Origin of the sequence: Chitinilyticum litopenaei DSM 21440, from assembly GCF_000428145.1 — a bacterium.
Taxonomy (GTDB): Bacteria; Pseudomonadota; Gammaproteobacteria; order Burkholderiales; family Chitinibacteraceae; genus Chitinilyticum; species Chitinilyticum litopenaei.
Genome location: NZ_ATZJ01000007.1, coordinates 1 through 56,550 on the forward strand (window position 1 = coordinate 1; position 56,550 = coordinate 56,550).

At 61.2% G+C, this 56,550-nt stretch carries 55 protein-coding genes and 1 pseudogene (1 of these 56 only partly in view); 34 read left to right on the forward strand and 22 right to left on the reverse strand.

The window, feature by feature from the left end:
• The coding region (locus C515_RS0104450) for a transposase (RefSeq protein WP_043648103.1) at window positions 1-281 on the forward strand (281 nt) is incomplete at its 5' end.
• On the opposite strand, the gene C515_RS0104455 is transcribed toward C515_RS0104450, so the two are convergent.
• Both C515_RS0104455 and C515_RS0104460 read right to left on the reverse strand, forming a co-directional pair.
• Entirely contained in the window at window positions 278-508 is a 231-nt protein-coding gene (locus C515_RS0104455; protein ID WP_028454560.1) for a hypothetical protein, read from the reverse strand. The genes C515_RS0104450 and C515_RS0104455 overlap by 4 nt on opposite strands.
• A 113-nt stretch (window positions 509-621) precedes the next feature.
• Complete coding sequence (locus C515_RS0104460; protein WP_051304625.1) at window positions 622-1,959, reverse strand: DUF3422 family protein; 1,338 nt, start codon at window positions 1,957-1,959, stop codon at window positions 622-624.
• Window positions 1,960-2,331: 372 nt separating this feature from the next.
• Here C515_RS0104460 and C515_RS0104470 point away from each other — a divergent pair, with 372 nt between their 5' ends.
• From C515_RS0104470 to C515_RS0104535, 14 genes are all read left to right on the forward strand, one after another.
• On the forward strand, window positions 2,332-2,967 hold the full coding sequence (locus C515_RS0104470; RefSeq protein ID WP_028454562.1) for a YceH family protein: 636 nt from the start codon (window positions 2,332-2,334) through the stop codon (window positions 2,965-2,967).
• A gap of 175 nt (window positions 2,968-3,142) precedes the next feature.
• The gene (moaA, locus tag C515_RS0104475) at window positions 3,143-4,144 is read left to right on the forward strand and encodes a GTP 3',8-cyclase MoaA (RefSeq protein ID WP_028454563.1); all 1,002 of its coding nucleotides are present in this window, start codon (window positions 3,143-3,145) and stop codon (window positions 4,142-4,144) included.
• A gap of 96 nt (window positions 4,145-4,240) precedes the next feature.
• Window positions 4,241-4,801: a molybdopterin-guanine dinucleotide biosynthesis protein B gene (gene mobB, locus C515_RS0104480; protein ID WP_028454564.1), complete on the forward strand. Its 561-nt coding sequence runs from the start codon at window positions 4,241-4,243 to the stop codon at window positions 4,799-4,801.
• Between the two features lie 2 nt (window positions 4,802-4,803).
• Window positions 4,804-5,994 carry a molybdopterin molybdotransferase MoeA gene (locus tag C515_RS0104485; RefSeq protein WP_028454565.1) on the forward strand — a complete coding sequence of 397 codons (1,191 nt, stop codon included), beginning with the start codon at window positions 4,804-4,806 and terminating at the stop codon, window positions 5,992-5,994.
• A gap of 158 nt (window positions 5,995-6,152) precedes the next feature.
• On the forward strand, window positions 6,153-6,416 hold the full coding sequence (locus tag C515_RS0104490; RefSeq protein ID WP_245574984.1) for a MoaD/ThiS family protein: 264 nt from the start codon (window positions 6,153-6,155) through the stop codon (window positions 6,414-6,416).
• Window positions 6,417-6,426: 10 nt separating this feature from the next.
• Window positions 6,427-6,882 (forward strand): molybdopterin synthase catalytic subunit MoaE, encoded by a 456-nt coding sequence (moaE, locus tag C515_RS0104495; RefSeq protein ID WP_028454567.1) that lies wholly within the window; start codon window positions 6,427-6,429, stop codon window positions 6,880-6,882.
• A 176-nt stretch (window positions 6,883-7,058) separates the two neighbouring features.
• Window positions 7,059-8,189: a molybdenum cofactor guanylyltransferase MobA gene (gene mobA, locus C515_RS24980; protein ID WP_081686743.1), complete on the forward strand. Its 1,131-nt coding sequence runs from the start codon at window positions 7,059-7,061 to the stop codon at window positions 8,187-8,189.
• A complete protein-coding gene (locus tag C515_RS19475; protein WP_043648106.1) occupies window positions 8,186-10,150 on the forward strand; it encodes a type IV pili methyl-accepting chemotaxis transducer N-terminal domain-containing protein in 1,965 nt (654 codons plus the stop codon). The genes mobA and C515_RS19475 overlap by 4 nt, the downstream gene beginning before the upstream one ends.
• Window positions 10,143-10,808, forward strand: coding sequence for a response regulator (locus tag C515_RS0104510; protein ID WP_028454569.1), 666 nt, complete (start codon window positions 10,143-10,145; stop codon window positions 10,806-10,808). Before C515_RS19475 ends, C515_RS0104510 begins: the two co-directional genes overlap by 8 nt.
• A 43-nt stretch (window positions 10,809-10,851) precedes the next feature.
• A complete protein-coding gene (locus tag C515_RS22960; protein WP_028454570.1) occupies window positions 10,852-11,061 on the forward strand; it encodes a DUF3079 domain-containing protein in 210 nt (69 codons plus the stop codon).
• A 237-nt stretch (window positions 11,062-11,298) separates the two neighbouring features.
• Window positions 11,299-11,757 (forward strand): DUF7832 domain-containing protein, encoded by a 459-nt coding sequence (locus tag C515_RS0104520; RefSeq protein ID WP_043648118.1) that lies wholly within the window; start codon window positions 11,299-11,301, stop codon window positions 11,755-11,757.
• 71 nt (window positions 11,758-11,828) lie between these two features.
• Window positions 11,829-12,164, forward strand: a complete 336-nt coding sequence (locus C515_RS0104525; RefSeq protein ID WP_211233975.1) for a hypothetical protein — start codon at window positions 11,829-11,831, stop codon at window positions 12,162-12,164.
• Between the two features lie 197 nt (window positions 12,165-12,361).
• Window positions 12,362-12,943, forward strand: a complete 582-nt coding sequence (gene mog, locus C515_RS0104530) for a molybdopterin adenylyltransferase (RefSeq protein ID WP_028454573.1) — start codon at window positions 12,362-12,364, stop codon at window positions 12,941-12,943.
• Between the two features lie 109 nt (window positions 12,944-13,052).
• On the forward strand, window positions 13,053-14,537 hold the full coding sequence (locus C515_RS0104535; protein WP_028454574.1) for a cobyric acid synthase: 1,485 nt from the start codon (window positions 13,053-13,055) through the stop codon (window positions 14,535-14,537).
• 346 nt (window positions 14,538-14,883) lie between these two features.
• Here the strand turns inward: C515_RS0104535 and C515_RS0104540 are convergent, their stop codons facing one another.
• The 6 genes and pseudogenes from C515_RS0104540 to C515_RS22285 form a co-directional block, all read right to left on the reverse strand.
• Entirely contained in the window at window positions 14,884-15,609 is a 726-nt protein-coding gene (locus tag C515_RS0104540; RefSeq protein ID WP_028454575.1) for an ABC transporter ATP-binding protein, read from the reverse strand.
• A 12-nt stretch (window positions 15,610-15,621) separates the two neighbouring features.
• Window positions 15,622-15,843, reverse strand: a complete 222-nt coding sequence (locus tag C515_RS24985; RefSeq protein WP_444541987.1) for an ABC transporter ATP-binding protein C-terminal domain-containing protein — start codon at window positions 15,841-15,843, stop codon at window positions 15,622-15,624.
• A gap of 18 nt (window positions 15,844-15,861) precedes the next feature.
• Window positions 15,862-16,392 (reverse strand): annotated as a pseudogene (locus C515_RS0104545) (ABC transporter ATP-binding protein); the annotation flags it as partial.
• Entirely contained in the window at window positions 16,385-17,557 is a 1,173-nt protein-coding gene (locus tag C515_RS19485) for an ABC transporter permease subunit (RefSeq protein ID WP_144290352.1), read from the reverse strand. The gene C515_RS19485 and the pseudogene C515_RS0104545, both read right to left, overlap by 8 nt.
• A gap of 195 nt (window positions 17,558-17,752) precedes the next feature.
• On the reverse strand, window positions 17,753-18,682 hold the full coding sequence (locus C515_RS0104555; protein WP_028454577.1) for a branched-chain amino acid ABC transporter permease: 930 nt from the start codon (window positions 18,680-18,682) through the stop codon (window positions 17,753-17,755).
• Window positions 18,683-19,228: 546 nt separating this feature from the next.
• Window positions 19,229-19,789 (reverse strand): DUF2799 domain-containing protein, encoded by a 561-nt coding sequence (locus C515_RS22285; protein WP_051304626.1) that lies wholly within the window; start codon window positions 19,787-19,789, stop codon window positions 19,229-19,231.
• Between the two features lie 206 nt (window positions 19,790-19,995).
• On the opposite strand from C515_RS22285, the gene rquA reads away from it, so the two are divergent.
• Window positions 19,996-20,706, forward strand: coding sequence for a rhodoquinone biosynthesis methyltransferase RquA (gene rquA, locus C515_RS0104565; protein ID WP_245574985.1), 711 nt, complete (start codon window positions 19,996-19,998; stop codon window positions 20,704-20,706).
• Between the two features lie 131 nt (window positions 20,707-20,837).
• Here rquA and C515_RS0104570 read toward each other — a convergent pair whose 3' ends face one another.
• The 3 genes from C515_RS0104570 to C515_RS0104580 all read right to left on the reverse strand — a co-directional run bounded on the left by C515_RS0104570 (window position 20,838) and on the right by C515_RS0104580 (window position 24,927).
• Complete coding sequence (locus C515_RS0104570) at window positions 20,838-22,739, reverse strand: DEAD/DEAH box helicase (RefSeq protein ID WP_051304627.1); 1,902 nt, start codon at window positions 22,737-22,739, stop codon at window positions 20,838-20,840.
• 224 nt (window positions 22,740-22,963) lie between these two features.
• Window positions 22,964-23,833, reverse strand: a complete 870-nt coding sequence (locus tag C515_RS19495; protein WP_051304628.1) for a mechanosensitive ion channel family protein — start codon at window positions 23,831-23,833, stop codon at window positions 22,964-22,966.
• 488 nt (window positions 23,834-24,321) lie between these two features.
• The gene (locus C515_RS0104580) at window positions 24,322-24,927 is read right to left on the reverse strand and encodes a LysE/ArgO family amino acid transporter (RefSeq protein ID WP_028454580.1); all 606 of its coding nucleotides are present in this window, start codon (window positions 24,925-24,927) and stop codon (window positions 24,322-24,324) included.
• A gap of 324 nt (window positions 24,928-25,251) precedes the next feature.
• Here C515_RS0104580 and argP point away from each other — a divergent pair, with 324 nt between their 5' ends.
• From argP to C515_RS0104595, 3 genes are all read left to right on the forward strand, one after another.
• Window positions 25,252-26,166 carry an HTH-type transcriptional regulator ArgP gene (gene argP, locus C515_RS0104585; protein WP_028454581.1) on the forward strand — a complete coding sequence of 305 codons (915 nt, stop codon included), beginning with the start codon at window positions 25,252-25,254 and terminating at the stop codon, window positions 26,164-26,166.
• A gap of 92 nt (window positions 26,167-26,258) precedes the next feature.
• Complete coding sequence (gene pgsA, locus C515_RS0104590) at window positions 26,259-26,831, forward strand: CDP-diacylglycerol--glycerol-3-phosphate 3-phosphatidyltransferase (protein WP_028454582.1); 573 nt, start codon at window positions 26,259-26,261, stop codon at window positions 26,829-26,831.
• A gap of 156 nt (window positions 26,832-26,987) precedes the next feature.
• Complete coding sequence (locus tag C515_RS0104595) at window positions 26,988-28,154, forward strand: MFS transporter (protein WP_051304629.1); 1,167 nt, start codon at window positions 26,988-26,990, stop codon at window positions 28,152-28,154.
• Window positions 28,155-28,203: 49 nt separating this feature from the next.
• Here the strand turns inward: C515_RS0104595 and C515_RS19500 are convergent, their stop codons facing one another.
• Entirely contained in the window at window positions 28,204-29,073 is an 870-nt protein-coding gene (locus C515_RS19500; RefSeq protein ID WP_051304630.1) for an HD-GYP domain-containing protein, read from the reverse strand.
• Window positions 29,074-29,247: 174 nt separating this feature from the next.
• Window positions 29,248-32,661 (reverse strand): transcription-repair coupling factor, encoded by a 3,414-nt coding sequence (mfd, locus tag C515_RS0104605; protein ID WP_028454584.1) that lies wholly within the window; start codon window positions 32,659-32,661, stop codon window positions 29,248-29,250.
• A 259-nt stretch (window positions 32,662-32,920) separates the two neighbouring features.
• On the opposite strand from mfd, the gene C515_RS19505 reads away from it, so the two are divergent.
• The 3 genes from C515_RS19505 to C515_RS19510 all read left to right on the forward strand — a co-directional run bounded on the left by C515_RS19505 (window position 32,921) and on the right by C515_RS19510 (window position 38,794).
• Window positions 32,921-35,665, forward strand: coding sequence for a putative bifunctional diguanylate cyclase/phosphodiesterase (locus C515_RS19505; protein ID WP_158380772.1), 2,745 nt, complete (start codon window positions 32,921-32,923; stop codon window positions 35,663-35,665).
• Between the two features lie 31 nt (window positions 35,666-35,696).
• Window positions 35,697-36,446 carry a 23S rRNA (guanosine(2251)-2'-O)-methyltransferase RlmB gene (rlmB, locus tag C515_RS0104615; RefSeq protein WP_144290339.1) on the forward strand — a complete coding sequence of 250 codons (750 nt, stop codon included), beginning with the start codon at window positions 35,697-35,699 and terminating at the stop codon, window positions 36,444-36,446.
• A 158-nt stretch (window positions 36,447-36,604) separates the two neighbouring features.
• Complete coding sequence (locus C515_RS19510; protein WP_158380773.1) at window positions 36,605-38,794, forward strand: patatin-like phospholipase family protein; 2,190 nt, start codon at window positions 36,605-36,607, stop codon at window positions 38,792-38,794.
• 145 nt (window positions 38,795-38,939) lie between these two features.
• Here C515_RS19510 and C515_RS22290 read toward each other — a convergent pair whose 3' ends face one another.
• Entirely contained in the window at window positions 38,940-39,311 is a 372-nt protein-coding gene (locus tag C515_RS22290) for a hypothetical protein (RefSeq protein WP_051304633.1), read from the reverse strand.
• A 93-nt stretch (window positions 39,312-39,404) separates the two neighbouring features.
• Here C515_RS22290 and C515_RS19520 point away from each other — a divergent pair, with 93 nt between their 5' ends.
• The 8 genes from C515_RS19520 to C515_RS22300 all read left to right on the forward strand — a co-directional run bounded on the left by C515_RS19520 (window position 39,405) and on the right by C515_RS22300 (window position 44,757).
• Window positions 39,405-39,722 carry a hypothetical protein gene (locus C515_RS19520; protein ID WP_051304634.1) on the forward strand — a complete coding sequence of 106 codons (318 nt, stop codon included), beginning with the start codon at window positions 39,405-39,407 and terminating at the stop codon, window positions 39,720-39,722.
• A gap of 102 nt (window positions 39,723-39,824) precedes the next feature.
• Window positions 39,825-41,144, forward strand: coding sequence for a phage/plasmid replication domain-containing protein (locus C515_RS0104635; protein ID WP_028454586.1), 1,320 nt, complete (start codon window positions 39,825-39,827; stop codon window positions 41,142-41,144).
• A 163-nt stretch (window positions 41,145-41,307) separates the two neighbouring features.
• Window positions 41,308-41,466, forward strand: coding sequence for a hypothetical protein (locus tag C515_RS23975; protein WP_158380774.1), 159 nt, complete (start codon window positions 41,308-41,310; stop codon window positions 41,464-41,466).
• A 32-nt stretch (window positions 41,467-41,498) separates the two neighbouring features.
• On the forward strand, window positions 41,499-41,717 hold the full coding sequence (locus tag C515_RS22295; RefSeq protein WP_051304635.1) for a hypothetical protein: 219 nt from the start codon (window positions 41,499-41,501) through the stop codon (window positions 41,715-41,717).
• Between the two features lie 98 nt (window positions 41,718-41,815).
• Window positions 41,816-43,129 (forward strand): hypothetical protein, encoded by a 1,314-nt coding sequence (locus C515_RS23460; protein WP_144290340.1) that lies wholly within the window; start codon window positions 41,816-41,818, stop codon window positions 43,127-43,129.
• Window positions 43,130-43,133: 4 nt separating this feature from the next.
• Window positions 43,134-43,484: a DUF2523 domain-containing protein gene (locus C515_RS0104655; protein WP_051304636.1), complete on the forward strand. Its 351-nt coding sequence runs from the start codon at window positions 43,134-43,136 to the stop codon at window positions 43,482-43,484.
• Complete coding sequence (locus tag C515_RS23980) at window positions 43,485-43,634, forward strand: hypothetical protein (RefSeq protein WP_158380775.1); 150 nt, start codon at window positions 43,485-43,487, stop codon at window positions 43,632-43,634.
• On the forward strand, window positions 43,627-44,757 hold the full coding sequence (locus tag C515_RS22300) for a zonular occludens toxin domain-containing protein (RefSeq protein ID WP_051304637.1): 1,131 nt from the start codon (window positions 43,627-43,629) through the stop codon (window positions 44,755-44,757). The genes C515_RS23980 and C515_RS22300 overlap by 8 nt, the downstream gene beginning before the upstream one ends.
• Before the next feature lie 66 nt (window positions 44,758-44,823).
• On the opposite strand, the gene C515_RS0104670 is transcribed toward C515_RS22300, so the two are convergent.
• Window positions 44,824-45,780, reverse strand: coding sequence for a DNA-binding protein (locus C515_RS0104670; protein WP_158380776.1), 957 nt, complete (start codon window positions 45,778-45,780; stop codon window positions 44,824-44,826).
• 417 nt (window positions 45,781-46,197) lie between these two features.
• Here C515_RS0104670 and C515_RS0104675 point away from each other — a divergent pair, with 417 nt between their 5' ends.
• Window positions 46,198-46,710 (forward strand): hypothetical protein, encoded by a 513-nt coding sequence (locus C515_RS0104675; RefSeq protein WP_144290342.1) that lies wholly within the window; start codon window positions 46,198-46,200, stop codon window positions 46,708-46,710.
• Between the two features lie 16 nt (window positions 46,711-46,726).
• Here the strand turns inward: C515_RS0104675 and C515_RS0104680 are convergent, their stop codons facing one another.
• Window positions 46,727-47,167, reverse strand: coding sequence for a hypothetical protein (locus C515_RS0104680; RefSeq protein WP_028454592.1), 441 nt, complete (start codon window positions 47,165-47,167; stop codon window positions 46,727-46,729).
• A 279-nt stretch (window positions 47,168-47,446) separates the two neighbouring features.
• On the opposite strand from C515_RS0104680, the gene adhE reads away from it, so the two are divergent.
• On the forward strand, window positions 47,447-50,074 hold the full coding sequence (adhE, locus tag C515_RS0104685) for a bifunctional acetaldehyde-CoA/alcohol dehydrogenase (RefSeq protein ID WP_028454593.1): 2,628 nt from the start codon (window positions 47,447-47,449) through the stop codon (window positions 50,072-50,074).
• An 81-nt stretch (window positions 50,075-50,155) separates the two neighbouring features.
• Here the strand turns inward: adhE and C515_RS24745 are convergent, their stop codons facing one another.
• On the reverse strand, window positions 50,156-50,287 hold the full coding sequence (locus C515_RS24745; protein WP_281170845.1) for a hypothetical protein: 132 nt from the start codon (window positions 50,285-50,287) through the stop codon (window positions 50,156-50,158).
• On the opposite strand from C515_RS24745, the gene pyk reads away from it, so the two are divergent.
• A complete protein-coding gene (gene pyk / locus C515_RS0104690; RefSeq protein ID WP_043648121.1) occupies window positions 50,286-51,719 on the forward strand; it encodes a pyruvate kinase in 1,434 nt (477 codons plus the stop codon). The two genes, C515_RS24745 and pyk, sit on opposite strands and share 2 nt — an antisense overlap.
• Window positions 51,720-51,850: 131 nt before the next feature.
• On the opposite strand, the gene leuB is transcribed toward pyk, so the two are convergent.
• The 5 genes from leuB to leuC form a co-directional block, all read right to left on the reverse strand.
• Window positions 51,851-52,915 carry a 3-isopropylmalate dehydrogenase gene (gene leuB / locus C515_RS0104695; protein ID WP_028454595.1) on the reverse strand — a complete coding sequence of 355 codons (1,065 nt, stop codon included), beginning with the start codon at window positions 52,913-52,915 and terminating at the stop codon, window positions 51,851-51,853.
• 155 nt (window positions 52,916-53,070) lie between these two features.
• Window positions 53,071-53,802, reverse strand: a complete 732-nt coding sequence (nagB, locus tag C515_RS0104700) for a glucosamine-6-phosphate deaminase (protein ID WP_028454596.1) — start codon at window positions 53,800-53,802, stop codon at window positions 53,071-53,073.
• A 111-nt stretch (window positions 53,803-53,913) separates the two neighbouring features.
• Window positions 53,914-54,552 (reverse strand): 3-isopropylmalate dehydratase small subunit, encoded by a 639-nt coding sequence (gene leuD, locus C515_RS0104705; RefSeq protein ID WP_028454597.1) that lies wholly within the window; start codon window positions 54,550-54,552, stop codon window positions 53,914-53,916.
• Entirely contained in the window at window positions 54,553-54,672 is a 120-nt protein-coding gene (locus C515_RS23465; protein WP_144290343.1) for an entericidin A/B family lipoprotein, read from the reverse strand.
• A 17-nt stretch (window positions 54,673-54,689) separates the two neighbouring features.
• A complete protein-coding gene (gene leuC / locus C515_RS0104715) occupies window positions 54,690-56,099 on the reverse strand; it encodes a 3-isopropylmalate dehydratase large subunit (protein WP_028454598.1) in 1,410 nt (469 codons plus the stop codon).
• A 277-nt stretch (window positions 56,100-56,376) separates the two neighbouring features.
• On the opposite strand from leuC, the gene C515_RS0104720 reads away from it, so the two are divergent.
• Window positions 56,377-56,550 carry the start of a helix-turn-helix transcriptional regulator gene (locus C515_RS0104720; RefSeq protein ID WP_028454599.1) on the forward strand. 600 nt of this gene lie beyond the right edge of the window, so the window shows 174 of its 774 coding nt (coding positions 1-174); the start codon lies at window positions 56,377-56,379; its stop codon lies off the right edge, out of view.

The window sequence follows — 56,550 nt, forward strand, 5'->3', positions numbered from 1 at the left end:
CGCAGGTGCGGGAGTGGCTGGCCAAAAATCCGCGCATCCATCTGCACTTCACTCCGACCAGTGCGTCCTGGCTGAATCTGGTCGAGCGTTTTTTTCGCGACCTGACCGATGACCAGCTGCGCCGGGGTGTGTTTCGCAGCGTCGGGGAGCTGGAGGAAACCATTGCGCGCTACCTTGAGCAGCGCAACGCCACCCCCAAGCCTTACCGCTGGACCGCGACGTCATCTGCGATATTGGAAAAGGTTGCGAAAGCTAAAGATTCGTTGCGCTCAGAGCACTAGTGCATCAGGATCGTGGCGGAAATCCACGCCTGCAGACCGCGCTGCCCGATGGCGCCGGGTGCCGACGGCGAATGCCAACCCCAGATCAACCAATAGGGTATTGCCATGCAGCCATTGCCAATAAATGGCTGCATGGCAATACCCATGCATGTTTTCTGGCGGGCAAGATTGTTCAGCCCAACCCGCAACAGCAGCACTAAGCCACCAAAATCTGCGATGCGGCCCACCGGGCCTGCTTCTGCTGATTTGTCTTTCCTCTGTGTCTCGGTGCCTCTGTCCTTGCAGGTTTCAAGCTGCGGCCTTGCTGCTGCCGGGCGTCGAGCACGGTCGGCGTGTTCATTCAGCCATGCTCGCGCAGCAGGTGCCGGCGCGTGCGGTGCAGCCCCCAGGCGACGCCGCCGGCGACCAGCGGAATCAGCAGGGCGCTGGTCAGCTCGACGTTCAGGTGCAGGCCACCGGCCTTCAGGCCCTTGAGCGCGTAGCCGAGCAGGCCCAGCAGGTAGTAGCTGATCGCGGCGACCGACAGGCCCTCCACCGTTTCCTGCAGGCGCAATTGCAGGGCGGTGCGGCGTTCCATCGAACCCAGCAGCTGCTGGTTCTGCTGCTCCAGGCCGATGTCCACCCGCGTGCGCAGCAGCGCCGTGGCGCGGCTGACGCGCTCGGCCAGCTCGCGCTGGCGCTGCGCGATTACGCCGCAGTATTCCAGCGCCGGCGTGAGGCGGCGGGCGACAAACTGGCCGAAGGGTTGCAGGCCCTGGATCCGCGACTCGCGCAGCTCGGCCAGCCGGCGCTCGACAATGTCCTGGTAGCTGCGCGCGGCGGTGAAACGCGTGTCGGTGCGCGACAGCGCGCTTTCGATGCGCGCGGCCAGTTGCGTGAGGCGATCGAGCAGCGGCGCTTCGTCTTCCTGGCGGGCCTTCGGCATCGCGCCGGTCAGCTCGGCGAGTTCGCGCTCGGCCGCGTCAAGCTCGGGGGCGATGTTCTTTGCCAGCGGCGGCGCCAGCATGGCGAGCTGGCGATAGCCGTCGATGTCGAACAGGCGCTGCAGCATGCGCCCGGCCTGGCGGCGGCCCATCATGCGGTCGGCCAGCACATAGCGCGAGAAGCCGTCGGCATGGATCACCGCATCGCTGTAGGCCACGCCGGCGCCGTCGCCGATGTCGGCGCCGAGCAGCTCGTTGCCGGCAAAAAAGCGCTCGGCCAGCCGCGGAACGCTGACCGGCACCGTCGCATACGGCAGCACCAGCGCGTGCGCGGCGACCAGCACATTGCCCGGCAGTTGCGCCAGCCATTCGGGCGGCAGCAGCGCCAGCGCGGGCTCGGCAAAATCGCCGCGCGCATCCAGTTGCGCGGCGGGCAGGGCGGCGCTGACGGTGATCGACGAAAACTCGGCGTGGCGCGTCCACAGCAGCTGGCCAAAGGGCAGCTCCAGCAGCACATGGCTGACCGGCGTGCGCGGAGCGGCCAGGCGGTGGTGCAGCGCCAGTTCGGCGATCAGCCATTGCTCCTGCACGGCGCTGACATTGCGGTTGAGCCAGGCAATGTGGCTCACGCGCCCCGGTGTGGGCACCATGGTGTAGGGGTGGGCCAGCGCGTCGCTGGCGATGGTGCGGCGCTGCGGGTGATCGTGCAGCGTCAGCGCGAAGGCCGGGGTCGGGCGGGTGATGGTGCTGTCCATGGCGTCGTCTCCTTGTGGGATGGAGCAGGGTGGCAGCGGGTGGCTGCCCGGCTTTCCCAGCATGCGCCGTGCCTGTGACAATTCCATGCTGCCCCAAGCGCGGACCATGGTGGCCAGCGGGATGGGAGTTCATGATGAATGGCATGGGTATGTTGCTGCAGCCAATTAGCATAAATGGCTGCATGGCAATACCTGGCACTGTAATTCAGTCTGGGCAGGGCGGTTCCTTGCTGTAGCAAAGCGTATCGCCGTGTACGCTGTTGTGCGGCGCACAATAATGGCGCAAGAGGGCTCCCTGCGCAGCAGCCCTTGCCCGCAAGCAGGGCAGACGCATGCATAATGCGCACTCGATTTCACTGCGAGCCGCCCGCCATGACCGACCCCGTTTTCCCCGCCCTCAGCCTCAATGAATCGCGCGTACTGGGCGTGCTGATCGAGAAACAGCACACGGTGCCCGACACCTATCCGCTGACGCTCAACAGCCTTGTGGCCGGCTGCAACCAGAAAAGCAGCCGCGACCCGGTGCTGGAACTCGGCGACGCCGACGTGCTGGCCGCGCTGGAAACGCTGCGCGAGCGGCAGATGGTGAACGAAGTGTTCGGCAATCGCGCCAAGCGCTACGAACACACGCTGGGCCGCGCGCTGCAGCTGCCCAGCCAGTCGGTGGCACTGCTGGCCGTGCTGATGCTGCGCGGCCCGCAAACCGCCGGCGAATTGCGGCTCAATTGCGAGCGCCTGCACCGCTTTTCCGACATTTCCGCCGCCGAGGGCTTTCTGGAAGAGCTGGCCGAGCGCGAGCAGGGCGCGCTGACGGTGAAGCTGCCGCGCCAGCCGGGCGCGCGCGAGGTGCGCTGGGCGCATCTGCTGTGCGGCGAGGTCGACGTGTCCGCGCCCGCTGCGGCTGGCACGCGGGGCGATAGCGCTGAAATCAGCGAGCTGCGCGCCGAAGTGGAAGCGCTGCGCGCCGAGGTCGCCGAGCTGCGCGAGCTGGTGCTGGCGCGTTCCTGAAGCTGGCGCGGCCTGATTTTCCGTCTGGGTAGCGCTTGGCAAAGATCAGCCGGCTGGCCTGACCTGGCGCCTGTTGAGCAAAAAATCTAGTCACTTTGTACTAATTCCTTAACTCGTCCGACTAACTGTCATGCTTGCCGGAAACACTTAGACTGGCGCAGTGAGGAAAAACCCCATGACAACAACCGCCAGCCCTGCTCCAACCCTGACCGACCGCTTCGGCCGCAGCGTGCGCTACCTGCGCGTGTCGGTCACCGACCGCTGCGACCTGCGCTGCAGCTACTGCCTGCCCCGCGGCTTTGACGGCTACGCGGAGCCCGCGGACTGGCTCACTTTTGCCGAAGTCGAGCGCGTGGTCGCCGCCTTTGCCCGCCTTGGCGTATCGCGCGTGCGCCTGACCGGCGGCGAGCCGCTGCTGCGGCGCAATCTGGTTGATCTGGTCGGCAAACTGTCAGCCATTGATGGTGTCCGCGACCTTTCCCTGTCCACCAACGCCACGCAGCTGGGCAAGCACGCGCAGGCGCTGAAAGCGGCTGGCCTGGCGCGCATCAATGTCAGCCTCGATTCGCTGGACAAGGCCTGCCTGAATTCGGTCACCGGGCGCGACAGCTTCGACGCCATCATGGCCGGCATCATGGCCGGCAAGGATGCCGGTTTCAGCCCGATCAAGCTCAATATGGTCGCCATGCGCGGCGTGAACGATCACGAGATCGAGCGCATGGCGCAGTTCTGCCTCAATGAAGGCTTCATCCTGCGGCTGATCGAAACCATGCCGGTCGGCGACACCGGCCGCAATGCGCATTACCTGCCGATTGACGAAGTCCGTCCGCAGCTCATCGAGCGCTTCGGTCTGGAACCCTGTGCGCAGGAACTGGGCGGTGGCCCGGCGCGCTATTGGCAAACCGCAGACGGGCGCGGGCAGATCGGCTTCATCACGCCCATCTCGCAGCACTTCTGCGCGACCTGCAACCGCGTGCGCTTGTCGGTCGACGGCACGCTCTACCTGTGTCTGGGGCAGGAGGAAAAATACGAACTGCGCCCGCTGCTGCGTGCAGGCTGTTCCGATGCCGAGCTGGAGGCCGCGATCCGCGCCGCCATCGAACTGAAGCCGGAACGGCACGAATTCCGCGAGCAGCCGGCCAAGATCGTGCGCTTCATGTCGCAGACGGGGGGCTGAGGCGTGACTAAAAAATTGAACCACAGAGGCACAGAGGAGGGCATTTTTGAAGTCTTTCTCTGTGCACCTCTGTGTCTCTGTGGTGAAAGGCTTTGAATGATGAAGGTGCTGGGCATCTGCGGCTGGTCGGGCTCGGGCAAGACGACGCTGATCGAGAAGCTGCTGCCTGTCCTGATGGGTATGGACCTGCGGGTCAATGTCATCAAGCATTCCCACCATATACCCGCGATGGAGCCACCAACCAAGGACAGCGCGCGCTTTCGCGAGGCCGGCGCGCAGGAGGTCATGCTCGCCACGCCCTGGGGCTTTGTGCTGAGCCACCCGCTGCGCGAAGCACCCGAACCCGCGCTGGCTGATTTGCTGGCGCGCCTTGCTCCTGCTGACCTGACGCTGGTCGAAGGTTTCAAGCGCGAAGCCATCCCGCGCCTGGAAGTCTGGCGCGCGGCCAACGGCAAACCGCTGCTGGCCACCGACGATCACGGCATAGTGGCCGTGGCCAGCGACAGCAGACCTGCTGACTCTGATGTCCATCGCCGGAGTTCAGACGGCGATTCCTGCGACAGCCAGCCAGCACCTGCCTTACCATGGCTTGACCTGAATGACATTCCTGCGCTGGCGGCGTTTATCGTCAGCCACCTTAAACTCGATACCCACTGACCATGCTTGATTTCGATACCGCACTGGCCCGGCTGCTGGCCGCCGCCCGTTCCCCTTCCCGCAGCGAAAGCGTTGCGCTGGCCGCCGCCGATGGCCGCGTGCTGGCGGCCGACGTGATCGCGCCGCTGGCCGTGCCCGGCTTCGACAACAGCGCGATGGACGGCTACGCCTTCCATGTCGCCGACTTTACCGCAGCACCGGCCACTTTCCCGGTGGTCGCGCGCATTGCCGCCGGCGACGATCCGCAGCCGTTGCCGCCTGGCTGTGCCGCGCGCATCTTCACCGGTGCGCCGATACCTACTGGGTGTAATGCGGTGGAGATGCAGGAAAATTGTGAGCTGCAGGGCGATACCCTGCAGATCGCCAGGCCCTTGCGTGCCGGCCAGCACATCCGCCGTGCCGGTGAGGACATTGCGCAAGGTGCCATCGTGCTGGCGCGCGGCGAGCGGCTCGACCCCGCGGCGCTGGCGCTGCTGGCGTCCATCGGCATTGCCGAAGTCAGCGTGTACGCGCCGCTCAAGGTCGCGCTCATCAATACCGGCGACGAGCTGGTCGAGCCGGGCCAGCCGCTGGCGGCCGGCCAGATCTACAACAGCAACCGCTACGCGCTCACCGGGCTCTTGCAGCGCTTGGGCTGCGAGCTGACCGTCGCCGGGCTGGTCGCCGACGATTTCGGCCGCACCCGCGACGAGCTGGCGCGGCTGGCTGCCAGCCACGACGTGGTGATCAGCACCGGTGGCGTGTCGGTAGGCGAGGAAGACCATGTGAAGGCGGCCGTGCAGGCGCTGGGCGAGCTGAATGTATGGAAAATCGCCATCAAGCCGGGCAAGCCCTTTGCTTATGGAAACATCGCCGACGCCGATTTCATCGGCCTGCCCGGCAATCCGGTGTCGGCCTTCGTGACTTTTCTGCTGCTGGTGCGGCCCTTCCTGCTGGCACGCAGCGGCGCGGGCAAGATCGCGCCGCAGGCCTGGCAGCTGCCGGCCGGTTTTGCCTGGACGAAGGCGGGCGATCGCCGCGAATTCCTGCGCGTGAAGCTGGGCGACGATGGCCGGCTGGTGCTCTATCCCAATCAGGGCTCGGGCGTGATGACCTCGCTGGCGTGGGCCGATGGCCTGGTGGACCTGCCGGCCGGACAGACCATTGCCGAAAATGCCCCGGTGCGCTTTCTGCCGCTGTCGGGGCTGCTTTGAAACGTGAACCACAGAGGCACAGAGGCACAGAGGCACAGAGGCACAGAGGCACAGAGGCACAGAGGCACAGAGGCACAGAGGCACAGAGGCACAGAGCAGACAAAGCGGGCAGTGGCTGTTCCGCTTTTTCTCTGTAGTGAAATTTGGGAACGGTGAACATGGCTGAAATGACTGTCCGCGTGCTGTACTTCGCCCGTTTGCGCGATGTGCTGCGCACGAGTGAGGAAGAACTGGCCTTGCCCGAGGGGGCGACGCTGGCCGATCTGGTCGCGCTGCTGATTGCGCGCGGTGGCGACTGGGCGGCGGAATTCGGCGGCGCGCGCGTGTTTCGCGCGGCGATCAACCAGGACATGGCGCGGCTGGCGGACGTGCTTCCGGCCAATGCCGAAGTGGCGCTGTTTCCGCCGGTCACCGGCGGCTGAGGGGCGCACCATGGACGTAACGATCCGCGTGCAGGAGGCTGATTTTTCGCTGGCCGACGAGTATGCATTGCTGGCCGGCAGGCCCGAAGTCGGCGCGGTGGTCGCCTTTGTCGGGCTGGTGCGCGACGTCCCCGGCCGGCTCGCCGGCATGACGCTGGAACACTACCCTGGCATGACGGAGAAACAGCTGGGAAAAATCGTGGCGCAAGCTGGCGAGCGCTGGCCGCTCTCCGCCGTGACGGTGATCCACCGCGTCGGCGAATTGAAACTGTCCGACCAGATCGTGCTGCTGCTGACCGCCAGTGCGCACCGCGACGCGGCCTATGCCGCCAGCCAGTTCATCATGGACTGGCTGAAGAATGACGCACCGTTCTGGAAGAAGGAAACGACGGGCGAGGGCGCTGCCTGGGTCGAAGCCAAGGACAGCGACGCCAAGGCGCTGGCGCGCTGGCAGCAAGGGCAATGAACGCGCTTGCTTGGCAGGGTGTTTCAAGCAAAACCCGAATGAATCACAGAAACACAGCAGAGGCAAAACCATGGGAAATGCCGAGGATTGCCCCGCTTTTCCCCGTGATCTCTGCACCTCTGTGCTTCAAACGGTTTTTGGTGTTTGCATGAGCTGTTTTCAGACAAGGTGAGTGCATGCCCGCAAACGCAATGACAAACGCGGTGTCTCCCGCAAGCACTTCCCCGCAGACAGCGGCGGGAGCAAGCCGCATCGCCGCGGTGATTCTCGCAGGCGGGCAGGGACGCCGCATGGGCGGGGTGGACAAGGGACTGCAGTTGCTCGCTGCTCGCCCGCTGGTTGTCCATGTGCTGGCGCAATTGCATGCGCAAAGCCGCGTGCCGGACGAAATCTGCATTTCCGCCAACCGCAATCCGGATGACTATGCCGCGCTGGGGCTGCCGGTGCTGCGCGACAACTGGCCGGGCTTTCCGGGGCCGCTGGCCGGCATCGAGGCGGCGCTGACGGCGACCGACGCCGATTACCTGCTGGTGATTCCCTGCGATGTACCCGTCTTGCCGACCGAGCTGCTGGCCAGGCTGGAAGCCGCGTGCGCGGGCGGCGCGCCCTGCGCCCATGCATCCAGCAGAGGCCGCGCGCATCCGGCGATCTGCCTTGTTTCGCGCGGCTTGCTGCCGGACTTGCGCGCGCGGCTGGCGCGCGGCGATTTGCGCTTGATGCGCTGGCTGGCAGACAACGGGGGTATGCCCGTAGAATTCAACGACGCAATGTTTCCCAACCTGAATACCCCGGAGGATATCCAGAACATGAGTGCTCAAGATCAGGCGTCCGGGTTCACCCATTTCAACGCCGAAGGCCAGGCGCACATGGTGAATGTGGGCGGCAAGACGCCGACACAGCGTGTGGCACGCGCGGCCGGGCGCATTGTCATGCTGCCTGCAACACTGGCGAAGATCGCCGCCGGTTCGCACCGGAAGGGTGACGTGCTCGGCATCGCGCGCATTGCCGCCATCATGGGTGCCAAGCGCACCGCCGATCTGGTGCCCTTGTGTCACCCGCTGCCGCTTTCCGGCGTCGAAGTCGCCTTCCGGCTCGATGAAGCCGCCAGCTGCGTGCACTGCGAAGTCACCGCGTCGACCTTTGGCGTGACCGGCGTCGAAATGGAAGCGCTCACCGCCGTGCAAGTGGCGCTGTTGACCATCTACGACATGTGCAAGGCGGTGGACAAGGGCATGGTCATGGACGGCGTACGGCTGCTGGAAAAAACCGGCGGCAAATCCGGCCACTGGCGCGCGGAGGCGGCGTGAACCTCGGCGCCGTGCTGCCGCCGGCCCGCAGCCTGTCGGCCCGGGTCACGGGCTTTCTGATGCTGACGCTGGCCATCGGCCTTTTGGCCATTGGCGCGACACTCTACCTTTCCTGGCAGCTGGAAGGCGGCGCGGCAGCGATCAATGCGGCGGGCAGCCTCAGAAAGCAGACCTACCAGCTGGGCCTGTCGATGCAGGAATACGTCGCGACGCGCGACCCGGCCCTGAAAGCGCGCATTCTCGACGAGCGTGACACCTTCACCGCCACGCTGGACCTGCTGCAGCATGGCGACCCGGCCCGCCCGCTTTACCTGCCGCAGGATGCCGAGGTGCGCCAGGTGTTCGCACGCATCCGCCAGCATTACGACGCCAGCATCGCGCGCTGGGCCAATGATGTATTGCAGGGGCGGCGCCTGCCGGGCTGGACTGACCTGCGCGCCGATTCCGACCGCTTTGTCGGCGAGGTCAACGCGCTCGTCACCCTGGTCGAGGAATACAATGCGCGGCGCACCTTCTGGCTGCGCCTCTCGCAACTGATGCTCATCGCGATGGCGGTGGCCGGTTGTACCGCGCAGATCTACCTGATGTTCCTGCTGATTTTCCGCCCGCTCGAGCGCCTGCAGGACGGCATGCAGCGCATGGCCTCGCGCGACCTCAGCGTGCGCCTGCCGGTGGAAACGCGCGATGAATTCGGCGCGCTGGCCGAGGGCTTCAACCACATGGCGGATCGCCTGGCCGAATCCTACGGCACGCTGGAAGCGCGCGTCGCCGAAAAGACCGCCGCGCTGAACGAGCAGAACCGCGAACTGTCGCTGCTGTATGGCAGCACCGTCTGGCTCAATGAAAACCATCCCGCCCAAGAGCTGTGCCGCGGCTTTATCGAGCGGCTGCGCGAATGGTTTGGCGCCGATGCCGGCAGTGTGCGCGTTCTCGACCCGGCCCAGCAAAACGCCAATCTCATGGTCGCCGATCATTTGCCCGAAGTGCTGCTGGATGCGCCGCATTGCCGCCAGATCGAGGACTGCCTGTGCGGCGCCGTCGTGCAGCAGAACAGCGCGGTGATTCACGACTTCCGCAAGGGCGTGCCGCACGGTTTCCCGCGCGATTGCGAAAAGCAGGGTTTTGACCAGGTCACCGCCTTTCCGGTGCGCGCGCGCCAGGCACAGGCTGGCCTCATGCAGACGGGCTACTTCAGCCTGTATTTCCGCGAGCCGCATCCGTTTTCAGCTCGCGAGCTGCAACTGCTTGACAGCCTGGGCAACCACCTGGGCAATGCGCTCGAAAACCTGCGACTTGCCGCCAGCGAGCGCGAGCTGGCGGTCACCCAGGAGCGCAACCTGCTCGCGCAAGGCCTGCACGACAGCATCGCGCAGGGCCTGTCCTTCCTGAACCTGCAGGTGCAGATGCTGGAAGACTGCCTAGCCAGGGACAATCTGGATGAAGCCCGCGACATCGTGCCGCTGCTGCACGCCGGCGTGCAGGAAAGCTATGACGACGTGCGCGACCTGCTGCTGAATTTCCGCAGCCGCCTGGGCGAGGGTGATCTCAATACCGCGCTGGAGGCCACTGTCGCCAAATTCCGCCGGCAGACCGGCATGAAGGTGTCGTTCACCAGCAGCGGCCACGGTGTGCCGCTGCCGCCGGATGAACAGATCCAGATCCTCTTCATCCTGCAGGAGGCGCTCTCCAACGTGCGCAAGCACGCGCTGGGCGCCGATCAGGTCACCGTCAGTTATGTCGAAGGCCCCGATCTGCAGCTCACCGTGCACGACAACGGCCCCGGCTTTGACGCAGCGCTGCTGGCCGAGCGTGCCGAACGCCATGTGGGCCTGCGCATCATGCAGGAGCGCGCCGCCCGCGTCGGCGCGACGCTGACCATCGAATCCGCCGCTGGCGTCTGCCTGCGGCTGGTGCTGCCTGAGAGCCAGCGCCACAAACCATCAAGGAACGAGCATGTCTGATACCGCCACGCCCGCTGCACCCATCCGTGTCCTGCTGATCGACGACCATACGCTGTTTCGCAGCGGCGTGAAGCTGCTGCTCTCCAAACAGGCCGACCTGCACATCGTTGGCGAAGCGGCGGACGGCACCGAGGGGCTCAAGCGCGTGCATGAACTCAAGCCCGACGTCGTGCTGCTCGACCTCAACATGCCTGGCCTCTCTGGCCTTGAGGTACTGCAGCTGATCCTGCAGGATTCGCCGGATACTGCGGTGCTGATGCTCACCGTCTCGGAGGACGCCGAAGACCTTGCCACCGCGCTGCGCAATGGCGCGCGCGGCTACCTGCTGAAGAACATTGACGCCGACTACCTGGTGAACGCCGTGCGCCGCGCGCATGACGGCGAAGCGGTGATCGCCGAGGGCATGACCGCGAAGCTGGTGCAGCAATTCCGCGCCGCCGGCGCCGCGCCGATTGCGGTGGAAAAGGACAAACTCACCCCGCGCGAGCGCGAAATCCTCGCCTGTCTGGCTCATGGCTCGAGCAACAAGGTAATCGCCCGCCAGCTCGACGTGGCCGAGAGCACGGTGAAAATCCACGTGCAGAACATCCTGAAGAAGCTCGGCCTCTCCAGTCGCGTGCAGGCGGCGGTGTATGCTGTTGAACACGGCATACAGTAAAGGCTGCATGCCAATACAAGACTGGGTATAGGTCAAATCAGCCGTGGCAAAAAAATTCCCCGATAACCCCGCCCACCCCGAACGCATCTGCTGGGGCTGTGACCGCTACTGCGCTGCAGACGACCTGCGCTGCGGCAACGGCGCCGGTCGCACGCAGCACCCGGTGGAGGTCTGGGGCGAGGACTGGGCGACGTGGGAGGCTGGTGATGTGTGTGCTGGCGAAACCGGTGAATTGGCTGGCGAAAACCATTGAACGACCTGCCTGCGTCCCGCAAGTGCTTCTGCTGATCGCGGACATTCGTCTGCGCCCCCCGACCACACTTGCGCTGCTTGGCGGCGGCAAGGGCCGGGCTTGCCGACTTAAGCGTGTGGCAAGTTTGCGCGCAGGTTAGATGAAAGCCTTGCCAAGAATGCGTGCATTGATCATGCTGAATTTTATTTCATTTAGTTCAAGTTGCGCGCAAATGCGCTTTACCGCGGGTAAGTGGGTATGAAATTACACGTGTATGACAAGGCAAAGTATCACTGTGAAGAGGTGGAAAGTTTGGGTCTGCCAGGAGAGCATGCATACCACCACACGACTTTTTTCTTGTCATGGCTTATCAAAAACGAGCTGATGAGCGCCTCTTTCTGTTCTGATGTTGAGAAGGATTTGACTGAGTACCGCGAAGGCAAGGCGAGCATCAATCAAATCTATGGCTGGTGGGATGCTTGCTTGATTTCTGACATGCTGAACATGCAGGGCAATGCCTTTGCCAAAGCTTATTTTGATTTCAGTAAAGGAGAATACCTGGATGATTACCATCAGTATTTGCAAAAAGAGCTGCCAAGCGAGTTTCATGTTGAGTACACACTAGAGAATGAAACGATCATTCATCGTGTTATCTCGGATAGATTTTCGGCTTGGAAAGAGACAAGAACCAAGAAGGCCAAGCCAATTGAATCTTGACGGCTATGCCGGGCTTCATTTAATCCGGCTAGATCGCCGGTATTTTTAATTGGTGAAAAATGCAATTACTCGTGGCAGTTTTTCTTTTTTCTTCTGTTGCCGGCTTTTCGATGGCTAAAAACCCTGAGTGCTCAGACCCCAATAATTGGGCTGCAGCGATGGCGCATATTCACCTCAAAAATGCCAAGCTAATCAGCAACGAAGCTATCGATTTTTCCAAAACCAAAGTCAAACTCATGGCATCGGAAAAACTATCAAGCGATGTGTATCGGCAGATTCATCTAGTGACTTTCGTGGAAAAGGCTGGTCATCAGATTGAGGTTATTACGAGCAATGAAGCATCCAGTAAAGAATGCTCGATGTCTCCAGTTCAGGTCTTTGTTATTTCCGAGAAGCTTGGTGGCTGAATATATCTAGCTTGCGAAATCTGAAATTTTGAGAGCAGCAAGTGCGGCCCGTGCAAGTGATGCAGTGTTTGCAAATCATAAGGTTTGTGAACGCAGGCATGAGCCGCAAACGCATTTTGTTTATTTGAAACGTGCTGTGGTGCGCAAATCCCTGCGGGTTTTGCACACCCTACGGTCCATTTTTTGCGAGTTATTCCATGCCTGATCCCGTCAAAATCGGCCTTGTTTCCACTTCCGACCGCGCCAGCCTCGGCGTGTATGAAGACAAGGGCATTCCGGCGCTGCGCGAGTGGTTGTCCGCTGCCTTGCTCAACCCCTGTGAATTCGTCGAGCGCTTGATTCCGGATGAGCAGGCCGTGATCGAGGCGACGCTGAAGGAACTAGTCGACGAGGAAGCTTGCGATCTGGTGCTGACCACCGGCGGTACCGGGCCGGCGCTGCGCGATCTCACGCCGGATGCGACTTTGGCGGTAGCCGACCGTGTGATGCCGGGTTTTGGCGAGCAGATGCGTCAGGTCAGCCTGCACTACGTTCCCACCGCGATCCTCAGCCGCCAGGTCGGCGTGATCCGTGCTCGCTGCCTGATTCTGAATCTGCCGGGTCAACCCAAGTCGATCAAGGAAACCCTGGAAGGCGTGAAGGACGGCGAGGGCAGGGTGCTGGTCAACGGCGTGTTCGCCGCCGTACCGTATTGCGTGCAGCTGCTCGAAGGCCCTTACCTGGAAACGCGCCCTGAAGTGATTGCGGCATTCCGCCCGAAAGCAGCGGTACGGGCATGAGGCCACTAGGATACCAAGCTAATCGTGTGGCCTGCCGCAGCCTGTTGCCAGGAGCATGGCCAGCATGGTTTTGTCAGGATCAACTCAACACACCGTCAAACAGGCCAGCATGCCAAGCCTGATGATCCAGGGCTGTACGTCGGATGCCGGCAAATCGACGATCACCGCTGCGCTGTGCCGCCTGCTCATGCGGCGCGGCATTGCCGTCGCGCCGTTCAAGCCGCAGAACATGGCACTCAATTCGGCGGTCAGCGCCGACGGCGGCGAGATCGGTCGCGCCCAGGCGGTGCAGGCGCAGGCCTGCGGCCTTGCCCCGCACTCCGACATGAACCCCGTCCTGCTCAAGCCGGCCGGCGCGGCGCGAGCACAGGTCATCGTGCAGGGCCGTTTGCTGGGCAATCTCGACCAGCTGGATTACCGGGACTACAAGGCCAGGACACGCGCTGCGGTATTCGAATCCTGGCGGCGGCTCGCGCGGCAGTACGACTGGGTACTGGTCGAAGGCGCCGGCAGCCCGGCCGAGGTGAACCTGCGCGCCGGCGATATTGCCAACATGGGCTTCGCCGAAGAGGCAGACTGCCCCGTGTGGCTGGTGGCCGACATTGATCGTGGCGGCGTCTTTGCCCATCTGCTGGGTACGCTGGCCTGTCTTTCCGCCAGCGAACAGGCTCGCGTGCGCGGTTTCATCATCAACCGCTTTCGCGGCGATCCGGCCCTGTTACAGGATGGGCTCGACTGGCTGGAGGCGCAGACCGGCAAGCCGGTGCTGGCTGTGGTGCCATTTGTGCAGGATCTCGACATTGCCGCCGAAGATGCCTTGCCGCGTGCGCCAGCCAGTGGCGCGGCCGATGCCGGCTTGCGCATCGTCATCGCGACCCTGCCATACATCGCCAACCACACCGATTTCGAGCCGCTGCGCCGCAATCCCGGCGTGCACTGCAGTTATGCCCGCCCGGGCCAGCCGCTGCCGCCGTGCGATCTGCTGATCCTGCCCGGCAGCAAGAACACCATCGCCGATCTGGCCAGCCTGCGCGCCTGGGGCTGGGATGCGCAGATTGCCCGCCACCTGCGTTACGGCGGCAAGCTGATCGGCATTTGTGGTGGCTACCAGATGCTGGGGGAGACCATTGCCGATCCGCAGGGTATGGAGTCCGATGTCAATATGGCAAAGGGCCTTGGCCTAATACCCATGGATACTGTACTCGCCGGCAGCAAGACGCTGCGCCAGCGCCACGGCCATTTGCTGGCGGGTGGCAGCCCGGTCAGCGGCTATGAAATCCACCTCGGGCAAAGCACGCTGAACGCCGACTGGCCACCGCTGATGGCTCTGAAAGCCGATGGTGCCGAGCCCGAGCAGCATGGCGTGCTGTCGCCCGACGGCCAGATTGCCGGCACGTATCTGCATGGGCTGTTCGATACACCGGCCGCGCTGGCCGAGTTGCTGCACTGGGCCGGCTGGCAGGGCAGTACCACTCGGCTGCCAGCCACCGCGGAGCTGCTCGAGCGCGAGCTTGATCGCCTGGCCGACACGCTCGAAGCCGCGCTTGACTGGTCCAGGGCCGCCGCAGCCGGGCTTGCGCTGCCTGCGGGGTAGGCTATCGCAGCCCTGATCTGCCCAAGTGCTTGCGCTGTTTTGGGTGCTGCTGATGTTTTGTCTGCATGCCCGCCGGCGTGCTTATTGCGCCGGACTCCTGCGCCAGCAGATTACCTCATGGGTATATTCCCAGTGCCTAATATTTAAATGGGTCTTGAAGCAATACAGCGTTAGGTATGTCGGATTTGACGTCTGGCGCGCATTGCTTGCGCCGTGCCATCTTGCTGCTGGTGCCGGTTTTGCAGCTGTGCATGCGCTTGATCGGGGTTGTCCCGAGATGCCTGGCCAGGCAGAAAAGGCAGCAAAAAGGGCTGCCAGCGGCAGCCCTGTTGTTGGTTTCCCGGCTTCATTCACCGAGGTAGGCGCTCTGGATGGCCGGATTCGCGAGCAGGGTTTTGGAGTCGTCGGCGACGGTGATTACTCCCGATTCCATCACATAGCCGCGATTGGCGGTTTCCAGCGCCAGTTTGGCATTCTGCTCGATCAGCAGCATGGTCACGCCTTCAGCAGCCACCATGCGGATGATTTCGAAGATCTTCTGCACGATGATCGGCGCCAGCCCCATGGACGGTTCGTCGAGCAGCAGCAGCTTGGGGCGGCTCATCAGCGCGCGGCCGATGGCCACCATCTGCTGCTCGCCACCGGACAGCGTGCCGGCCAGCTGCTTCATGCGCTCCTTCAGGCGCGGGAACAGGTCGTACACGCGCGCCATGTCGTGCGCGATGTCGGCCTTGTCGTTGCGGTAGTAGGCGCCCATCAGCAGGTTTTCCTCGACCGTCAGCCGCGAGAAAATCCCGCGACCTTCCGGCACCAGCACCAGGCCACGGCTGACAAAGTCATGCGCGGCGAGGCGGGAGGTATCCTGGCCGTCGAATTCGATGCTGCCGCCCGCCGGCTTGACCATGCCGACCAGCGTTTTCAGCGTGGTGGTCTTGCCGGCGCCGTTCGCGCCGATCAGCGCCACCAGCTCACCCTTGTTGATTTCGAGATTGATGCCCTTGACGGCATGAATGCCGCCATACGCCACTTTCAGGTCTTTCACGGAAAGCAGCGGCGAAGTATTTGTCGTCATGTGCTTTCTTCCTTATTCGTGGGCAACGCCCAGGTAGGCTTCGATGACCCGCGGATCGCGCTTCACATCCTGCGGCAGGCCCTCGGCGATCTTGCGGCCGTAGTCGAGCACGGCGATGCGGTCGCACAGGCCCATCATCAGCTTTACGTCGTGCTCGATCAGCAAGATGGTCACGCCGTCATTGCGGATCTTTTCCATCAGCGCCTTCAGGTCTTCGGTTTCCTTTGGATTCATGCCGGCTGCCGGCTCGTCCAGCGCCAGCAGCGTCGGGCGGGTTGCCAGTGCACGGGCGATTTCCAGGCGGCGCTGATCGCCATACGACAGGTTGCGCGCCAGCTCGCCGGCATGCCGGTCAATGCCGACATAGGCAAGCAGCTCGTGGGCGCGATCATGGATGGCCTTTTCCTCGGCACGCGCCTTCGGCGTGCGCAGGATGGCGCCCAGCACGCCGGTCAGGCTGCGGATGTGCTGGCCGACCATGACGTTCTCCAGTGCCGTCATGTTGGCGAAGAGGCGGATGTTCTGGAAGGTGCGGGCAATGCCGGCTTCGACCACCTTGTTCGGCTTCTGGCGAAAGAGATTGCGTCCGGCAAAGGTGAACTTGCCTTCGTCGGGTTGATACAGGCCGGTCAGCACGTTGAACAGCGTGGTCTTGCCGGCGCCGTTGGGGCCGATCAAGCCATAGATTTCGCCCTTGCGGATGGTCAGCCCGACGTCGTTGAGCGCGTGCAGGCCGCCAAAGCGTTTGTGGATGCCTTCAATGGCAAGCAGTACTTCACTCATGTTCGCGCTCCGCCTCGTCCAGGGTTGCGTCTTCCTGTTTGGTAATGCGCTTGGTCGCCGGGTGCAGTTCGTCCTTGCGGCGGCGCGACGGCCACAACCCCTCGGGGCGCAGCAGCATAATGATGATCATGGCCATGCCGAACAGCAGCATGCGCAGGTTTTCCGGGTCGACCACGCGCTTGCCCAGCAGCATGTCCTGCAGCGGGTTGACCACCTCGCGCAGCGCCTCGGGGGTGATGGACACGATGATGGCGCCCAGAATCACGCCGGGAATATGCCCCATGCCGCCCAATACCACCATGCACAGCACGAGGATGGATTCCATCAGGATGAAGGATTCCGGCGAAATGAAGCCCTGGAAGCTGGCGAACAGCGAACCGGAAACGCCACCGAAGCTCGCGCCCATCGCGAACGCCAGCAGCTTCACGTTGCGGGTGTTGATGCCCATGGCGGCCGCGGCGATTTCGTCCTCGCGGATCGCCACCCAGGCACGGCCGATGCGCGAGCGCTGCAGGCGGATCGACACGAAGATGATCAGCACGCAGAAGGCCAGGATCAGGTAGTAGTACTGATGCACCATGGGAATCTGCACACCGAGGATTTCCAGCGGCTTGCCGAACTCGTGGCCGAACAGTGACACGCGCTCAATATTGTTGATGCCCTGCGGACCGTTGGTGAGGTTGATCGGGCGATCCAGATTGTTCATGAAAATGCGGATGATCTCGCCAAAGCCCAGCGTCACGATGGCGAGGTAATCGCCGCGCAGCTTCAGTGTCGGGGCACCCAGCATCACGCCAAAACATCCGGCGACGACAGCGGCCACCAGCAGCATCACCAGCAGCGGCGGGTACATCATCCAGGCCGGCAGCAGCGCGGCAATCTGCGGCGAATTGAGCAGCGCGTACAGATAGGCGCCCACCGCATAGAAGGCGATGTAGCCGAGATCGAGCAGGCCGGCGTAGCCGACGACGATATTCAGCCCCAGCGCCAGCATGATGTAGAGCAGGGCGAAATCGACGGTGCGTACCCAGGAGTTGCCGCTGTCAAAGCCGGCGGAGAGCATGAAGGGCAGTACCAGCATGAAGGCGGTGAGCAGAATCAGCAGCAGCCTGGCATGCTGCCCCTGTTTGCCGACGCCGAACCAGCCGGCAATGGAATTGGCCATGGTCATGATGTCAATCCTTGGCGTTGAGGTTGTTTTTGCCACGACCCGAGCACAGCGAGGCTCCCTCGCGGCGGCGAGGGCGGGGGGAGTGGGGAGAGTCAGCAAGAACGGGCTGCAGCAATGCACCGCAGCGCGTTTGCGCACGGCTTGGCCGGGTGCTTGTGAAGGTTTGAATTCGCAAAGTAGGCACGATCGTTACGCCCGCTCCGCGACACGTTCACCAAGCAGGCCGCTCGGACGGAACAGCAGCACCAGGATCAGCACGGCGAAGGCAAAGATGTCCTTGTAGCTCGATGTCAGCACGCCGCCGGTGAGATCCGACAGATAACCCGCGCCCAGGCTCTCGATGATGCCCAGCAGCAAGCCGCCAACGACCGCGCCCGCCAGGTTGCCGATGCCGCCCAGCACGGCGGCGGTAAAGGCCTTCAGGCCGATCAGAAAGCCCATATAGGCATGCGCCTGGTCATAGTTGGCGGCGACCATCACGCCAGCCACCGCGCCCAGCGCCGAGCCCAGCACGAAGGTCAGCGAAATGATGGTGTTGGTATTCACCCCCATCAGGCGCGCTACATCAATGTTCAGTGCCGTGGCGCGCATGGCGCGGCCCAGCTTGGAGCGCTCGATCAGGAAAAACAGCGCCGCCATGATCAGGATGGCCAGCACGATGATGGCGACCTGCAGATTGGTGATCACTGCGCCGCCGATTTCGAAGGTCTTGATGTCGAGAATCGCCGGGAAGGGGCGGTAATTGCGGCCCCAGATCAGCGTGGCGAGCTGCTGCAGCACGATGGAGACGCCAATCGCCGTGATCAGCGGGGCCAGGCGCGGCGCATTGCGCAAGGGCCGGTAGGCGACGCGCTCGATGCCGTAACCCAGCGCCATCGACACCGGGATGGCCATGGCCAGGCCCAGCAGCAGGAGCGCAATGCCCGGCAGTGCCACATTGGCGCCCAGCAGCATGTTGATGCAGGTGATCGTTACCATGGCGCCGATCATCACGATTTCGCCGTGGGCGAAGTTGATCAGCTGCATGATGCCGTACACCATCGTGTAGCCCAGTGCGATCAGCGCATACACACTGCCGATCACCAGGCCATTGATCAGGTGTTGGAGGAGGTGGTCCACTTGTCAAAACCTCAAAGGAGGGAATCAGATTGCCGCAGATTATGCCGTAACAGTTACGCGACCATGCAAACATAACGTCTTCTGCTGTGCATAACACTTGCGAGTATCCCTTATGGCAGGCCGGCCGCCGCCATGCCGCAGCAGCTGACTGTAGCGGGGTCGGGAGGGACGGCCGCGCGAGGCTGCCCGGACTTTCGCTGGCAGACGTGACCAGAGTGGGGGACGCAGCGCGGAGGGCATCAGGCCGCACGGGCGCGGGATGGCTCAGCAGGGGATTGCTTAGGCTCTGTTGAGGTTTGATTAGTTTTTACGCAGCCCCGCCAGCTTGCCGGGGTGCGAAACAGCGCTACAGCAAGTACGAGTACTTGCGAGCATTGGTGACAAAGCCTCCGGCAAGAATGGCGGGGCTGCCCTGCGGGCGATGGGCTCTTTTGCCTCATTGCGGCGTTATTCGCCGCTGACAGTACTGGTACTGCGGCGCGACGAATGCCTTGCACTGAGGCAAAATAGCCCATCGCGTAAAAATTAATCAACCCTCAACAGAGCCTAGTAGGCATGGGGCTGGCCATGCAATTGCAGGCGCAAGCGGTCAAGCTCGAGCCGGTCGCGGCTTTGCTGGCGCTCCAGCTCGGCAATCCGGCGCTGCAGCCGACGGCGTTCGCCGTCATCGCTGGTGCGGGCCAGCCGGTCTTCCAGCTTGCGAACGTCATGGCGGGCGCCAAGCAGGCGGTTTTCCAGTGCATTGATGTCACGCAGCTGCAGATAACGGTCGCGGCCCTGCAGATAGGCCCGCAGAAATCCGGCCTGGCTGGCCGCCGGGCAGACATTGTGGTTGGTTTCACCGGCCAGCCCGGCCCGGTAGCCGCGCTCGGGCGTGCAATAGGCCTGCAGGCCGAGGTCGCGCCCGCGATGGTAGTCGGCCGCCACAGGCGTGATCCCCAGCTCCCGGCAGGCCTCGGCATATGCCTGCAACTGTACCGGCTTGCCGAGCTGACCATCACGCAGACCCAGTGCCTGCCAGTTTGCCTGCCGGCATTCGCGCTCGGACAACGCCGCACAGGCTGACAGCACACAGGGCAAGAGGAGGGCAAGCGGCAAGGATTTCATGGCGGACTCCAGGGCCAGTCTGCACACGGGCGGCATAGAGATTGCCGGACGCTGCAATGCCACGATAGGCGCGGGGTGCTGAACGGGCAGTGAACCCCGCGCGAATCGTCCTTCAGTCATGCGCTTGCCGCGGCAAACTTTGGTGCAGCGCAAAGCGGGCGTCATCCGGAATCGCTAAGCTGCTTCTCAATTACCCAGCCGAGGCCATGACCATGACCCGCAACCACCCCAAGCTTGATGAAGATCTGTATTACGAAGGCGTTCCCGATTACATGACCGAGGTCTACGACTGGGCCTATGTGGATCCGAAGCGGGTACGCCTGCTTGACCGCAACAGCGTGGTCAAAACCCTGCTGTTCACCAATGACCAGCGCCTGATGCAGTCCTATCTGGATGAAATCACTCCCGGCAGCCGGGTGTGGCAAGTGGCCCACGTGTATGGCGATCTGGTGGCGCGCGCGGCGGACAAGGTTGGTCCCGCCGGCGCCTTTCATCTGACCGACATCACGCCAATCCAGATCGAACATGGCAGCCGCAAGCTCGCCGCCAAGCCGTGGACGCGCGTGGTGCGTGCCGATGCGGCGCACTGGCAGGCCGAAGACCGGCCCTATGATCTGATCTGCAGTTTCTTCCTGCTGCACGAAGTGCCGGAAGACAAGAAATACCTGATCGTGAACAACATCCTCGACCAGTTGCCCAAGGGCGGCAAGGCGGTATTTGTCGATTATCACCGCCCGCATCCGCTGCAGCCGATAGGCTGGCTGCTGCGCGGCGTGAATGCCTGGCTGGAGCCGTTCGCCAAGGCGCTGTGGGATCGGGAAATCTGCACCTACGCCCGCAATCCGGCGGCATTTGCCTGGCAGAAGAAGACCTTCTTCGGCGGGGTTTACCAGCGCGTTGTCGTTACGCACGCCTGAGCTGCGGCCGCACAGGAAGTGCCTGCCCGAAATGACATACACCTAATGGGTATCCGCCTACAAGCTATGCCCCATATATAACAAAAAAGGATACCCTTGGGTATCCTTTTCTGCTTTATGGCTGCTCGGGCTTAGCCGAAGCGCGGGGTGCGCGGCTTGTTCTGGCTGAAGCTGCCCGGGCGACGCTCGCCGCCCTGACGATCCTGACGGGCTTCGCCGGCCGCACCGCGATTGCCGCCGCGGTCGTACTGGCTGCGCTCGCCGCCTTCACGACGCGGTGCACGCTCGCCTTCAAAGCGCTTGCCGTAGGCGTCGCCACGCGGGGCATCAGCGCGCGGGGCGCCATCGCGACGCGGTGCGCGCTCACCATCAAAACGCTTGGCGCCATCAAAGCGCGGCGCATCGCCGGTACGCGGCGGGCGGCCGCTGGAGAAACTGTCGCGACCTTCGGCGTGCGGCTTGCGGGTGTGGCTGTCATTGAAACCGCGGGTTTCGTGATGACGCGGGCCGCCTTCGCTGCGACGCGGCGCATCGCCAAACTCGCGGCGACGCTCGCCGGCATCGCTGCGCGTGCCGTCAAAGCGCACGCTGCCGTCAAAGGACTTGCCGCCGTCGAAACGGTTGCCGCCTTCATTGCGGCCATTGCCACCTTCGAAGCGACGGCCACCGCCGTTGCCTTCATAACGATTGCCTTCAAAGCGGCGACCGTTGCCGCCACCGTTGTTGTCGAAGCGGCGACCATTGCCGCCGCCTTGCGGGCGACCGCCACGACCACCGCCAGCCTTGCGTTGCTGCGGGCGGAAGTTGGCCTCCAGGCCTTCGACATTGAGTTCTTCAAAGTCGATCTTGTAGGTGCTGCGGATACGGATCAGCGGCACGGCATCGTTGCGGCCAATCAGCGAAATGGCCTGGCCGGTGCGACCGGCACGGCCGGTGCGGCCGATGCGGTGAATGTAATCTTCGGCGGCGCGCGGCAGATCGAAGTTGATCACCAGATCAATGCCGGCCACGTCGATGCCGCGGGCGGCCACGTCGGTGGCGACCAGTACATCGACTTCACCACGGCGCACGCGATCCAGCGTGCGGCGGCGGGCGGTTTGCGGCAGGTCGCCGTGCATGGCGGCGGCGCGGATGCCTTCGAGCTTCAGCCAGTCGGCAACCTGATCGGCGTCAGCCTTGGTGGCGGTGAACATCACCGCCTGCTGGGTGCTGTGGCTCTTCAGGAAGGAGGCGGCCAGCTTCAGCTTGTGGTCGTAACCGTCGGCGTAATGCAGCGCCTGGGCGATCGGCTCGCGTTCGGCCGGCGCCACGGTAATGCGTTGCGGATCGCGCAGGATGGGCGCGGCAAAGTCTTCGACCGAGGCGGAAATCGTGGCGGAGAACAGCGCATTCTGACGCTCTTCCGGCAGGGCGGCGGCGATGGCTTCGACCTCTTCGATAAAGCCCATGTCCAGCATGCGGTCGGCTTCGTCGAGGATGAAGGTTTCCAGGCGGCGGAAGTCGATGCGGCCGGAGGCCATCAGGTCCTGCAGGCGGCCCGGGGTGGCCACCAGCACTTCATAAGGCTGGGAAATCTGGCGGTTCTGCACCGGATACGGTACGCCGCCGACCACGCAGACGACCTTGCAGCGCGGAATCGGGCGGCAGAAGGAAATGGCAACCTTGGAGACCTGCTCGGCCAGCTCGCGGGTCGGGGTCAGCACCAGAATGCGCGGACCACGGCTATTGTTCTTGGCGGGCGACATCAGCTTCTGCAGCGCCGGCAGCAGGAAGGCTGCGGTCTTGCCGGTGCCGGTCTGAGCGGAAGCCAGCACGTCACGGCCTTCGAGCAGGGCCGGAATGGTTGCGGCCTGCACCGGGGTCGGCTGGGTGATGTCGTTGTCGGCCAGCATCTTGGCCAGCTTCGGGTCGAGGCCGAGAGCCAGGAAGCCGTTGGGGCTTGCATTGAGGCTGTCGGTAGCGGCGATGTCGGTGGCAATGATGGCGGCAGCAGAAGTCTCTGCCATGGCAGTATCTGCAATGGAATGCGTCATGGTGTGTCCTGAAAAGGATGGGTTGGCCCGCGCTTCACGAACGGCGGGAGATAAACATCGCGCCAACCACGTCACACCGCGCTAACTGCTTGCGGGAATAAGGTCAGGATCGATGCACAGGGTAACTGCTTGTGAGAAGCAAACAAGCCCGCGCAGCAGGCGGGCTTGGCATTACCGGAACGCATTATACCGGGTGTGGCGTTCTGCGCAACTCTTTTGCGAAATTATTGTACTTTGCCTGCTGTTGTGGTTGCCCGCAGGTAGTGGCGCAGGATGTCCTGCTCGACGCGGGCGCGCTGGCCCAGCGGCACGGGCAGCTGCAGATGCAGGGTGATGGTCTCGTGCTCATCCAGCGACAGGCGCACGCGCGGCGTGAGCGACGGGCTTTCCAGCGCGAAGCCCTGCTCAATGTCGCGACGATGGCGCTCGAGGTCCTCGGCATAGGCGGCCACGATGTCGCCGGCCGCCGCCAGCAGCACGGACTCGGCGGCTTCCCAGTCGGCGGCGCGCGGCAGTTCGATATGGATGGTCTGGATCACATAGCTGCCCAGCCGGGTTTCATTGAAGACCGGCTCGGACAGCAAGAGGCTGTTCGGAATCGTGAGCGTGCGCCCCACCGTGCCCTTGCCCTGACCGGCATGACTGGACTCCAGCAGCGTCGTCGCCAGCAGCCGGGTGTCGAGCACCAGCCCCTTCATGCCCTTGATCTCGATGCGGTCGCCCACCTGGAAGGCGTGCGTGCTGGTGCGATAGATCGAACCCAGCATGCACAGGATCAGCTCCTTGTGGGCGATCACGAAGGCGGCGGCAATCGCGACCATCGAGACCGCCAGCGTTTCGATCTGCTGCGCCCAGATCAGCGCGATACCCAGCAGGAAGACCAGCAGGGCGCTGTTGCGCACGGTGATCAGCCAGCGCCGCTTGGTGTCCGGACTCAGATCGTCGCGACGCAGGATGGCGTGCCGTACGCTGCTGCGCAGAATGAGCAGCAGCACGATGAAGATCAGCGTGGCGACCAGGTCCTGCAGGAGCGCCTTGTCGATGAAGGCGGGAAGGAATTTGCTGAGCATGGGGGTAAAGAAATTGAAATCCATGCCAGTTTAGTCGCAAACGCGGCGGCTGTGGTTCACCGGCCAGATGCAAAATGTGCAAAATTTACATCGTGGGGTATTGGGCCGCAGCCAAAATCTGGAAATGGCTGCAGGCCAATACCCTCACGCATGTACCTGATTATAGTCTTTCCTTCAGGAAGCAAGGTTTTCAGCGCCTGAGGCGCGGTGTTTTGATGCCGGGGGTGCCCGGCGGCACGTCAGGGGGCTTGTCTTGCCAAGCCCCCCGACACCCCCAAGGCGCGCCCGGTCAGCCGCCCCGCTGCGCGGGGTGCCTTGCGATGCTCGTTTTTCCGGGGGCGCGGGACAACTCGGCCCTGCGGGCCTCAAACACGTCCCGCGCCTGATCCCGGAAAACCTGCGCTTCTCAGCGGCTTTCAGGGCAGAGCGTGCTAATCAGCGCCTTTGTTGCTCAGGCTTCCTGAAGCAGAGACATAATCAGGAGCATGTATGTACTGATGGCTTTTGCCCGCTCAGTAATTCAGCAGCGCCACGGCAATTGCTAGCATCACCGCGCCGATCAGCCCGTCGAGAATGCGCCAGGCCAGCGGCTGCATGAACAGCGGCGCCAGCAGGCGCGCGCCGAAGCCCAGGCTGACAAACCACAGGATGGACGCCGTCCAGGCGCCGAGGATGAACAGCGGGCGCGCCTCGGGCGCCTGCTGGCCACCGATGCTGCCCACCAGCAGCACCGTATCGAGATACACATGCGGATTGAGCAGCGACAGGCTCAGCACGCTAAGGATGGCGGTGCGCCGGTCGATGGCTGGCGCCAGCCCGTGCTGCATGCTCTGGCTCGACAGTGCACTGCGCCAGGCACGCAGGCCATACCACAGCAAAAACGCCGCACCGCCCCAGCGCGCCAGGCCCAGCAGCAGCGGCGTATCTTCGATCAGCTTGCCCATTCCGGCCACGCCCAGCGCAATCAGCACGCAATCCAGCACGATGCAGATGGCAATGGTGAGCGGCACATGCTGGCGTGCCAGCCCCATGCGCAGTACATGCGCATTCTGGGCGCCGATGGCCATGATCAGGCTGGCGCACAGGCCCAGCCCCTGGAAGTAGACACTGGCAGACATGCAGGCAATCCGGGTGAAGTGACAATGCCGCCAGCTTGCCGCAATCCGCATTTCAGCCAAAGAATGGTTAAAATTATTTCGACAAGTTAAAAATTTTTTAATATGCACCCTGCCTGGCAAGGCGTTTCAGCACCTGACCAGCGTCAATGAAAGCGCCGTGCTGACCCGCGTGCCGCCCCGCCATGCTTGCCGGAGGCTTTGTCGCCAATGCTCGAAAATGCGCGCATTTCCCTGCGCTTGGTTTCGCGCCCCGGCAAGTTGGCGGGGCGGCGTCAAAACCAATCAAACCTCAACAGAATCTGATAATCCGAGCAAGGAATCGCCATGCAACTCGATCACCGGCAAACCGAAGCCTTTCTGGCGGTCATCGACAGCGGCAGTTTCGATGCCGCCGCCAGCCGCCTGCACCTGACGGCGGCAGCCGTGTCGCAGCGGGTGAGGGCGCTGGAAACCGGACTGGGAGCCACCCTGCTGGTGCGCGCGCGCCCCTGTCACGCCACGGCCGCCGGACAGAAACTGCTGCAATACCTGCGCCGCGCCCGCTTGCTGGAAGAAGACTTCCACGCCGAATTCAGCGGTGGCGAACAGGCCGCGCTGAGCATCGCCCTGGCGGTGAATGCCGACACACTGGGCACCTGGCTGCTGCCGGCACTCGCCCCCTTTCTGATTGCCGAGCGCGTACTCATCGACGTCACTGTCGACGATCAGGACCATACCTATGCCCTGCTGGCCGCCGGGCAGGCGCTGGCCTGCGTCAGCACGGAGCGCCAGGCCATGCGCGGCTGCGTGGCCGAACCGCTGGGCATCATGCGCTACCGCATGCTGGCGGCGCCGGAATACGCCCGCCGCTGCTTTCCCCACGGTTTTCGCCGCGAGGAAGCGCGTACGGCGCCAGTGATGGTCTTCAACCGCAAGGACGCCCTGCAGGCGGATTTTCTGCAGCGCCACTTCGGCCTGCCGCCCGGCAGCTACCCCTGTCACCATGTGCCGGCCACCGAACCCTTTCTGGCCGCCATCGCCCTGGGACTGGGCTATGGCATGGTTCCCGAATTGCAGGCCGGCCCGGAACTGGCCGCCGGCCGCGTGGTGGATCTGGCGCCGGACTGGCCGGTCGACGTCGCGCTGTACTGGCACCGCTGGAAAGTGCAGTCGCCGCGCCTTGAGCGCCTGTCGCGCCTGGCGGTGGCCAGTGCCCGCAGTGTGCTGCTGCCGGAGGCGGGGCAGGGCGGCGCGGCCTGAGCGCCGCACTGCCGGCGGTGCAACAGCCAGGACACAGCAAGGGGCGGCTTCCTGTTAAAATGCCGCGTCATTCCCTCTGCCCGCCGCCACGCATGCCACTCAATCTGCCCATCCTGCTTACCTGGCTGCGCGTCGCGCTGATTCCGATCTTTGTCGGCATTTTCTATCTGCCACACGACTTGCTGCCGCTGCACTCGCAAAACATGCTGGGCACGCTGGTGTTTGCGCTGGCCGCCGTCACCGACTGGTTCGACGGCTTTCTGGCGCGGCGCTGGAACCAGACTTCCAGCTTTGGCGCCTTCCTCGACCCGGTGGCCGACAAGCTGATGGTGGGCGCAGCGCTGATCCTGCTGGTCGAGCTGGCGCGTGCGCCGGCCTGGCTGGCCGTCATCATCATCGGCCGCGAGATCACCATTTCCGCGCTGCGCGAATGGATGGCGCAGATCGGCAAGTCCAAGAGCGTGGCGGTTGCCACCATCGGCAAGTTCAAGACCACCGCGCAGATGATTGCCATCCTCTTTCTGCTGTGGTGGGATGCGCTGCTGCCGGGCATCCCCACCCGCTGGATCGGCCTGGCCGCGCTCTATATCGCCGGCGTGCTGACGATTGTCTCGATGTTCTACTACCTGCGCGTGGCCGCCGAACAGTTCCGCGAACACGGCTAAGGCGCACACCCCGGCAAGTATGCGCCCACAACCCATCAGGCAAATAGCCCGCCAATACATACCCTGCGATTGTTCCAGCCCGCGCCGGGCAACAGGCAGGCGGATCGCCGGTCCCTGCCTGCGCGGCACTGCGGATAATCCGCTGAGCACCGCGACATGAGCCACACCACGCCACCGCGCGCTGCCTTGCTGGCCATTGCCGGCTTCTATTTCTGCTACTTCGCCTTCAATGGCCTGTTTTCGCCGTACTGGGGCCTGTATCTGGCCGCGCTGGCCTTTCCCGCCTGGCAGATCGGCATTCTCACCTCGCTGACACAGATCAACCGCATCTACGCCCCCACGATCTGGGGCTGGCTGGCCGACCGCAGCGGACGCCAGTCGCTGATTCTGCGCATCGCCGGTGTCGCCGCGCTGCTGGGCTTCACGGTGCTGCTGTTCAGCCGCGACTTCTGGCCGCTGTTCATCGGCGTGCTGCTGGCCAGCTTCTTCTGGAGCGCGGCTCTGCCGCTGGTCGAGGCCACGGCAATGAACCTGCTGCGCGGCGATGGCGGCGCCTATGCCCGGCTGCGCATCTGGGGCTCGATCGGTTTTGTGGTCGCCTCGGTCGTGGCGGGCTACCTGATCGAAGTGCTGGGGGTGGCCATGCTGCCCTGGGCCGTGATCAGCGTGATGAGCGGGCTGGCGGTGTACAGTTTTCTGGTGCCGCAGGGCGATGCCGGCGCCAGCGCGCGGGGGGAGGAAGCGGGCTTTGCCGACATCCTGCGCCGCAGCGAGGTGCAGGCCCTGCTGGCCACCTGTTTTCTGATGGCGCTGGCGCACGGCCCCTATTACAGCTTTTTCTCGATTTACGTCGCCGACCACGGCTGGAGCAAGAGCGCCATCGGCTGGCTGTGGACGCTGGGCGTGCTGGCCGAAATTGCCGTGTTCTGGCTGATGCCGCAACTGACCCGGCGCTTTGCACTGAAAAGCCTGCTGATCTTCGGCCTGCTGGTGGCGGCCTTGCGCTTTGTGCTGATTGCCTGGGGAGTCAGCCACCCGGCCTTGCTGCTACTGGCCCAGCTGGGCCACGGCTTTACCTTCGGCTGCCACCATGCGGTCAGCATGGCCTATATCCACAAGCATTTTCAGGGCAGGCACCAGGCCAAGGGCCAGGCGCTCAATATTGCCTTTTCATTTGGTCTTGGCGGCAGCGCCGGCGGCATGCTGGCCGGCTGGGTCTGGCCGGACTGGGGCGGGGAGTGGGTGTTTGCCGCAGCGGCCCTCACCGCCGGCCTGGGCGCACTGATCGCCTGGCTGGGCATGGGGCGGCGGGAGGCTCGCTGAGTCTGTCCGGTCGATGCCTGCCGGGGTGACCTGGCCGGCGCGCGTTCCCTCAGATCGGAATCCCGATGGCCTCGATGACGCGCAGGTTCAGCTGCTGGCCGATGTCGCGGCTCAGCTCGCCCAGCAGCTCTTCGTCGACCTGTACCGGAAAGTAGTCCAGTTTTTTGCCGGTGGCGCTCATGTGCCAGTCACCGTCGCGGCCGATCACCCGCAGTTCGGCGTGGCAGGCCGGGCACCAGGCGCGGTCGCCCGAGCGCGAGCGGCGTGTCACGCTGACGGTCGGGCCACAGGTCGGGCAGTTCTGCAAGGGAATGCCGGGTTCGCTGTGGCCGACGATATGGTGCAGGCGGCCGCTGCGCCCCAGCGCAATCAAGCGCTCGCCCCAGTCCGCGTCGAACTGCGTCCCCAGGTTTTCGCGAATCTGCTGCAGAGCCCTGTCGATGGGCATGCCCTTGCGGTAGGGACGGTTGGAGGTCATCGCGTCAAAGGCGTCGGCCAGGGCGACGATGCGCGCATCCAGCGGAATGGCCTCGTCAACCAGGCGATAAGGATAGCCGCGCCCGTCCGGGCGCTCGTGGTGCATGGCGATGCTGCTGCGGATCAGCGGCGCCAGCGGGTGCTGGACGATCATTTTCTCGCCCACCGACGGGTGGCTTTGCATGATGGCGTATTCCCCGTCGCTCAGCGGCCCGGTCTTGTTGAGAATGGCGTCGGGGACGGCAACCTTGCCAAAATCGTGCAGAAAGCCGCCCAGCGCCAGGCGCGCGACATCATGGCCGTCCAGCCCGGCATCTTCGGCGAGCAGTCGGGAAAACTGCGCGACGCGCCAGAGATGACCGCCGGTGTAGGCATCGCGAGCTTCGACGAGCAGGGCAACGGTGTGCAGGCTTTTCAGCAGGTGAGCGAGCAGGGCGGACATGGGCATTTCCGGTAGCGGATCATGCACTTACCTTAGCAGGCTGGCGGCCGGCTGCCCGTGCTGCAAGGCCCCTGGCCGGCGCACCCTTGTCACCGAGGTGATGCAGAGTAACACCATCACAGGGTATTGCCCCGCAGCCCTTTGCAGCAATTGGCTACAGGGCAATACCCATGATTATTTCTGCTGCAACTCCGTCAGCAGCTCCTTGACGCGTACCGTGCGCAGCGGAGGCTCCGGCCAGTTGCCGTCGATGCGCAGACGGTCGGGCGGCAGCATCTTGTAATGCTTCTTGCTTTGCACCAGCTGGATGATGCGGAAGGGCTCGATGACGGTGTTCTGCGCAAAGGTCAGCACAATGGCCGTATCGGCCGCGTCGATCTTCTGGATGCCCAGCGGTTTGGCCAGCATTCTGAGTTTGTGGCAATCGAGCAGCACGCGCGCGGCGTCGGGCAAGAGGCCGAAGCGGTCGATCAGTTCCTGCGTCAGTTCATCCAGTTCATCGGCCGTTTCGCAGTTGGCGAGCCGCTTGTAGAGGCTCAGGCGCTCGTGCACGTCCGGGCAGTAATCATCGGGCAAGAGCGCCGGCGCGTGCAGATTGATCTCGGTTGTCACGCCCAGCGGTTGCGACAGATCGGGCTCCTTGCCGGCTTTCAGCGCCTTCACAGCTTCCTTGAGCATCTGCGAGTAGAGCGCAAAGCCGATTTCCTGCATCTCGCCCGACTGCGAATCGCCGAGCACCTCGCCGGCGCCGCGGATTTCCAGATCATGCATGGCCAGATAGAAACCGGAACCGAGGTCTTCCATCTGCTGGATCGCTTCCAGGCGCTTTTTTGCATCGCCCGACAGGCCTTCCACATCGGGAACCAGCAGGTAGGCATAGGCCTGGTGGTGGCTGCGCCCGACGCGACCGCGCATCTGGTGCAATTGCGCGAGGCCGAACTTGTCGGCGCGGTTCATGACGATGGTATTGGCGTTGGGAATGTCGATGCCGGTTTCGATGATGGTCGTGCACAGCAGCACATTGAAGCGCTGCGCCGAGAAATCGCGCATCACATGCTCAAGCTCTCTTTCCCGCATCTGGCCATGGGCAATGCCGATGCGCGCCTCGGGCAAGAGCGCGGCGAGTTTTTCGCGCATATTGTCGATGGTGTCGACCTCGTTATGCAGGAAGAACACCTGGCCGCCACGCTTCAGTTCACGCAGGCAAGCCTCGCGGATGATGCCGTCCGAGAACTTGGCGACAAAGGTTTTGACTGAGAGGCGTTTCGAGGGCGCGGTGGCGATCACCGAGAAATCGCGGATGCCTTCCAGGCTCATCGCCAGCGTACGCGGAATCGGCGTCGCGGTGAGCGTGAGCACGTCGACATTCGCGCGCAGCGCCTTCAATTGTTCCTTCTGGCGCACGCCAAAGCGGTGCTCCTCGTCGATGATGACCAGGCCCAGATTCTTGAATACCACGTCCGGCTGCACCAGCTTGTGCGTGCCGATGACGATGTCGACCGTGCCTTCCGCCAGCCCCTTGATCGCGGCGGCGGTTTCCTTGCCCGAGCGGAAGCGGCTGAGCTCGGATATCTTGATCGGCCAATCGGCAAAGCGGTCGCTGAAGGTCTGGAAATGCTGCTCGGCCAGCAGGGTGGTCGGCACCAGCACGGCGACCTGCTTGCCGCCGGCCACCGCGGCAAAGGCCGCACGCAGCGCGACCTCGGTTTTGCCAAAGCCCACGTCGCCGCAGACGAGTCGATCCATCGGTTTGCCAATGCGCATGTCGACCAGCACCGCTTCGATGGCGGCGGCCTGGTCGGCCGTTTCCTCGAAGCCGAACCCCGCGGCAAACGCTTCGTAATCGCGGTGCGTCCAATCGAAGGCATGGCCTTCGCGCGCGGCGCGGCGGGCGTAGAGATTCAGCAATTCGGCCGCCGTGTCGCGCACCTGCTCGGCGGCGCGGCGCTTGGCCTTGTCCCAGGAGCCACTGCCCAGCTTGTGCATCGGCGCGGCATCGCCGGCGGCGCCGGAATAGCGGCTGATGACGTGCAGCTGGCTGACGGGCACATAGAGCTTGTCGCCACCGGAGTATTCCAGCAGCAACAGCTCGGTCGGTCCGTCGCCCAAATCCATGCTGATCAGACCCTGATAGCGGCCGATGCCGTGCGCCTCGTGCACGACCGCGTCGCCGACCTTCAGCTCGGTCAGGTCGCGCAGCATCGCATCGGTATTGCTGCGTTTCTGCTGGCGACGGTTGCGGCCGTTGGCGGCGCTGGCGTAGAGATTGGCCTCGGTGACAAAGGCCACGCGATCGGCGCTGCGGATAAACCCCTGCACCAGCGGGCTGGCGACCAGCAGCACCGGGTCGCGCAGTGTTGCCACCTGTTGCCAGGTTTCCGCCAGCACGACCTTGATGCCATATTCGGCCAAGTATTGCGCCATGGTTTCGCGCCGCCCCAGGCTCTCGGCGCAGATCACCGCGCGGCCTGGGTGGCTGGCGAGGAAGTTCTGCAACTTGGCCAGCGGATTCTCCGCGCGACGGTCGACGTCAAGCGGCGGCAGGCTCTGGTAGGCGGGCTCGGTCGTCGCGTCGGAAATGCTGCCAATCTCGATGCGTCGCCAGGCCTTGGCGGCACCGGCAAAGGCATCGGGCATCAGAAAAAGTTCGCGCGGCGCCAGCACCGGCCGCTCGGGGTCGGCCACCGACAGCTTGTGGCGCTCCTGCACGTCCAGCCAGAACTGTGCGGCAGCGTCGTGGATGGCGCCATGCATGACCAGCAGCGCCTGCGCCGGCAGATAGTCAAAGAGCGTCGCCGCGCCGTCGAAAAACAGCGGCAGGTAGTATTCGATGCCGGCGGGAATCAGCCCGTTGCTGACATCCTTGTAGAGCCGGCTCTTGCTCGGATCACCCTCGAACACCTCGCGGAAACGCTGGCGGAACTTGCTGCGGCCCGCGTCGTCGGTGGGGAACTCGCGCGCGGGCAGCAGGCGGATTTCCGGCACCGGATACAGGCTGCGCTGCGTATCGACGTCAAAGGTGCGGATCGATTCAATCTCGTCGTCAAAGAGGTCGAGGCGGAACGGCAGCGTCGAGCCCATGGGAAAGAGGTCGATCAGGCCGCCGCGGATCGAAAACTCGCCCTGGCCATAAACCTGCGTGACATGGCTATAGCCGGAAAACACCAGGTCGCCGCGCAGCTTTTCCGGATCGAGCTTCTGGCCCTTCTGGATAAAGAAGCTATGCCCCGTGATGTATTCGACGGGAGCCAAGAGCCCCATTGCCGTCTGGACGGATACCAGCAGGATATCGACCTGACCATTGCGCAGCTGCCACAGCGCGGCAAGACGCTCGGACACCAGCTCCTGATGCGGGCTGAAATGGTCGTAGGGCAGGGTTTCCCAGTCCGGCAGCAGGGCGACCGCCTGCCCGGGCAAAAGCCAGGCCAGCTCGTCCTTCAGGCGCAGCGCATCCTGGGCCTGGGCGCAAAAGACGATCAGCGGGCTGGCCTGGGCGGCCAGCGCGGCCAGTTCAAGGGCATCGGCCGAACCGGGCGGCTGCGCCACGCGCAGTCGTTCGCCGGGCTTGGGCAGGGCGGGCAGGGTCATGTGTAGTGCCGGTGATGCAAAAAAGGGAGCAATTATAGCCCAGCGCCCGCCACCGCTCGGAAGCAATTGATTTTTTGGGGCGTTTGCCGAATCATTGCCCTTGCCCGTTGCCGACGGGCGGGGGGAGAGAAAAACGATCATGACCGAAACGGCTTCCGACCGTGTGCGCCATTATTTAGTGTCTGGCATTTTCATTACGGGTATGGTTCTGCTGCATTTGTACGGCGGAGCCTATGGGGCAATACCCTGTTACGGTATCTTGCTGTCCTGTAGCGTGCCGGTGCTTGCCACCGGCCGACTGCGCAGCAAGCTGCTGGTGCTCGCCGGCCTGCTTGGCTTTTTCCTGCTGAATTTCCCCGTCCTGCCGGCCTTGCTGCTGGCGGCTGTGTTCTTCACCTGTGGCATCTGGGTGGCGGCGGCATTGCCCAACCGGCTGCGCACCTTCCACCTGCCCGATGTGCGCCAGTTGCTCATCCGTGGCGTGCTGGCGTCTTCGCTGCTCGTGTCGCTGCTGGTCACCGTGCTGGTGCGCGATGCCGGCAGCAACCTGCTGGACTGGTCACAGGCCACGCTGATCAATATGGCGGCGACCAGCCTGGCCATGCTGCTGCTCTTGCCCTTGCTGCACTCATGGGAGCGCCGCCGCTGGCGCTGGTCTTCGGCGGGCGAGCTGCTGCTGCAGGCGGCCTTGGCGGCCACCGCCTGCGCGCTGGCTGCGCGCGATGGCCAGACGCTGCCGGGCCTGCTGTTTCTGGTCTTCCCGCTGATGATCTGGGCAACGCAGCACCGGCTCTATCCCGGGTTTCTGGCCGTGGGCTTCGCCGCGACACTGGCCACCCTGCTGGCACTGACGCACAGCGTCCATGCTCCCGGCGCCTGGGACTGGCTGGGCCACCTGCTGTTCCTGAATGCGCTGCTGGCCACCGGCTTTTTGCTGGCGGCCTCGGGCAGCGATGAGCTGGACATGTCGCGCGCACTGCTCAAGGAGCAGCAAAAGCTGGCGCGCCTGCTCGACGATGTGCCGACCTACATCTTCATCGAAGACCTGCAAGGGCGTTTCACCTATGTCAACCGCGCCTTTGCCGCGCTGACCGGGCACGCAGCCGAGGCACTGATCGGTCAGCCCGCCAGCAGCTTCTGCGACTCGCTGAGCCAGCCGGGGCACCAGCCCGTGGTCGGGCCGCAACCCTTTGAATGGCAGGTGGTAGGCGCCACCGGCGAGCATGTGCTGCTGGGCAGCTGCTTTGCATTGAGCGACAGCCAGGGCGAAGTCTACGGTCGCGGCTTTGCCGCCTCGGACATCAGCGAGCGGGTGCTGGCCGACGAGCAGGCGCGCCTTACCGCCAAGGTGTTCGACAATGCTTCGGAAGGCATCCTGATCACCGATGGCGCCGGGGTGATCATTGCCGTGAACGCGGCCTTCTGCCAGATCACCGGCTATGGCGCCGCCGAGGTAATCGGTCGCCGCTCGCGCATGTTCGTGCCACAGGCTTCGGGCCAGAATGCCGAATTGCAGCAGACGCTGCAGCAGGGCGGGCAATGGCAGGGCGAAATGATGGATCGTCGCCGCAACGGCGAGCGCTATCCGGCCTGGCTCTCGATCAGCGCCGTGCGCGGCAATGACGGGCGCGTCACGCACTGCGTGGGCGTGTTCAGCGACATCACGGCGCGCAAGCAAAGTGAAGCGCGCCTGCATTACCTGGCCAATCATGACACACTGACCGGCCTCTTGAATCGCGCCGGTCTGCAGGAACAGCTGCGCCGCCATATCGGCCAGAGCCAGGCAAGCCATCAGCCGCTGGCACTGCTGTTCATCGATCTGGACCGCTTCAAGGGTGTGAACGACAGCTATGGGCATGCGCTTGGCGACGCACTGCTGCAGCAGGTGGCGGGACGCCTGCGCACCAGCCTGAAGGATGAGGACCTGATCGCCCGCCTGGGCGGTGATGAATTCACCGTGGTGCTTGATGACGCGCCGTGCCACGCCACGCTGGCGACGATTGCCGATTGCCTGGTCGACGAACTGGCCCGCCCTTACCGAGTGGAGGGGCACGAGCTTTATCTGACCTGCAGCATCGGCGTCAGCCGCTATCCGGACGACGCCGACGATGCGCAAAGCCTGCTGCGCACCGCCGACATCGCCATGTATCGGGCCAAGGAGCTGGGCAAGAACAATTACCAGTTCTACGCCAGCGAACTCAATACCCGCGTGAGCGAGCGCATGAAACTTGAGGGCGAAATGCGCCGGGCGCTGCGCGAGCGCCAATTCCAGCTGCATTACCAGCCGCAGTACAGTCTGAGCACTCAGGAGCTGATCGGCGTGGAAGCATTGCTGCGCTGGCATTCGCCCAGCCGCGGCCCGGTAAGCCCGGCAGATTTCATTCCAGCCGCCGAAGAGTCGGGGCTGATCATCCCCCTGGGCGAATGGATTTTGCGCACGGCCTGCCTGCAGATGCGCAGCTGGCTTGACGAGAACGTGGACATCCCTGTGGTGGCGGTGAATCTGTCACCCCGCCAGTTCGTGATGCACAAGCTGGTCGATATGGTGCGCAAGGCTCTGGACGAGGCCCGCATTCCGGCTCAGCGCCTCGAGCTGGAAATCACCGAGGGCATGATCATGCAAAACCCGGAAGAAGCCGTGGCCATCCTGCGCGATTTGCGTGCCATGGGGGTCAAGGTGTCGATCGACGATTTCGGCACCGGCTATTCCTCGCTGTCCAATCTGCGCAATTTCCCGCTGGATGCGCTGAAGATTGACCGCTCCTTCATCTGCAACCTGCCGCATGACGATGACAATGCCGCGATAACGGCAGCCATTGTTGCGCTGGCGCGGAAATTGCGGCTGACGGTGGTGGCGGAAGGAGTAGAATCCGCAGCCCAGGCCGATTATCTGGGCAGCCTGGGTTGCCACGTTGCCCAGGGCTTTCATTACAGTCCGGCGCTTTCTGGCACACAACTGCCCCAGCAGCTGAGCAGGGACGCACAGCTGGCACTGGCCTGCTGAGTGTGGCCAGCCCCCGGAATCAGGACACTATTTGATGCAGAAGAAAACCATCCACGGCTTTCATGCCGTGCTCGCGCGACTGCGCCGGACCCCCGATAGCGTGCTGGAGATTTACTTCTCCAGCGATCGCAATGATGCGCGCATGAAGGATGTGCTGCAGCTTGCCGAACGCACTGGGCGCAAGGTGCATGGTGTCAGCGGCGACCGTCTGGACGGCCTGACCGGCCATGCGCGCCATCAGGGCGTGGCGGCACTGATCGACGCGGGCCGCAGCTATGTGGCGCTGGAAGACGTGCTTGATGATCTGCAGGAGCCGCCGCTCCTGCTGGTTCTCGACGGCGTGACCGACCCGCACAATCTCGGTGCCTGCCTGCGCGTGGCCGACGCCATGGGCGCCCATGCCGTGATCGCCCCCAAAGACAAATCGGTAGGCCTGACGGCCACCGTTTCCAAAGTGGCTTGCGGCGCTGCAGAAGTGCTCCCCTACATCATGGTGACGAATCTGGCACGCACGCTGCGCGACCTGAAAGACCAGGGCGTGTGGATTGCCGGCACGGCAGCGGAAGGATCGACCGATTTGTTCCATTTCCAGCAAACCGGTCCGCTGGCCTGGGTGCTGGGCGCGGAAGGCGACGGCATGCGCCGGCTGACCCGCGAGCTGTGCGATGTGCTGGTGTCGATCCCGATGTTCGGTTCGGTCGAAAGCTTGAACGTCTCCGTGGCCAGCGGCATTGTTCTGGCTGAAAGCCGGCGGCAGCGCCAGATGGGCCATACGGCCTGATCACTCCGCTTGCAGCGAAGGCAGGCCCGGCAGATTGTCGGGCCTGTTGCATTTCGATGCGCAGAAATGCAACAGAACAGGTGATTCGGCAGCGGTCATACCCCTGCAGCGTGCAGTTCACTAGAATGGTGCCTGCTGAAATTTGCCAGACCCTGCCCATGCCTCTTTTGCGCCTCAACCTGCGCCCGCTTCTTGTCCTTGTCCTGTTATCCGCTGCCGTGCTGCCGGCTTTGCCTGCCATGGCGGCAACGGCGAGCGAGCGACCACGCATCGGGCTGGTGCTGGGGGGAGGGGGCGCGCGCGGGCTTGCCCATATCGGCGTGCTCAAGGTGCTGGAAGAGGCGCGAATCCCCATCGACTGCGTGGTCGGCACCAGCATGGGCTCGCTGGTAGCCGGGGGCTACGCCGTGGGCCGTACACCGGATGAACTGGAGCGACTGGTGGTCGCCGCCCCCTGGGACAAGCTGCTGGCCCCGTACCAGAATCGCGCCGCGAGCAGTTATCAGAACAAGCGCCAATCCGACCTGAACATTGCGCTGGAAGTGGGCTTGAACAACAAGACGGTGCAACTGCCCAGCAACGCCATTTCGACACAGGAGGTGGAGTTTTTTCTGCGTGACATGACCAATGCGGCCAGCGTGACCAGCTTCGATCAGCTGACCATTCCTTATCGCGCCATTGCGACAAATCTGGCAACCGGCGAGATGATCGTCATGCGCGATGGCGATCTGGTGACGGCCATGCTGGGCAGCATGGCTGTTCCCGGGATATTCCCGGCGGTGAATGATCGCGGCCGCCTGCTGGCCGATGGCGGCCTGGTGCGCAATGTACCGGTCGATATCGCACGCGATTTGTGCGCGGATGTTGTGATTGCGGTCAATGTCAGCTCGCCCTTGCTGGAACCTGCCGAACTGACCGATGTGGTCAATATCGCCGACCAGTACACCCGGCTGATGATGAACCAGAACGTGAAGCCCCAGCTGGATTCACTGACCGACAAAGATGTGCTGCTGGAACCCGGCTTGGGCAAGTTGTCCTCGATGGACTTTGACAAGGCTGCCGAGCTCATCAGCCTGGGGGAGGCGGCCGCGCGCGAGGCTTTGCCACGCCTCAGGCGCTACAGCCTGAATGAAGACCGCTACGCCGCCTGGTACACCAAGCGGCTGAATATCAAGCCCGTTTCGCAAAATATCGCCTCGGTGGCAATAGCACCGATGCGCACCGTCAACCCGGAAAGTGTCAGAAAGGAAATCCTGGTGCCCGTCGATGCGCCACTGGATCGTGAAGCGCTGGAGCAGAGTCTGCGCGAACTGTATGGCACCGGTGATTTTTCCCAGGTCAATTACCAGCTGCTGCCCGGTGAGTTTGGGCAGCAACTGATGATTCACCCGATCGAAAAATCCTGGGGGCCGAATTATCTGGCCTTGGGGCTCAACTATGGTTCCGACTTCGATGGCTGGTCAGCCTATGAGCTGAGCACCCAGTATCGCAGGACCTGGCTGAATTCCCTGGGCGCGGAATGGCGACTGCTCGGGCAATTCGGTACCGATGTGAATGTGTACAGCGAGTTTTACCAGCCCTTGTCGATTGATCGCGGCTGGTTTGTCGCACCCTTCATCGGTTATCGCAACGATGACCAGGATTTGTGGTTAGGCGAAACCAAGTACAGTACCTACACCAATCGCACGCTGCTGGCTGGCCTCGACATCGGAACCAGCCTCTTGAATCGGGGTGAGGAGTTCCGCTTTGGGCCGGTCTTTCATGAAAACCAGTCCAGATCCACGGTTGGCCTGCCGCTGATCTCCGAATTGTCCAGCCATGATTACGGCCTGCAAGCCGAGCTGTATTACGACCAGCTGGATGATTATTTCTTTCCGACCAAGGGCAGCATGATTCACCTGAATGCCTATCATGCGCTGGGCGGCGGCGGGGATTATGGCGATTACAGCTATATCAGCGGTAGCTGGCGCTTTGCATTCAGCAACGGGCCACTGCAGGCGGAACTGCTGCTGGATGCCCGCTGGGGGGAAGGGCTGCTGCCCATCAATCAGCTTGCCTATCTGGGAGGCTTCAGGAACTTGTCCAGCTATCACTCCCAGCAGCTTTTTGGCACCAAAAAACTGCTGGCCGGCCTGAACCTGCGCCATCCACTCAAAAGCGGCCAGCTGGGCCTGCTGCTGGAAACCGGTATGATTCGCGGCATTGAAGCGCTTGTGCCAGACAAGGTGCGGTATTCGGGGATGCTGTACTGGGGCAACAAAACCTTCCTTGGGCCTGTCTACCTTGGCCTCGCTTATGGCGACAACAAGGATATGCGTGCCTACCTCATACTGGGGCAACCCCGCTGATCCCTGTGACTCCATTGGCGCGGGCCTAACAGAGAGTGCAGTCAGCTTATGAGCAGGTGTGCAACAGCAGGGGGCAAAGCATTGCCAGCCGAATCAATAGCATGGAGTCCTGAAGCATGGCAACCGTGCTCATGCCGGCACAACTTTACATAATATACAGTTTCGGTACAGATTCAAGAAAGTATAAGTTATTGTAAAGTAAGCCCAATCCCATACTAATCAGCGCCACGGGGAGGGCCTTGAAGCCGTGACGCTTCGAAAAATCCTCCCACCAGTCTAACCTCGCCGGGTCTTGCTCTCGCTCCATATTTGCGGCAGCGATGATTTCCAATGGGTTTATACCCAGTCTCTGTGCAATCACAATGCAGTAGTAGTCTTCAGGTCTTCTGCCTGTCCTCCATCCGCTTACAAGGCTGCTCCTTTCGTCCTTGCCGCTTAGCAAGCGTGCAAGTTCGTTATCACTCTTAAGCCCTTCCTTTTCTTTCAGCTCGTCTACGTACTCGATAAAGGTTTTCACGCATCCTTCCTTGACATGCTGCACGCAACTGCGTGCAATTCAGGTGCACGCAGCTTCGTGCATTAGCTTACAAATTCCCAAGGATGATAACCCATGTCGAATCCCGATCAAGGCCAAGCCGGCAAAGCCGCACCCCAACGCAACATCCTGAGCCTCTATGGCCGTATCGAGTCCTTTGAGCGCTTCAGCCAGGACTTTTACACCACGGTCGTTCTCCCCAGTACTGATCCCTTTGCCTCGGCGCAATTCGTCACCGTCAAATCACATCGCATCATCGGCCAGCGTGGCGACGTTATCGAAATCCCCTGCACTCCGGGCGGCTATCAAACTACCTACGATCGTACCGACAAACAAACCGGCGAGAAGACCAAGGGCAAAAAGGTCGTTATGCACCTCCTCGCAGTCGAGTGACGAGGACCGCGACCCGAGGCGGGATGCTGGTAATTCCCGCCTCTTCGGAAAATATTTCCGTTTTTGACCTCTCCGACCTCCACAAACGCCGACAAAAAAGCCATGAATTTTCGCCCCTTCATCGACTGGATCCAGCTTGAACAGACCTACCCGTCTGTCCTCGTCCGTCGTGAAATGAACACGGCAGAATTTGAGCAACACCGGCCCGCCTCTGACGCTCGCGGCAACCTCCTGACCATGCCCGAATTCTGGTCTATGTCCTTCGTCGGCCCGCGTCCATCCGTCATTGAGCACTTAAACGGAATCCCCGTCATCGATGGCGGCGTGATCATCAAGGTTGAGCGCGACGAAGAGACCGGTCAATACAAGGACGACCCCGAATGGGTCACCAACGCCCGCAAATCCTGCCGCGGCTCCTACGAAAGCCATGTCATGGTCAAGTCTGATGGTACCCGCCTGATCCTCGACGGCAATATCGGTCGCTGGAATCGCCCTGATAACCTTTTCAGCTTGGACCTGCACGACACCATTGAAGCCGCACAACGCTTTGTCCAGGCGCTGGGAGTAGGGCAGGGCTTCACCGTTGGTGATCGTATGGACAAAACAGACTACGCCGATGGTCACCGGCAGGGCGCAGAGCTCACCGAATACGATCGCAAGCACGGCCTGACCTACTACTACACCGGCGCCCGCATCAACAAGCTGCACCTCACACAGAATTTTGTCACCGGCTCCGCACAGAATGCCGAAGCCTTCATGTCATGGCTGCAAACACAGTCCGCCAAGCGCATCAAGCGCAACAAATACGCATCCTCTGGCGTGGCATGGGGCAGTAAAGGCCGCCGCGTATATCTCAAAGCCTATATCAAGCACCTCGAAATGCTTGCGCATTGCAAACAGCACGGCTTATCCAAAGAGCAAGTATTAAACGACCCTGTTTATCAGTTCTGCCTGAAAAATGGCGTAGTTCGTTTCGAAGCCGAATACGGCGATTCATTCCTTAAGGAAAACCATCTCCATTACCTCGGAGAATGCACCATGCAAAAGCTCACAGAACATTTCTCTCGCCATGTCTCCGAAATTACTGATCGTGTCCGCGATGACATCACCACAATTGACCCGTCATCTTTTGACGTTCCAGCAGGTTGTCTTGCTGCGGCAATGGCCTATTTGCGCGGCGAGGATGTACGGGCAGCCATGATTCTTGCAGGCAAGGAACGCACGTTCCGCAATTACGCCAAGCGTCTCAAGCAATATGGCCTCGACATTAACGAGCCGCTCCAGAAAGACCAGAAACTCACCGCTGTAATCAAAGTGGTGGAAATCATGCCCCTCAACGATGCCCCTAATTGGTACTGGCAGCATCAGGAGCGCATGACTGCACAAGCCGCCAATGATTCAACTAAGCAGGTCGCAGCATGATTCCCTTTATCCAGATAATTCTCCTCGCCTTCGCGCTGGCTGGCTGTGCTTCGCCCATGCAAGACGCCCATTACCGGGAAACCCGATGGGCTTTGCATTTCAACAATCAGACTTGTGCCGATTATGATTTGAACTGGCTTGAATGCCAGATATTGAGCAAATAATGAATGCATCCGAAGTCACTGCCGAATCACTTGCTCTTATCGGCATTAATGGCCCTGATATTTTCGAGGTCTATATGTGGGGCTTTGGTAGTGTCATTGTCTTTTGGTCAATAGGTTTTTTTGTCGCCTGTGTGGTTCGTGGTATCCGCAAGGCATAACCGCCCGTAAGGGCATTCAAGGAGAAGTCCCCATGAAATATCGCAAAACTGCTCTGCGCTTTGGCGCCGCTCTCGCTGTTGCCGCTGTTGCCACTTCAGCCAATGCTGCTGGTGCTTTTGACACCATCGCTGCCTCGGTTGATTTTGATTCCGTAGCAACTTGGGTTGGCACTATCGGCATCGCCATTGTTGGCATTGCAATGGCATTCAAGGCCATTGACCTTGCCAAGCGCGGCGTTCGCAAGGCTTAACCTGCCATGATTACAGGCGCGCTTGTTGCTCTCTTTTATTCGCTGATTGCCCTGATTGGGGCAATGAGCGCGTTTGTTTTTGTTTTGGCCATTCGATCATGAAAGCAATTATTTTTGTTTTATTCCTTTTTTTGTCAATAAATGCACACTCAAGGGATATAACATGCTCATTTCTTGGCAGGGATGCCGGCAGTTCAATTCCTCCTCCGGTCAATACTGGTAATTTAGCTTGCACCCCCCAAAACCTCGCAAACGGCTGTCGGGAATCCTTAACCAATCCTTATGTAAACGCTGAAAAAACTCAATATTCATGGCATGTTGAATACGGCTGGGGTGGTAGTAACTCTGGAAGTGGTGGTCAGCTTTTAATTTGCAATGTTAATAAGTGCACTGATGGAAAAGTTATAAACTTACAGACTGGTGTTTGTGAGGCTCCCAACTCATGCGCTGAAAAGGCTGGAAAGTCTGCAGGCTCCCAATATGTCCCTGTCCCTTGCGTCCAAAATCAGGAGGTAGGTTTTAAGATTCTGGACAAGCAATGTTTTGTCACTTGGTCAACAGGCGGCATGGAGTCATGCGATGGCACTTGCGCAATGAGTGGTGATCATTCAAAAGTTGATTGGAATGACAATTATGCTTTCTCTGGAAAATCCACCCTGTATGTCATGGCTGAAATGAAGTACACCGGTCAAAAGTGCTCAGGCAAACAGTCTGGCGACACCGTACCTCAAGGCAGCAATGGCCAGTCACAGCCTGAACAAAATTCCGGGACTCAAAGCCCTAAATCACAAAACGACTGTCCACCTGGAACGACATTTGGCAAAGTGAATAACAAGCCTATGTGCGTTAAAAATGCGCCTAAACCTTCTGACCCTCCGAGTCCAAATGATGGTAAGGCCTGTGCATCTGGTGATTGCAAATCATGGGATGTCGATAATGATGGCAATCCGGGCGGTAAGTCACCGGAGCCAGGCAATGGTGGCGGTGTCAATGGTGATGGTCAGCAGGGTGATGGCGTCAAAGGTGGTGGCACTACTGGCGACACTGTAAATGGCGGTTGTACTGGTGAAGATTGCCCAGCCGGCGACGACGGTGCTGGCGGCTTCAATATCGAGGGCTTTTCTGAGGTTGATTCTGAAAAAATCTATCAGTCCAAATATAAGGACAAGACGTTTGGCAAAATATGGGATGAAAATAAAGAAGATTTGATTGGCTCTAACTTTATTCAGTCTGTAAAGGACTCATTCCCTTCGTTTGGTGGCTCTGGCTCTATGCCAAGCCTTACACTATCTTTTTCAGCTATTGGCCTCTCTACCTCCCATCAAATCCAGATACCTCCTGAGATTGTTGCATTTATCAAGGCCTGTTTAATCATTACTGCTTGCTTTACAGCTCGTAAAATTATCTGGTGATATCATGGCCGCTCCCATTCTGATTCCTTTTCTCGTTGCGATTGCTACCAAAATTGCAACTATTACAGGCTGGATACTTGTTGCACTCACAGCTATTTTTGTTTGTCTCTGGCTTCTCGGCACCGACTTGGGCAAATGGCTTTTTGAGCAAATATTGCAGCTGGTTGTTTATATTCTTAATAATCTCGATATTGATTTGACTTTTTTAAATCCATCCGAGTATATTCCTATTCCTGCTGAAATACAAAATGTGCTTGGCGCTCTTGGTATTGATACTTCACTCGGAATTATTCTTGCTGCAATCCTCGTCAAGCTGCTTTTGCAGCTAATCCCTTTCACTCGCTTGGGTTCTTAAATGTCCGATTTCTATGAAGAGTTTTTAGAGGCAATCGAGGACGGCGACCAAGAGTCTGCGCATATGATTCTTGCTGAGGCAGAATCTGAGGGCGACGATCACTCTGAGGAAATGGCCTGCATTTATCACGAGAAATTCGGCGATGATTAACCTCATCATTGGCAAGCCGGGCGGCGGTAAATCATATGAGGCCGTCGCCTTTCATATTCTCCCGAACCTTGAGGACGGCCGCAAAGTCATCACCAATTTGCCCCTTAACCTTGAGCACTTTCATGCCGTCATACCCGATTCCCGGCGTTTATTGGAGGTCAACCATGAACCCCGCCACTTCAACAAGGCCGAGCATTTCAACGACCCTTGGCGCTGTCCGTCGACAAATCGCGGCCCTGTTTACGTCCTTGATGAATGCCATGAGCTATATCCTCGGCTGGGCTGCGATAGTGGTGTTCTTGAGTGGTTCGCTCGCCATCGCCATACTGGCGCTGATTTTCTCCTGATCACCCAAAGTTACGGCAAATTACATGCCGATCTTCGGGACATGGTTCAGGTTTGCTACCGGGTTAGTAAAAAAGTCGCCTTCGGTCGGCCTGATCAGTACGTTCGCAAAGTCCAGGACGGTATCCGCGGCGAAGTGATGTCCATTCAGGAGCGGGACTATGAATCCAAGTACTTCCCGTTCTACAAATCCCATACCGCCAGCAATTCCGCGATTCTTGAGGCTGACGCCAAGGACATCAAACCGGCATATCTGATCTGGCGCCGCCGGGCCATGTTTGTTCTTGCCTTTGCCGCCCTCTGGCTTTGCTTTGCTATCTATCAGACATGGTTCAAGGAAAAGCCGGCGCAGCCGGAAGCGGTGGCGGAGGGCAGGGCGGGAGGGGCCCCCGCAAGCGGGGAGGTGCCCGACCTGACCTATGTCACACCGCCAGCAACGACCCCTTTGCCCGTGCCCCACAAGATTGAATCTTCACCCCCCAATGCCCACGCTTCTGCGCCCGTGCTGGCACAGAAACACCCCTACGAGGGCCTTTCAGTTCACATCGCCGGATCGGTCAGCAAACCCGGCAGAATGCTTTACAGCTTCGTCCTAGCCCAAAACGGGCAGGCCGTTAGCATCCAGACTAGTGATGACTTCAAATCCTCCGGGTATACCGTCACAGCCATTTCCGAATGCGCTGCCCGCATCGAATACCCTGAGGCCGATCCGTTCTTTGTGCGCTGTGATGTGCCCAAGCTCGGCCCTGAACTTGCGTCAACAGCCGGCACTGGATGAGGTCATATTTTGTAAAAATGGATCTGACCAGGTTAAACAAACGGCTCATATTCTGAGCCGTTTTGCTTATTTGCCGCTGCCTGTGGCGTTGCTTGTTTTGTTCCGTGGGGCGGGCTTAGGCTTTGCTTCCAGTTTTTCAATCCGTTGGCGTAGCTCGATAGCAATATCCTGCATGCGTTGCGCCAGGCCGGATTGCTCGGTAGCCAGCAGCTCTGCCTTGTGGCGGTTTTCCCGTTCGGCTTCAAGTTTCTCTTCGGTTGCTTTCTTTTCCACCTTCATCGCTGCCAGCTGCTTCTCTGCTGCATCACGCTCTACCATGCGCTCATCGCTGATCCTGCGGCGGTTTTCCTTTTCCTTTTCTATCTCTTTCACTTGCTCTTGCACGCGCTCTTGCAATTGAGCATTTTCTTGCACACTTGCTTTAAGGTCGGTTTCAAGTTGATCAATCCGGTTGCGTAGTTCAAGTGCCACATCTTGCATGCGCTTCGCCAGGCCTGATTGTTCGCCGGCCAGTAGTTCTGCTTTTTGGCGTTTTTCGCGTTCAATCTCTAGCTTTTCTTCGGTTTCCTTCTTTTCCAGCTTCAACGCTGCCAGCTGCTTTTCTGCTGCATCACGCTCTACCATGCGTGCATCGCTGATTCTGCGGCAGGTTTCAGTTTCTTCTTCCAGCTCCTGCGCGCGCTCTTGCAAACGGGCGTTTTCCTGCATGCTGGCTTCAAGGTCGGCTTGTAGGCGCTCAATTATGAGTTGCATCTCGCTGCGCACGGCTTCTGCGGCAGCTTCAATCTCCGCGTTGATTGCCTGAGCAATCCGAGCGGGCAGTGTGGTGGCGCTTTCTGTTTTCTTCTCCTTGGCTGCGGGGCGGTCTTCGCCGATCTCGCCCAGCAATCGCTGTATCGTCGTCAATGACCCTTCCCCAAGCTCGCCGCGGACGCTACGCAGAGTCACCCGTTCACCACGCGCCTTGATGGCCTCAACGGCCGCCGATACTGTTGCCACTGTCAAACCGCTGATTCGTGCCATGTCACCACCCCTAGAAAGAAACATACATATCAACTTGTACTTATTATACGATACGTATGTTACGATATCAAATAAATAATGATATGTATGATATGAAACCGATGAACGGCGCAAATTTTCCAACCGTCCACCACCCCGCCAATTCTCCTTTTGCAAGCCCATGCGCCCCTTGAGCTGCACCATTAAGGCGCGGTAGCGCCCCGGCTCTGAGTCTGGCAATCGGTAGCACCCGATTGACGGACGATCTTAGCCGGGCCAGCCTGCGGCCAACGCGCCGCGGGCTTGGCTTGATCGTTCAGCAGAGCAGGGCGGCGTCGCCCTGCTCGTACAGCAAACCTACTGATCTGCTCGCGGCTGCGCCGCGTGCTTCTTAGCCTTTCCTGATAAACTTGCAAGCATCGTAAACGGAGGGTCGATATGCGCTTGCCTCTCACTGTCGCCATCTTGGCTATTGCAGCCGGTGCTTATTACTACCGCGCCCCTCTATTGGCCAAATACCAGACCTATCGCGCTGACCCCATCCGCCAAACCGTCGAGGTCGTGGGTGTTGGCCCTTCTGAGGATCTGGCTCAAATCCTGCAAACCGCGCCCGAGTCGGGCCAGGTGAACAAGTGCAAAGTGGGTGCCCGCACCATCTACACAGATCAGAGCTGCGCCGCAGTCGGCGGCACCGGCAGCAAGATGGAAGAGGGGAATCTGGTCGTTGTTGAGCGACTTGCCAACACCGACCGCGCATTGCCTCCCGCTGAGCCTCAATCGCATGGCCCCGCAGTCTTGGCCGTCCGCGATGAAGCTTCAGAACACCGCAATCAGAATTTCAGCCAATGCAGCGAATTGAACCGCCTGCGCCTTCAAGCATTCAGCAATGGCCAGCGCGAGCAGGCCGACTACTTGCAGCAGCGCATGCGGGATCTGCGCTGCATGGGGTAGTTCAGCCCGGCAATGCCTAGTCCCCAAAGCAGCGCCACAGCATCAGCCCGTGCTTAGCCTCAAAGCCGCATTGCTTCTTGTAAAAATCCCGTTCCACCTTGAGGCGCTCGATAAGCTCGCTCTGACCCCAAACCATCCTCAGGTCGGCCCGGGTCATCTGCACCATTTTCAGCTCCTCCCGCGTGATGCCGTCTTTCGGATGCATTCCGGCCAGATACAGCCGTTCCTGAGTGATTTTCACGTCTGACCATTCACCCCATGACGCCGGGGCCGCAAAACCGCACAGGAAGCGCAGCAACTCGAATTCGCGCATGGAAACCGGTCTTGCCCCTGACTTCATCTCGCGCCAGCGGTTTATACCGATGTTTGCCAGCTCCCTTACGTCATCACCTTTTGCCATTGCAATCAGCAGTTCATCAGGGCTTTTTCCGTTCTCCAGGACGGGGAAGTGACGCATTGTTGATCCTCCAAAATGACAAAGCCCGCGATTTGCGGGCCTTGTAGTGTGTCGGATGCGCGACAGTCGCGCACTTCGCTTTCTGGGGTGTTTACTTAACATAATATACATTATGCGATGTTGTGAATATGTGCCTTGCTACATCTGAGGAATATCAAATAATGTCCACACATGCGCCGCTATGCTGACGTCAACAACTCAGGCAACACCGTCAGCGGTATCGACGATCCAGGTTTTTAGAATCAGCGCATCACACAATGCGCATGCAAGGAGAAAACGATGGCAGTCACCAATGTACAAGAACTCGACGCACTGGTCGCACGGGTTAAAAAGGCGCAGCAACTGTTCGCGACATATTCGCAGGAACAGGTCGACGAAATTTTCCGGGTAGCGGCACTGGCAGCTGCCGATGCCCGCATCCCGCTGTCCAAGATGGCCGTGTCCGAGACCGGCATGGGCATCGTTGAAGATAAGGTGATCAAGAACCACTTTGCTTCCGAATACATCTACAACGCCTACAAGGACGAGAAGACCTGCGGCATCCTGTCGGAAGACAAGACCTTCGGCACCATCACCATTGCCGAACCGGTGGGCATCATTTGCGGCATCGTGCCAACCACCAACCCGACCTCCACGGCAATCTTCAAGGCGCTGATCGCCCTGAAGACCCGCAACGGCATCATCTTCAGCCCGCACCCGCGTGCGCGCAAATCCACCTGTGAAGCCGCCCGCCTGGTACTGGAGGCCGCCGTGGCCGCCGGCGCCCCGCGCGATATCATCGGCTGGATCGACGAGCCGACCGTGGAATTGTCCAACCACCTGATGCGCCACCCGGATCTGAACCTGATCCTCGCAACTGGCGGTCCGGGCATGGTTCGCGCAGCGTATTCGTCCGGGAAGCCCGCCATTGGTGTGGGTGCAGGCAATACCCCCGTGGTGATTGACGAAACCGCCGACATCAAGCGCGCCGTGGCGTCCATCCTGATGTCCAAGACTTTCGACAATGGCGTGGTCTGCGCTTCCGAGCAGTCGGTCATCATCGTCGACAGCATCTACGAACAGGTAAAGGAACGCTTCAACAGCAACGGTGGCTATATCCTCAACAAGAAGGAAACCGAGGCTGTGCGCAAGGTCATTCTGGTCAATGGCGGGCTGAATGCCGAGATCGTTGGCCAGTCTGCGGTGAAAATTGCCGACATGGCCGGCATCAAGGTGCCGCCGTACACCAAGGTGCTGATCGGCGAAGTGACCTCCGTTGGCGAGGAAGAAGCCTTTGCGCACGAAAAGCTGTCGCCGACGCTGGCCATGTACCGCGCCAAGGATTTCTTCGACGCGGTTGCCAAGGCCGAAGCGCTGGTGGCGCTGGGTGGTATCGGCCACACCTCGTCGCTGTACACCGACCAGGATCTGCAGGGTGAACGCATCGCCTACTTCGGCGACAAGATGAAAACCGCCCGTATCCTGATCAATACGCCCTCCTCGCAAGGCGGTATCGGCGACTTGTACAACTTCAAGCTGGCGCCGTCGCTGACACTGGGTTGCGGCTCCTGGGGCGGCAACTCGATTTCCGAAAACGTCGGTCCGAAGCACCTGATCAACAAGAAGACCGTTGCCAAGAGGGCCGAGAACATGTTGTGGCACAAACTGCCGAAGAGCATCTACTTCCGTCGCGGCAGCCTCTCCGTTGCCCTTGAAGAACTGGCCGGCAAGAAGCGTGCCGCCATCGTCACCGACCGCTACCTGTTCAACAACGGCTATGTGGATGAAACCATCCGTATCCTGAAAAACCAGGGCATCGAGGTCGAGGTATTCTACGAAGTGGAAGCCGACCCGACGCTGGCCGTCGTGCGCAAGGGCGTGGCCATGCTCAACAGCTTCAAGCCCGACGTCATCATCGCGCTCGGTGGTGGCTCGCCGATGGACGCGGCCAAGATCATGTGGGTGATGTACGAGCATCCGGACGTCGCCTTCGAAGACCTGGCACTGCGTTTCATGGATATCCGCAAGCGGATTTACACCTTCCCGAAGATGGGCATCAAGGCTGAGCTGATCGCGATTCCGACCACATCCGGTACGGGTTCCGAAGTCACACCGTTCGCCGTTGTGACCGATGAAAAGAGCGGCATGAAGTACCCTATCGCCGATTACGAACTCACCCCGAACATGGCCATCATTGATGCCAACCTGGTGATGAACATGCCGAAGAGCCTGACCGCCTTCGGTGGCATCGACGCGGTAACCCACGCGCTGGAAGCCTATGTATCGGTCATGGCCAACGAGTTCTCCGATCCGCAAGCGCTGCAGGCACTGAAGCTGCTGAAGCAGCACCTGCCCTCCGCCTACCTCAACGGTGCGAAGGATCCGAAGGCGCGTGAAGGCGTGCACAACGCCGCAACGATTGCCGGTGTGGCTTTTGCCAACGCCTTCCTTGGCGTATGTCACTCGATGGCGCACAAGATCGGTGCCGAATTCCACCTGGCGCACGGTCTGGCCAATGCCCTGCTGATCTCGAACGTCATCCGCTACAACGCGGTCGACATTCCGACCAAGCAGACTGCCTTCAGCCAGTACGACCGTCCGCAAGCCAAGTGCCGTTATGCCGACATCGCCGAACACCTCGGCCTGCCGGGCAAGAACGATGACCAGAAGGTTGAAGCACTGGTAGCCTGGGTCGACGAACTGAAGAAGACCCTCAACATCCCGGCTTCCATCAAGGATGCCGGCGTGAACGAAGAGGAATTCCTCGCCAAGGTCGACCGCATTGCCGAAGAAGCCTTCGATGACCAGTGTACCGGCGCCAACCCGCGCTTCCCGCTGATCTCGGAACTGAAGCAGATCCTGATCGACACCTACTACGGTCGTCCGTATGTCGAAGCCTATCAACGTGAAGAAGCCAAGGCGAAGTAAGTGATGCTGCCCGGCTGACGATCAAACACCCGTGACCTGCGTCACGGGTGTTTTTTTCTGCGCGCCCCGCGCTCGCGCAATTCAGCAGTGCTGACGCGCATCAAGGCCGGCAAGCTTATTTGAATGAAAATTACGTAGCAGGACAAAACGCAAGGCTTCGTCAGGTTTATAATCGGCGCCAAGCATTTTCCCCATACCCAGGAACCATTGCATGCACACCACTTCCCTCCCCCGCGGCACCAAGATCGTCGCAACCCTCGGCCCGGCATCGACCGATCCGGCCGTGCTGGAAAAGCTGATCGAAGCCGGCGTCAACACCGTGCGCCTCAACTTCTCGCACGGCACGGCCCAGGATCACACCGATCGCGCCAATACCGTGCGCGCGATTGCCGACAAGCTGGGCCGCCCGGTCGCCATCCTAGCCGATCTGCAAGGCCCGAAGATTCGCATCGGCAAGTTCAAGAACAACAAGATCGAACTCAAGAAGGGTGAAACCTTCATTCTCGATGCCGCCTGCGAACTGGGCGACCAGACCCGCGTCGGCCTCGATTACAAGGAACTGCCCAACGATGTCGAGCCAGGCGCCCTGCTCTTGCTGGGCGACGGTGAAATCCAGCTGGAAGTGAATGCGGTCAAGGGCACCGAAGTGCACACCACCGTGCTGTTCGGTGGCGTGCTGTCGAACAACAAGGGCATCAACCGCAAGGGCGGCGGCCTGACCGCGCCGGCGCTGACCGCCAAGGACATGGAAGACATCAAGACGGCTGCGGCGCTGAAGGCCGATTACATCGCCGTCTCCTTCCCCAAGTCTGCCGCCGACATGTATATGGCCCGCACCCTGCTGCGTGCGGCGGGCGGCACCGGCGGCCTGATCGCCAAGATTGAGCGCACCGAAGCGGTGGCCAACCTCGACGAAATTCTTGATGCCTCCGACGGCATCATGGTCGCCCGTGGCGACCTGGCCGTGGAAGTGGGCGACGCTGCCGTGCCGGCCTTGCAGAAAATGATGATCCGCAGCGCGCGCCTGAAGCAGAAGGTCACCATCACCGCCACGCAGATGATGGAATCGATGGTCAACAGCCCGGTACCGACCCGCGCCGAAGTGTCCGACTGCGCCAACGCCGTGCTGGATGGCACCGACGCGGTGATGCTGTCGGCGGAATCGGCCGCCGGCAAATACCCGGTCGAGGCCGTGGAAGCTCTGGTGCGCACCTGCATCGAGGCCGAGCGTTCCGGTGAAAGCCGCGTCGACAGCGAATTCGCCAAGGCCGACAGCTTCAAGCGCATCGACCAGACCGTGGCCATGTCGGTGGTGTATGCCTCCATCCACATGCAGCTGAAGGCGGTTGCCGCGCTGACCAATTCGGGCACGTCCGCGCTGTGGCTGTCGCGCTATATCGGCAAGGTGCCGGTGTATGCCTTCACCAACTCGGTCGACACCTACCGCAAGATGGCGCTGTATCGCCACATCCAGCCGGTACTGATCCCGGTGATCGCCGATCGCGAAGCGGAAATCGTCCATGTGCAGGCCGAACTGCTGCGCGCCGGCAAGGTTGCCGCCGGTGATCGCATCGCCGTTACCTTCGGCGTTCCGGCCGGCGGTGGCGCCAATTCGCTGCGCATTTTCGACATCACGCAACGCTGATCCCCACGCAGCCCGCATGGGCTGCGCGGCACAGAAAAAGCCGGCAGCGCTGCCGGCTTTTTTATTGGGTATTGCCCTATGGCCCTTTGCAGTAATGGGCTACAAGGCAATACCTTGTGAGTACACAGGGATTACAGCGCCGCCACCACCGCATCACCCATCGCCGAGCAGCCGACCTTGGTCGTACCAGCTTCGTAGATATCGGCAGTGCGCAGGCCGTCGGCCAGCACCTTCTTCACCGCATTTTCGATGCGCAGTGCCGCAGCTTCCTCGTTGAAGGTGTAACGCAGCAGCATGGCGGCCGAGAGAATGGTCGCCAGCGGGTTGGCGACGTCCTTGCCGGCGATGTCCGGTGCCGAACCGTGGCTGGGCTCGTACAGGCCCTTGTTGTTGGCGTCCAGCGAGGCACTGGGCAGCATGCCGATGGAGCCGGTCAGCATCGACGCTTCATCGCTGAGGATGTCACCGAAGATATTGCCGGTCACCATCACGTCGAACTGCTTGGGCGCCTTCACCAGCTGCATCGCGGCATTGTCGACCAGCATGTGGGAAAGCTCCACATCCGGGTATTCCTTGGCCACGTCGCTCATGATTTCCTTCCAGAACTCGGTGGTTTCCAGCACATTGGCCTTGTCGACGGAGCACACCTTCTTGCCGCGCTTTTGCGCCGCCTGGAAGGCGACGTGACCGATGCGGCGGATTTCCGACTCGGCATACAGCATGGTATTGAAGCCTTCGCGCTCACCGTTGTCGTTCACGCGGATGCCGCGCGGCTGGCCGAAATAGATGTCGCCAGTCAATTCGCGCACGATCAGGATATCCAGACCGGACACCACTTCGGGCTTCAGCGTGGATGCATTGGCCAGCTCCGGATACAGAATGGCCGGGCGCAGGTTGGCGAACAGGTTCAGATCCTTGCGGATGGCCAGCAGGCCGCGCTCAGGACGCAGCGGACGATCCAGCTTGTCATATTGCGGGCCGCCAACGGCACCGAGCAGGATCGCATCGGCTTCGCGCGCCAGCTTCTGCGTGAATTCCGGATACGGGCTGCCAAATTGATCGTACGCCGCCCCACCCAGCGGCGCCTCGGTCAACTCGATGGGCATTCCCTCAGAAGCCAGCTTGTTCAGCACTTTCTTCGCTTGCGCGACAATCTCGGGACCAATGCCGTCACCGGGCAGTACCAGAATTTTCATAGGTGTTCTCCAGTCAATCAATACAGGGTATAGGCCTATAAGCCATTATTTAAATAGGTTACAGCCATATACCTAAAGGACAATGCCTTTCATTCAGCAATCATGCCAAAAAGAAAGAGGGGCTAGCCCCTCTTTCCTGCCCAGGCGGTCGAGTCTTACGGCTGGCGCTTGTATTCCACGTCGCAATCGGTCATCACGATCACGCGCGGGTGCGTTTGCAGCAGCGAAGCCGGCACTTGCGTGGTGATCGGGCCATTCAGAGTGGCATCCAGAATGGCGGCCTTCTCGGCGCCCTTCACCACCAGCAGGATGGCCTTGGCCTGCATGATCGAACCCATGCCCATGGTCACGGCGTGCGTCGGCACTTCGTCGAGGCTGTTGAAGAAGCGCTTGTTGGCTTCGCGGGTTTCGTCCTTCAGGGTCACCTTGTAGGTGAAGCGCGACAATTGGGTATCCGGCTCGTTGAAGCCGATGTGGCCGTTGTGGCCGATGCCCAGCAGTTGCAGGTCAACCGGACCCTGCTCGTACATCATTTCGTCGTAGCGGCGGCACTCGGCATCCACATCGGCGGCATTGCCGTTCGGAACATGGGTGTTTTCCGGCTTGATGTCGATGTGGTCGAACAGATTGCGCTGCATGAAGGCGCGATAGGATTCCGGATGCGTGATCGGCAGGCCGACGTATTCATCCAGATTGAAGGTCTTGGCTTGCGCAAAGCTCACCAGGCCTTGCTGGTAAGACTTGACGATTTCCTTGTACAGGCCAACCGGAGTACCGCCGGTGGCCATGCCCAGCACGGCGTTCGGCTTGGCGCGCACGGCGGAGATGATGAGATCGGCTGCGGCGCGATCAAGGTCCGCCTGGTTTTTGAATTTATGCAGGATCATGTGAAGTGTTTCCGGTATTGACTAGAAAAGAACAGCATAACTATACGGCAAAAATGCGGCGGAAAAGTTGACGCAAACGAAATCCGCGCCTTTCTGCCGCATTCCTGTCGTTCAGGCAAAAAGCCAGGGCTGTTCCTGCTTGCGCTTGTCTTCAAAGGCACGAATTTCATCGGCGTGACGCAGGGTCAGGCCGATTTCATCCCAGCCATTCAAGAGGCAGGCCTTGCGGTGCTCGGTAATGTCAAAGCTGAACACCTGGCCGGACGGGGTGGTAATGGTTTGCGCCGCCAGATCGATATGCAGGCGATAACCCTCGGCTTCCTGCGTTTCGCGGAACAGCTGATCGACCACTTCGGCGGGCTGCACGATGGGCAAGAGGCCGTTCTTGAAGCAGTTGTTGAAGAAAATGTCGGCAAAGCTCGGCGCGATCAGCGCGCGAAAGCCGAAATCCTCGATGGCCCAGGGTGCATGCTCGCGGCTGGAACCACAGCCGAAGTTGTCACGCGCCAGCAGGATCTGCGCGCCGGCATAACGTGGCAGGTTCAACTCGAAATCAGGGTTGAGCGGACGCTGGCTGTTGTCCATGCCCGGCTCGCCGTGATCCAGATAGCGCCATTCGTCAAACAGATTGGGGCCAAAGCCGGAGCGCTTGATCGATTTCAGAAACTGCTTCGGAATAATGGCGTCGGTATCGACATTGGCGCGATCCATCGCGCAGACCAGACCGTGCAATTGGGTGAATGCTTTCATTTATTGTGCTGCCTTCTCGATGGCCTGACCGCCCTTCTTGATGTCTTTACCGATGCCTTCCACGGTATTGCAGGCAGTCAGCGTCAGCAACACAGCACACAAAATGGAAAAAACGCGCATGAGGATTCCCCTTTGAATCAGGCAAAACTGCGGATGTCGACAAAGTGGCCGGCAATCGCCGCCGCTGCGGCCATTTCGGGGCTGACCAGATGGGTACGGCCGCCCTGGCCCTGCCGGCCTTCAAAATTGCGGTTGGAGGTCGAGGCGCAGCGCTCGCCCGGCTCCAGGCGGTCGGCGTTCATCGCCAGACACATGGAGCAACCCGGTTCGCGCCACTCAAAACCGGCGTCGATGAAAATCTTGTCCAGCCCTTCCTCTTCCGCCTGGCGCTTCACCAGCCCGGAGCCCGGCACAATCAGCACCAGTTTGACGTTATCGGCTTTTTTCCGGCCCTTGACCACCTTGGCGGCTGCGCGCAGGTCTTCGATGCGACTGTTGGTACAGGAACCGATGAACACCTTATCGACCGGAATGTCGGTAATCGGGGTGTCGGCTTCCAGCCCCATGTACTGCAGCGCGCGGGTATAGCTGGCCTGCTTGACCGGATCGGCCTGGTCGGCGGGATTGGGCACCACGGCAGTCACCGGCAACACCTGCTCAGGGCTGGTGCCCCAGGTCACTTGCGGCGCGATCTCGCTGGCATCGAGCTCGACCACGGCGTCGAACTGCGCGCCTTCGTCGGATTTCAGCGTGTTCCAGTATGCGACGGCCTTGTCCCACTGCTCGCCCTTGGGGGCGAATTCGCGCCCCTGCAGGTATTCGGCTGTTTTTTCATCAAACGCCACCATACCGGCACGCGCGCCACCTTCGATGGCCATATTGCACAGCGTCATCCGGCCTTCCATGGACAGGCCGCGAATCGCGCTGCCGCCGAATTCGATCGCGTAGCCAGTGCCACCGGCGGTGCCGATCTTGCCGATGATGGCGAGCGCGACATCCTTGGCGGTGACGCCAAAACCGAGTTCGCCGTCAACGCGCACCAGCATGGCCTTGGACTTCTTGGCGACCAGCGTTTGCGTGGCCATCACATGCTCGACTTCGGATGTGCCAATGCCGTGCGCCAGCGCGGCAAACGCGCCGTGGGTGGACGTGTGGCTGTCGCCGCACACCACGGTCATGCCCGGCAGCGTGGCGCCATGCTCGGGGCCGATGACGTGGACGATGCCCTGGTTGATGTTCTTGAACGGGTAGTACGCCAGCGCGCCGAATTCCCTGATGTTCGCGTCCAGCGTTTCCACCTGGGTCCGCGAGATCGGGTCCTGGATGCCTTTGTCCCACTCGTTGGTCGGCGTGTTATGGTCGGCGGTCGACACGATGGAGCTCTTGCGCCAGAGCTGGCGGCCGGCGAGCTTCAGGCCTTCGAAGGCCTGCGGGCTGGTGACTTCATGCACCAGATGGCGGTCGATATAGATCAGACAGGTGCCGTCGGCTTCCTGGCGCACGATGTGCGATTCCCAGAGCTTGTCATAGAGTGTTTTGCTGGACATGCGCGTTCCGCTCAGAAGTGGATCAACAATGTCGACAAGCATACTCAGGGATTGATACCGGAACAAGACCAGTGTTTATACTGGTATAAACGCTAACAGGGTGATGAAAATCGGTTTTCGCCCGATAGCACGCTCCGGGCAAAGCCCGGCACCAATCACTTTCTGCACAATCAAGGACTTAGTGCTGTTTTTCATGCGTTTTCCCCGGTTTCGCCGCGCAAAACGAGTACAGGTTGTTTTTCAGCAGCCTTCCCACAGTCTTCCAGGATAAACACGCATGTCCACACGCCAGCAAGAGCTTGCCGATTTTCTGAAAGCCGTGCGGCTGCGCGCCGATCCGGCGGCCTTCGGCTTTGCCGGCAGCGCGCGCCGGCGCACCACGGGCCTGCGCCGCGAAGAGGTCGCCCAGCTGGCCGGCATCAGCCCGACCTGGTACACCTGGATCGAACAG

Excerpts from the sequence above, each read along its gene's own strand:
- C515_RS0104460 (WP_051304625.1), bottom strand. The coding sequence starts at position 1,959 with ATGGACAGCACCATCACCCGCCCGACCCCGGCCTTCGCGCTGACGCTG.
- C515_RS0104470 (WP_028454562.1), top strand. The coding sequence starts at position 2,332 with ATGACCGACCCCGTTTTCCCCGCCCTCAGCCTCAATGAATCGCGCGTA.
- moaA (WP_028454563.1), top strand. The coding sequence starts at position 3,143 with ATGACAACAACCGCCAGCCCTGCTCCAACCCTGACCGACCGCTTCGGC.
- mobB (WP_028454564.1), top strand. The coding sequence starts at position 4,241 with ATGATGAAGGTGCTGGGCATCTGCGGCTGGTCGGGCTCGGGCAAGACG.
- C515_RS0104485 (WP_028454565.1), top strand. The coding sequence starts at position 4,804 with ATGCTTGATTTCGATACCGCACTGGCCCGGCTGCTGGCCGCCGCCCGT.
- C515_RS0104490 (WP_245574984.1), top strand. The coding sequence starts at position 6,153 with ATGGCTGAAATGACTGTCCGCGTGCTGTACTTCGCCCGTTTGCGCGAT.
- moaE (WP_028454567.1), top strand. The coding sequence starts at position 6,427 with ATGGACGTAACGATCCGCGTGCAGGAGGCTGATTTTTCGCTGGCCGAC.
- mobA (WP_081686743.1), top strand. The coding sequence starts at position 7,059 with ATGCCCGCAAACGCAATGACAAACGCGGTGTCTCCCGCAAGCACTTCC.
- C515_RS0104510 (WP_028454569.1), top strand. The coding sequence starts at position 10,143 with ATGTCTGATACCGCCACGCCCGCTGCACCCATCCGTGTCCTGCTGATC.
- C515_RS0104520 (WP_043648118.1), top strand. The coding sequence starts at position 11,299 with ATGAAATTACACGTGTATGACAAGGCAAAGTATCACTGTGAAGAGGTG.
- mog (WP_028454573.1), top strand. The coding sequence starts at position 12,362 with ATGCCTGATCCCGTCAAAATCGGCCTTGTTTCCACTTCCGACCGCGCC.
- C515_RS0104535 (WP_028454574.1), top strand. The coding sequence starts at position 13,053 with ATGCCAAGCCTGATGATCCAGGGCTGTACGTCGGATGCCGGCAAATCG.
- C515_RS0104540 (WP_028454575.1), bottom strand. The coding sequence starts at position 15,609 with ATGACGACAAATACTTCGCCGCTGCTTTCCGTGAAAGACCTGAAAGTG.
- C515_RS24985 (WP_444541987.1), bottom strand. The coding sequence starts at position 15,843 with ATGAATCCAAAGGAAACCGAAGACCTGAAGGCGCTGATGGAAAAGATC.
- C515_RS19485 (WP_144290352.1), bottom strand. The coding sequence starts at position 17,557 with ATGGCCAATTCCATTGCCGGCTGGTTCGGCGTCGGCAAACAGGGGCAG.
- C515_RS22285 (WP_051304626.1), bottom strand. The coding sequence starts at position 19,789 with ATGAAATCCTTGCCGCTTGCCCTCCTCTTGCCCTGTGTGCTGTCAGCC.
- rquA (WP_245574985.1), top strand. The coding sequence starts at position 19,996 with ATGACCATGACCCGCAACCACCCCAAGCTTGATGAAGATCTGTATTAC.
- C515_RS0104570 (WP_051304627.1), bottom strand. The coding sequence starts at position 22,739 with ATGACGCATTCCATTGCAGATACTGCCATGGCAGAGACTTCTGCTGCC.
- C515_RS19495 (WP_051304628.1), bottom strand. The coding sequence starts at position 23,833 with ATGGATTTCAATTTCTTTACCCCCATGCTCAGCAAATTCCTTCCCGCC.
- C515_RS0104580 (WP_028454580.1), bottom strand. The coding sequence starts at position 24,927 with ATGTCTGCCAGTGTCTACTTCCAGGGGCTGGGCCTGTGCGCCAGCCTG.
- argP (WP_028454581.1), top strand. The coding sequence starts at position 25,252 with ATGCAACTCGATCACCGGCAAACCGAAGCCTTTCTGGCGGTCATCGAC.
- pgsA (WP_028454582.1), top strand. The coding sequence starts at position 26,259 with ATGCCACTCAATCTGCCCATCCTGCTTACCTGGCTGCGCGTCGCGCTG.
- C515_RS0104595 (WP_051304629.1), top strand. The coding sequence starts at position 26,988 with ATGAGCCACACCACGCCACCGCGCGCTGCCTTGCTGGCCATTGCCGGC.
- C515_RS19500 (WP_051304630.1), bottom strand. The coding sequence starts at position 29,073 with ATGTCCGCCCTGCTCGCTCACCTGCTGAAAAGCCTGCACACCGTTGCC.
- mfd (WP_028454584.1), bottom strand. The coding sequence starts at position 32,661 with ATGACCCTGCCCGCCCTGCCCAAGCCCGGCGAACGACTGCGCGTGGCG.
- C515_RS19510 (WP_158380773.1), top strand. The coding sequence starts at position 36,605 with ATGCCTCTTTTGCGCCTCAACCTGCGCCCGCTTCTTGTCCTTGTCCTG.
- C515_RS19520 (WP_051304634.1), top strand. The coding sequence starts at position 39,405 with ATGTCGAATCCCGATCAAGGCCAAGCCGGCAAAGCCGCACCCCAACGC.
- C515_RS0104635 (WP_028454586.1), top strand. The coding sequence starts at position 39,825 with ATGAATTTTCGCCCCTTCATCGACTGGATCCAGCTTGAACAGACCTAC.
- C515_RS23975 (WP_158380774.1), top strand. The coding sequence starts at position 41,308 with ATGAATGCATCCGAAGTCACTGCCGAATCACTTGCTCTTATCGGCATT.
- C515_RS22295 (WP_051304635.1), top strand. The coding sequence starts at position 41,499 with ATGAAATATCGCAAAACTGCTCTGCGCTTTGGCGCCGCTCTCGCTGTT.
- C515_RS23460 (WP_144290340.1), top strand. The coding sequence starts at position 41,816 with ATGAAAGCAATTATTTTTGTTTTATTCCTTTTTTTGTCAATAAATGCA.
- C515_RS0104655 (WP_051304636.1), top strand. The coding sequence starts at position 43,134 with ATGGCCGCTCCCATTCTGATTCCTTTTCTCGTTGCGATTGCTACCAAA.
- C515_RS23980 (WP_158380775.1), top strand. The coding sequence starts at position 43,485 with ATGTCCGATTTCTATGAAGAGTTTTTAGAGGCAATCGAGGACGGCGAC.
- C515_RS22300 (WP_051304637.1), top strand. The coding sequence starts at position 43,627 with ATGATTAACCTCATCATTGGCAAGCCGGGCGGCGGTAAATCATATGAG.
- C515_RS0104670 (WP_158380776.1), bottom strand. The coding sequence starts at position 45,780 with ATGGCACGAATCAGCGGTTTGACAGTGGCAACAGTATCGGCGGCCGTT.
- C515_RS0104675 (WP_144290342.1), top strand. The coding sequence starts at position 46,198 with ATGCGCTTGCCTCTCACTGTCGCCATCTTGGCTATTGCAGCCGGTGCT.
- C515_RS0104680 (WP_028454592.1), bottom strand. The coding sequence starts at position 47,167 with ATGCGTCACTTCCCCGTCCTGGAGAACGGAAAAAGCCCTGATGAACTG.
- adhE (WP_028454593.1), top strand. The coding sequence starts at position 47,447 with ATGGCAGTCACCAATGTACAAGAACTCGACGCACTGGTCGCACGGGTT.
- pyk (WP_043648121.1), top strand. The coding sequence starts at position 50,286 with ATGCACACCACTTCCCTCCCCCGCGGCACCAAGATCGTCGCAACCCTC.
- C515_RS24745 (WP_281170845.1), bottom strand. The coding sequence starts at position 50,287 with ATGCAATGGTTCCTGGGTATGGGGAAAATGCTTGGCGCCGATTATAAA.
- leuB (WP_028454595.1), bottom strand. The coding sequence starts at position 52,915 with ATGAAAATTCTGGTACTGCCCGGTGACGGCATTGGTCCCGAGATTGTC.
- nagB (WP_028454596.1), bottom strand. The coding sequence starts at position 53,802 with ATGATCCTGCATAAATTCAAAAACCAGGCGGACCTTGATCGCGCCGCA.
- leuD (WP_028454597.1), bottom strand. The coding sequence starts at position 54,552 with ATGAAAGCATTCACCCAATTGCACGGTCTGGTCTGCGCGATGGATCGC.
- C515_RS23465 (WP_144290343.1), bottom strand. The coding sequence starts at position 54,672 with ATGCGCGTTTTTTCCATTTTGTGTGCTGTGTTGCTGACGCTGACTGCC.
- leuC (WP_028454598.1), bottom strand. The coding sequence starts at position 56,099 with ATGTCCAGCAAAACACTCTATGACAAGCTCTGGGAATCGCACATCGTG.